The organism is Niveispirillum fermenti, assembly GCF_048066175.1.
In the GTDB taxonomy this organism is placed as follows: domain Bacteria; phylum Pseudomonadota; class Alphaproteobacteria; order Azospirillales; family Azospirillaceae; genus Niveispirillum; species Niveispirillum fermenti.
The window spans coordinates 1-56,649 of sequence record NZ_JBLTXA010000016.1 but is presented as its reverse complement, the minus strand read 5'-3'; the positions used below and the strand labels follow the sequence as shown (position 1 = coordinate 56,649).

50 protein-coding genes and 1 tRNA gene (1 of these 51 only partly in view) are annotated in these 56,649 nt (G+C 66.6%); 20 read left to right on the top strand and 31 right to left on the bottom strand.

Translation table 11 applies throughout. From position 1 onward, the window contains the following. A protein-coding gene (locus ACM9LZ_RS16125; protein ID WP_416620520.1) for an acyl-CoA dehydrogenase family protein crosses the window boundary here: on the top strand, positions 1-711 show its 3' portion. It extends 417 nt beyond the left edge of the window; the window shows 711 of its 1,128 coding nt (coding positions 418-1,128); its start codon lies off the left edge, out of view; the stop codon is at positions 709-711. Between the two features lie 89 nt (positions 712-800). Here ACM9LZ_RS16125 and ACM9LZ_RS16120 read toward each other — a convergent pair whose 3' ends face one another. From ACM9LZ_RS16120 to ACM9LZ_RS16105, 4 genes are all read right to left on the bottom strand, one after another. Beyond that, on the bottom strand, positions 801-1,709 hold the full coding sequence (locus ACM9LZ_RS16120; protein WP_416620519.1) for a universal stress protein: 909 nt from the start codon (positions 1,707-1,709) through the stop codon (positions 801-803). Positions 1,710-1,747: 38 nt separating this feature from the next. Beyond that, the gene (locus ACM9LZ_RS16115; RefSeq protein ID WP_416620518.1) at positions 1,748-4,477 is read right to left on the bottom strand and encodes a cation-transporting P-type ATPase; all 2,730 of its coding nucleotides are present in this window, start codon (positions 4,475-4,477) and stop codon (positions 1,748-1,750) included. Positions 4,478-5,200: 723 nt separating this feature from the next. After that, positions 5,201-5,470, bottom strand: a complete 270-nt coding sequence (locus tag ACM9LZ_RS16110; RefSeq protein ID WP_416620517.1) for a hypothetical protein — start codon at positions 5,468-5,470, stop codon at positions 5,201-5,203. A gap of 206 nt (positions 5,471-5,676) precedes the next feature. Then, positions 5,677-5,753: transfer RNA gene (locus ACM9LZ_RS16105), tRNA-Pro, on the bottom strand. 221 nt (positions 5,754-5,974) lie between these two features. Here ACM9LZ_RS16105 and cutA point away from each other — a divergent pair. Together cutA and ACM9LZ_RS16095 are read left to right on the top strand one after the other, a co-directional pair. Next, positions 5,975-6,328, top strand: coding sequence for a divalent-cation tolerance protein CutA (gene cutA / locus ACM9LZ_RS16100; protein WP_416620516.1), 354 nt, complete (start codon positions 5,975-5,977; stop codon positions 6,326-6,328). Beyond that, positions 6,325-7,572 (top strand): MFS transporter, encoded by a 1,248-nt coding sequence (locus ACM9LZ_RS16095; protein WP_416620515.1) that lies wholly within the window; start codon positions 6,325-6,327, stop codon positions 7,570-7,572. The genes cutA and ACM9LZ_RS16095 overlap by 4 nt, the downstream gene beginning before the upstream one ends. Positions 7,573-7,622: 50 nt before the next feature. Here the strand turns inward: ACM9LZ_RS16095 and ACM9LZ_RS16090 are convergent, their stop codons facing one another. Further along, positions 7,623-8,927 (bottom strand): O-acetylhomoserine aminocarboxypropyltransferase, encoded by a 1,305-nt coding sequence (locus ACM9LZ_RS16090; RefSeq protein ID WP_416620514.1) that lies wholly within the window; start codon positions 8,925-8,927, stop codon positions 7,623-7,625. 19 nt (positions 8,928-8,946) lie between these two features. Then, the gene (locus ACM9LZ_RS16085) at positions 8,947-9,447 is read right to left on the bottom strand and encodes a CoA-binding protein (RefSeq protein ID WP_416620513.1); all 501 of its coding nucleotides are present in this window, start codon (positions 9,445-9,447) and stop codon (positions 8,947-8,949) included. Between the two features lie 204 nt (positions 9,448-9,651). Between ACM9LZ_RS16085 and ACM9LZ_RS16080 the strand changes: the two genes are divergently transcribed. Further along, positions 9,652-10,107 (top strand): PaaI family thioesterase, encoded by a 456-nt coding sequence (locus ACM9LZ_RS16080; protein WP_416620512.1) that lies wholly within the window; start codon positions 9,652-9,654, stop codon positions 10,105-10,107. A gap of 60 nt (positions 10,108-10,167) precedes the next feature. Here the strand turns inward: ACM9LZ_RS16080 and ACM9LZ_RS16075 are convergent, their stop codons facing one another. Continuing rightward, complete coding sequence (locus ACM9LZ_RS16075; protein ID WP_416620511.1) at positions 10,168-10,404, bottom strand: hypothetical protein; 237 nt, start codon at positions 10,402-10,404, stop codon at positions 10,168-10,170. 304 nt (positions 10,405-10,708) lie between these two features. Here ACM9LZ_RS16075 and rplM point away from each other — a divergent pair, with 304 nt between their 5' ends. After that, positions 10,709-11,173: a 50S ribosomal protein L13 gene (rplM, locus tag ACM9LZ_RS16070; RefSeq protein WP_416620510.1), complete on the top strand. Its 465-nt coding sequence runs from the start codon at positions 10,709-10,711 to the stop codon at positions 11,171-11,173. Positions 11,174-11,177: 4 nt separating this feature from the next. Beyond that, the gene (gene rpsI, locus ACM9LZ_RS16065; protein ID WP_416620509.1) at positions 11,178-11,660 is read left to right on the top strand and encodes a 30S ribosomal protein S9; all 483 of its coding nucleotides are present in this window, start codon (positions 11,178-11,180) and stop codon (positions 11,658-11,660) included. 95 nt (positions 11,661-11,755) lie between these two features. On the opposite strand, the gene ACM9LZ_RS16060 is transcribed toward rpsI, so the two are convergent. Beyond that, positions 11,756-12,424, bottom strand: a complete 669-nt coding sequence (locus ACM9LZ_RS16060; RefSeq protein WP_416620508.1) for a glutathione S-transferase family protein — start codon at positions 12,422-12,424, stop codon at positions 11,756-11,758. Positions 12,425-12,560: 136 nt separating this feature from the next. On the opposite strand from ACM9LZ_RS16060, the gene ACM9LZ_RS16055 reads away from it, so the two are divergent. The 3 genes from ACM9LZ_RS16055 to ACM9LZ_RS16045 all read left to right on the top strand — a co-directional run bounded on the left by ACM9LZ_RS16055 (position 12,561) and on the right by ACM9LZ_RS16045 (position 16,668). Then, positions 12,561-13,943: a leucyl aminopeptidase family protein gene (locus tag ACM9LZ_RS16055; protein WP_416620507.1), complete on the top strand. Its 1,383-nt coding sequence runs from the start codon at positions 12,561-12,563 to the stop codon at positions 13,941-13,943. Between the two features lie 146 nt (positions 13,944-14,089). Beyond that, positions 14,090-16,009, top strand: coding sequence for a flagellin N-terminal helical domain-containing protein (locus tag ACM9LZ_RS16050; RefSeq protein WP_416620506.1), 1,920 nt, complete (start codon positions 14,090-14,092; stop codon positions 16,007-16,009). Between the two features lie 209 nt (positions 16,010-16,218). Continuing rightward, a complete protein-coding gene (locus tag ACM9LZ_RS16045) occupies positions 16,219-16,668 on the top strand; it encodes a flagellar biosynthesis repressor FlbT (protein ID WP_416620505.1) in 450 nt (149 codons plus the stop codon). Between the two features lie 51 nt (positions 16,669-16,719). Here ACM9LZ_RS16045 and ACM9LZ_RS16040 read toward each other — a convergent pair whose 3' ends face one another. The 12 genes from ACM9LZ_RS16040 to pseG form a co-directional block, all read right to left on the bottom strand. After that, the gene (locus tag ACM9LZ_RS16040) at positions 16,720-17,751 is read right to left on the bottom strand and encodes a 3-oxoacyl-ACP synthase III family protein (protein ID WP_416620504.1); all 1,032 of its coding nucleotides are present in this window, start codon (positions 17,749-17,751) and stop codon (positions 16,720-16,722) included. Between the two features lie 9 nt (positions 17,752-17,760). Continuing rightward, on the bottom strand, positions 17,761-18,489 hold the full coding sequence (locus ACM9LZ_RS16035; protein ID WP_416620503.1) for an SDR family NAD(P)-dependent oxidoreductase: 729 nt from the start codon (positions 18,487-18,489) through the stop codon (positions 17,761-17,763). Next, on the bottom strand, positions 18,486-19,637 hold the full coding sequence (locus ACM9LZ_RS16030) for an AMP-binding protein (RefSeq protein WP_416620502.1): 1,152 nt from the start codon (positions 19,635-19,637) through the stop codon (positions 18,486-18,488). Before ACM9LZ_RS16030 ends, ACM9LZ_RS16035 begins: the two co-directional genes overlap by 4 nt. A gap of 42 nt (positions 19,638-19,679) precedes the next feature. Then, positions 19,680-19,859, bottom strand: coding sequence for a hypothetical protein (locus tag ACM9LZ_RS16025; protein ID WP_416620501.1), 180 nt, complete (start codon positions 19,857-19,859; stop codon positions 19,680-19,682). A gap of 3 nt (positions 19,860-19,862) precedes the next feature. Beyond that, positions 19,863-20,114, bottom strand: a complete 252-nt coding sequence (locus ACM9LZ_RS16020; protein ID WP_416620500.1) for an acyl carrier protein — start codon at positions 20,112-20,114, stop codon at positions 19,863-19,865. Beyond that, a complete protein-coding gene (locus ACM9LZ_RS16015; RefSeq protein ID WP_416620499.1) occupies positions 20,111-20,941 on the bottom strand; it encodes an alpha/beta fold hydrolase in 831 nt (276 codons plus the stop codon). The genes ACM9LZ_RS16020 and ACM9LZ_RS16015 overlap by 4 nt, the downstream gene beginning before the upstream one ends. Further along, entirely contained in the window at positions 20,941-21,177 is a 237-nt protein-coding gene (locus ACM9LZ_RS16010) for an acyl carrier protein (RefSeq protein WP_416620498.1), read from the bottom strand. Before ACM9LZ_RS16010 ends, ACM9LZ_RS16015 begins: the two co-directional genes overlap by 1 nt. Beyond that, positions 21,174-21,941: a cytidylyltransferase domain-containing protein gene (locus ACM9LZ_RS16005; protein WP_416620497.1), complete on the bottom strand. Its 768-nt coding sequence runs from the start codon at positions 21,939-21,941 to the stop codon at positions 21,174-21,176. Before ACM9LZ_RS16005 ends, ACM9LZ_RS16010 begins: the two co-directional genes overlap by 4 nt. Continuing rightward, positions 21,938-22,984 carry a pseudaminic acid synthase gene (gene pseI / locus ACM9LZ_RS16000; RefSeq protein WP_416620496.1) on the bottom strand — a complete coding sequence of 349 codons (1,047 nt, stop codon included), beginning with the start codon at positions 22,982-22,984 and terminating at the stop codon, positions 21,938-21,940. The genes ACM9LZ_RS16005 and pseI overlap by 4 nt, the downstream gene beginning before the upstream one ends. A gap of 77 nt (positions 22,985-23,061) precedes the next feature. Next, the gene (locus ACM9LZ_RS15995) at positions 23,062-23,424 is read right to left on the bottom strand and encodes a hypothetical protein (RefSeq protein WP_416620495.1); all 363 of its coding nucleotides are present in this window, start codon (positions 23,422-23,424) and stop codon (positions 23,062-23,064) included. A 92-nt stretch (positions 23,425-23,516) separates the two neighbouring features. Continuing rightward, positions 23,517-24,626, bottom strand: a complete 1,110-nt coding sequence (locus ACM9LZ_RS15990) for an aromatic ring-hydroxylating oxygenase subunit alpha (protein ID WP_416620494.1) — start codon at positions 24,624-24,626, stop codon at positions 23,517-23,519. Between the two features lie 110 nt (positions 24,627-24,736). Further along, positions 24,737-25,840, bottom strand: a complete 1,104-nt coding sequence (gene pseG, locus ACM9LZ_RS15985) for a UDP-2,4-diacetamido-2,4,6-trideoxy-beta-L-altropyranose hydrolase (protein WP_416620493.1) — start codon at positions 25,838-25,840, stop codon at positions 24,737-24,739. Between pseG and ACM9LZ_RS15980 the strand changes: the two genes are divergently transcribed. Together ACM9LZ_RS15980 and ACM9LZ_RS15975 are read left to right on the top strand one after the other, a co-directional pair. Next, on the top strand, positions 25,841-26,830 hold the full coding sequence (locus tag ACM9LZ_RS15980; protein ID WP_416620492.1) for a phytanoyl-CoA dioxygenase family protein: 990 nt from the start codon (positions 25,841-25,843) through the stop codon (positions 26,828-26,830). A 71-nt stretch (positions 26,831-26,901) separates the two neighbouring features. Further along, positions 26,902-27,984 carry a 3-oxoacyl-ACP synthase III family protein gene (locus ACM9LZ_RS15975; protein WP_416620491.1) on the top strand — a complete coding sequence of 361 codons (1,083 nt, stop codon included), beginning with the start codon at positions 26,902-26,904 and terminating at the stop codon, positions 27,982-27,984. Between the two features lie 12 nt (positions 27,985-27,996). Here the strand turns inward: ACM9LZ_RS15975 and ACM9LZ_RS15970 are convergent, their stop codons facing one another. The 7 genes from ACM9LZ_RS15970 to pseB form a co-directional block, all read right to left on the bottom strand. After that, a complete protein-coding gene (locus ACM9LZ_RS15970; protein ID WP_416620490.1) occupies positions 27,997-29,397 on the bottom strand; it encodes a hypothetical protein in 1,401 nt (466 codons plus the stop codon). A 463-nt stretch (positions 29,398-29,860) separates the two neighbouring features. Beyond that, positions 29,861-30,421 (bottom strand): GNAT family N-acetyltransferase, encoded by a 561-nt coding sequence (locus ACM9LZ_RS15965; protein WP_416620489.1) that lies wholly within the window; start codon positions 30,419-30,421, stop codon positions 29,861-29,863. Further along, a complete protein-coding gene (locus ACM9LZ_RS15960; RefSeq protein WP_416620488.1) occupies positions 30,418-31,314 on the bottom strand; it encodes an RHO alpha subunit C-terminal catalytic domain-containing protein in 897 nt (298 codons plus the stop codon). The genes ACM9LZ_RS15965 and ACM9LZ_RS15960 overlap by 4 nt, the downstream gene beginning before the upstream one ends. Continuing rightward, positions 31,308-31,787 (bottom strand): Rieske 2Fe-2S domain-containing protein, encoded by a 480-nt coding sequence (locus tag ACM9LZ_RS15955; protein ID WP_416620487.1) that lies wholly within the window; start codon positions 31,785-31,787, stop codon positions 31,308-31,310. Before ACM9LZ_RS15955 ends, ACM9LZ_RS15960 begins: the two co-directional genes overlap by 7 nt. Beyond that, positions 31,784-32,548: an SDR family NAD(P)-dependent oxidoreductase gene (locus ACM9LZ_RS15950; RefSeq protein ID WP_416620486.1), complete on the bottom strand. Its 765-nt coding sequence runs from the start codon at positions 32,546-32,548 to the stop codon at positions 31,784-31,786. Before ACM9LZ_RS15950 ends, ACM9LZ_RS15955 begins: the two co-directional genes overlap by 4 nt. A 4-nt stretch (positions 32,549-32,552) precedes the next feature. Next, positions 32,553-33,770, bottom strand: coding sequence for a UDP-4-amino-4,6-dideoxy-N-acetyl-beta-L-altrosamine transaminase (pseC, locus tag ACM9LZ_RS15945; RefSeq protein ID WP_416620555.1), 1,218 nt, complete (start codon positions 33,768-33,770; stop codon positions 32,553-32,555). 2 nt (positions 33,771-33,772) lie between these two features. Continuing rightward, positions 33,773-34,798 carry a UDP-N-acetylglucosamine 4,6-dehydratase (inverting) gene (gene pseB / locus ACM9LZ_RS15940; RefSeq protein ID WP_416620485.1) on the bottom strand — a complete coding sequence of 342 codons (1,026 nt, stop codon included), beginning with the start codon at positions 34,796-34,798 and terminating at the stop codon, positions 33,773-33,775. A 166-nt stretch (positions 34,799-34,964) separates the two neighbouring features. On the opposite strand from pseB, the gene ACM9LZ_RS15935 reads away from it, so the two are divergent. After that, on the top strand, positions 34,965-41,708 hold the full coding sequence (locus ACM9LZ_RS15935) for a tetratricopeptide repeat protein (protein WP_416620484.1): 6,744 nt from the start codon (positions 34,965-34,967) through the stop codon (positions 41,706-41,708). Here the strand turns inward: ACM9LZ_RS15935 and ACM9LZ_RS15930 are convergent. After that, positions 41,689-42,318, bottom strand: coding sequence for a TIGR02466 family protein (locus ACM9LZ_RS15930; RefSeq protein ID WP_416620483.1), 630 nt, complete (start codon positions 42,316-42,318; stop codon positions 41,689-41,691). The genes ACM9LZ_RS15935 and ACM9LZ_RS15930 overlap by 20 nt on opposite strands. Before the next feature lie 193 nt (positions 42,319-42,511). Here ACM9LZ_RS15930 and purT point away from each other — a divergent pair, with 193 nt between their 5' ends. The 8 genes from purT to ACM9LZ_RS15890 all read left to right on the top strand — a co-directional run bounded on the left by purT (position 42,512) and on the right by ACM9LZ_RS15890 (position 53,327). Further along, the gene (purT, locus tag ACM9LZ_RS15925; RefSeq protein ID WP_416620482.1) at positions 42,512-43,687 is read left to right on the top strand and encodes a formate-dependent phosphoribosylglycinamide formyltransferase; all 1,176 of its coding nucleotides are present in this window, start codon (positions 42,512-42,514) and stop codon (positions 43,685-43,687) included. A 5-nt stretch (positions 43,688-43,692) separates the two neighbouring features. Next, on the top strand, positions 43,693-44,895 hold the full coding sequence (locus ACM9LZ_RS15920; protein ID WP_416620481.1) for an MFS transporter: 1,203 nt from the start codon (positions 43,693-43,695) through the stop codon (positions 44,893-44,895). An 8-nt stretch (positions 44,896-44,903) separates the two neighbouring features. Beyond that, a complete protein-coding gene (locus ACM9LZ_RS15915; protein WP_416620480.1) occupies positions 44,904-45,872 on the top strand; it encodes an AEC family transporter in 969 nt (322 codons plus the stop codon). Positions 45,873-46,003: 131 nt separating this feature from the next. Then, positions 46,004-47,323: an efflux RND transporter periplasmic adaptor subunit gene (locus ACM9LZ_RS15910; protein ID WP_416620479.1), complete on the top strand. Its 1,320-nt coding sequence runs from the start codon at positions 46,004-46,006 to the stop codon at positions 47,321-47,323. Between the two features lie 29 nt (positions 47,324-47,352). Further along, complete coding sequence (locus tag ACM9LZ_RS15905) at positions 47,353-50,439, top strand: efflux RND transporter permease subunit (protein ID WP_416620478.1); 3,087 nt, start codon at positions 47,353-47,355, stop codon at positions 50,437-50,439. A gap of 229 nt (positions 50,440-50,668) precedes the next feature. Then, positions 50,669-51,016 (top strand): RidA family protein, encoded by a 348-nt coding sequence (locus ACM9LZ_RS15900; protein ID WP_416620477.1) that lies wholly within the window; start codon positions 50,669-50,671, stop codon positions 51,014-51,016. A 111-nt stretch (positions 51,017-51,127) separates the two neighbouring features. Continuing rightward, positions 51,128-52,750 (top strand): fumarate hydratase, encoded by a 1,623-nt coding sequence (locus ACM9LZ_RS15895; protein ID WP_416620476.1) that lies wholly within the window; start codon positions 51,128-51,130, stop codon positions 52,748-52,750. A 109-nt stretch (positions 52,751-52,859) separates the two neighbouring features. Continuing rightward, positions 52,860-53,327 (top strand): hypothetical protein, encoded by a 468-nt coding sequence (locus tag ACM9LZ_RS15890; protein WP_416620475.1) that lies wholly within the window; start codon positions 52,860-52,862, stop codon positions 53,325-53,327. Positions 53,328-53,461: 134 nt separating this feature from the next. Here ACM9LZ_RS15890 and ACM9LZ_RS15885 read toward each other — a convergent pair whose 3' ends face one another. From ACM9LZ_RS15885 to ACM9LZ_RS15875, 3 genes are all read right to left on the bottom strand, one after another. After that, on the bottom strand, positions 53,462-53,986 hold the full coding sequence (locus tag ACM9LZ_RS15885; RefSeq protein WP_416620474.1) for a PadR family transcriptional regulator: 525 nt from the start codon (positions 53,984-53,986) through the stop codon (positions 53,462-53,464). A 65-nt stretch (positions 53,987-54,051) separates the two neighbouring features. Next, positions 54,052-54,489 carry a nuclear transport factor 2 family protein gene (locus ACM9LZ_RS15880; RefSeq protein ID WP_416620473.1) on the bottom strand — a complete coding sequence of 146 codons (438 nt, stop codon included), beginning with the start codon at positions 54,487-54,489 and terminating at the stop codon, positions 54,052-54,054. Between the two features lie 25 nt (positions 54,490-54,514). Continuing rightward, positions 54,515-56,530, bottom strand: coding sequence for an oxidoreductase (locus ACM9LZ_RS15875; protein WP_416620472.1), 2,016 nt, complete (start codon positions 56,528-56,530; stop codon positions 54,515-54,517). Between the last annotated feature and the right edge of the window lie 119 nt (positions 56,531-56,649).

The following is a 56,649-nucleotide window of genomic DNA, read 5'->3' as shown; positions in this document are numbered from 1 at the left end:
GTGGCCGATGGCGACCATTACGTGCTGAACGGTGCCAAGCAGTTCATCACGAACGGCCGGCATGCCGGCGTCGCGCTGGTCTTCGCCGTCACCGACCCGGCGGCGGGCAAGAAGGGCATCTCCGCCTTTCTGGTGCCCACCGACAATCCCGGCTACAAGGTCGCGCGGCTGGAGCACAAGCTGGGTCAGCGCAGTTCCGACACGGCCCAGATCCTGCTGGAGGATGTGCGCGTTCCGGCATCGGCCATGCTGGGACATCCGGGTGACGGCTATCGTATCGCGCTGGCCAACCTGGAGGGCGGTCGCATCGGCATCGCGGCGCAATCCGTCGGCATGGCCCAGGCCGCTTTCGAGGCGGCCCGCGATTATGCCCGCGACCGCACCTCCATGGGCGTGCCCATCATCGAACATCAGGCCGTATCCTTCCGCCTGGCCGATATGGCGACCCGGATCGAGGCGGCCCGGCAACTGGTCCTGCATGCCGCGTCGCTGCGCGGGGCCGGCCAGCCCTGTCTGAAGGAAGCGTCGATGGCCAAGCTGTTCGCGTCGGAGATGGCGGAGCGTGTCTGCTCCGATGCGATCCAGACGTTTGGCGGTTACGGTTATGTGGATGATTTTCCGGTGGAACGCATCTATCGCGATGTCCGGGTCTGCCAGATCTATGAAGGCACCAGCGACATCCAGCGCCTGGTCATCGCCCGCAACCTGTGATGGGCCGGCCGGTTCCGGCACCGCAGGCCTGTTCTGTCGGCTCGTGATGCCGTCGCCCGGTCGGGCAAACGGCATCACGGCAACGGAGCCTATGGTGCGGCGTCCGTCACGGCGCAGCCCACGATCAGGGCATCGCAGCGCAGCACTTCCAGGATCGTGTCGGTCGTGCTGCCCATCAGGAAATCCAGCACGCTGCCGCGATCGTCGGTGCCCAGCACGACGAGGTCGGTGTCGTTGGCGGCCACATAATCGCGCACCAGATCAGCCGGTGCGCCCTCTTCCGCCAGGACGCGCAGCTTTCGCGCGGCATCCGGTGCAAGTTCGGCCGATGCCACGAAGGCCGCCGCCTCTTCCTGTACCGATGTGCGATACTGGTCGCGCATCTGGTCCTGATCACGCACGATACCGACGAACGGCGTCTGGAAGGCGTGCAGCAGGGCCGTGGATTGCTGCGGGAACAGATGTGCCGCCATTTGCAGGGCGCGACGCGACGGGGCGGCAAAATCCGTGGTGACCAGCACGTTCTGATAGGTCTCCCGCGCCCGGTTGCGCACGACCAGCACGGGCGCCGGCGCCCGGCGGGCCAGCTTTTCCACACTGGTGCCCAGGCTGAAGCGGCCCAGCACCTCGCTGCGGGCCAGGCCCGTGATGATCAGGTCGCAGGCCCGCTCGCTGGCGACGCGCTGCACCGTTTCCGACACGTCGCCCTTTTCCACCATGATGGCAACGGGACCGGGTGCGCGGCGCAACTCGGTCTCGATCTCCCGCGTGGCGACCTGTACCGGGTCGTCGGGGCGGCGCCAGGGAAGGACCGTGTCGCGCTCGTCCTGCATGTCCTGCCGGTCGGGCTCGACCACATGCAACAGGATCAGTTCGGCCTGCCATTCATTGGCCAGCAGCAATGCGCGGTCCAGGGCGCGGTCGCACCGGGCGGACAGGTCCGTGGCCAGAAGCAGGCGACGCGGGCGGGCGGCCATGGGCGGGGTTTCATTCGTCATGGGGTCTCCTCCTGTCGTTCATAAGTAATGTCTTTTGCTCAGATTTCATCCCCGAACAGACGCCACCGGCGCAGCAACGCCTTTTCCCCTTCCAGCACGGCCATCAGCAGCACGCCCGTCAGGATGATGACGATGCCATCGGCCAGCGGAACGGGCCGCGTCGCGAACCACGCCTGCATGACGGGGGTGTAGGTGAAGGCGAGCTGTGCGGCCACCACGATGGCGATCACCAGCAGCACGGCCGGCGTGCCCAGCACGCCGCGCCAGGTGACCGACCCGACATGCAGATAGCGGACATTGAACAGGTAGAAGATTTCCAGCACGACGATGGTGTTCACCACCATGGTCCGCGCTGTTTCCACATCATGTCCGCGGTTCAGGGCATAGAAGAAGATGGCCAGTGCCCCGCCCAGGAACAGGAAGGAAACCAGGATCACCCGCCAGACCAGGAAACGGGACAGCAATGGTGCATTGGCCGGCCGTGGCGGCCGTTGCATCACGCCGGGTTCGGACGGTTCGAATGCCAGGACAAGGCCCAGCGTCACCGTCAGGATCAGGTTGATCCACAGGATCTGCACGGGCGACATGGGCATGGTGAAGCCCAGCAGGATGGCGGCGATGACGGTCAGGGCCTCGCCGCCATTGGTGGGCAGGGTCCAGGCGATCACCTTGCGGATATTGTCATAGACGGTGCGGCCCTCATGCACGGCGGCGACGATGGAGGCGAAATTATCGTCCAGCAGCACGATTTCCGCCGCCTCCTTGGCGGCTTCGGTCCCCTTGCCGCCCATGGCGATGCCGACATTGGCCTGTTTCAGCGACGGGGCATCGTTCACCCCGTCGCCCGTCATGGCGACGATGGCCCGATCGGCCTGAAGCGCCTGCACGATACGTAGCTTATGCTCCGGGCTGGTGCGGGCGAAGACATGGGCGCGCTCGGCCACCTGCTTCAGCGCCGCATCGTCCATCCGGTCGATATCGGCGCCCGTCACCACCTCCGGCCGGTCCGCCAGGCCCAGTTGCCCCGCGATGGCGGCGGCCGTGGCGCCATGGTCACCCGTGATCATCTTCACCTGGATGCCGGCCGACCGGCATTCGGCGATGGCGTCGACCGCCTCGTCGCGCGGCGGATCGATGAAGCCGATGATGCCGATGAAGATCAGGTCCGTGTCCAGATCGGCGAAGGACAGCCGGTCCAGCCCGGCCGGAACCGGCTTCATCGCGAAACCCAGCACACGTTCCCCCTGTGCCGCGGCGGCTTCGATCCTTTCCTGCCAACAGGGAGCGTCCAGCGGTTCCGTCCCGTGGGCACCGGCCTGACCGGCGGCCTTGGCCAGCAACTGTTCGGGCGCGCCCTTCACGAAGATCACCCGTTCACCGGGGCCCTGGTGCAGGCTGGCCATGAATCTGTGCTTGGCGTCGAAGGGGATCTCGTCCACGCGCGGCCATTCCCCGCGGACATGGCCGGGATCGAACCCGGCCTTCATGACCAGGCAGACCAGCGCGCCTTCCATCGGGTCGCCATCGACATGCCAGGCGTCGGGACCCGTCTGGCGCAATTGGGCATCGTTGCACAGCAGGGCCGTGCGCAGGAGCGGTGCCGCCAGGGCCAGCGACTCCATGTCCTCGTCCCGGCCGCTGACACGGAAGCTGCCCTCCGGCCGATAGCCGGAGCCGCCGACCATGATCTCATGCCCGGCCGTGACCAGCCGGCGGGCCGTCATCTCGTTGCGGGTCAGCGTGCCCGTCTTGTCGGAGCAGATGACGGAGGTGGCGCCCAGTGTCTCCACCGCGGGCAGGCGACGGACGACGGCATTCCGTGCGGCCATGCGCTGCACGCCGATGGCCAGCGTGATGGTGATGACGGCCGGCAGTCCTTCGGGCACGACGCCCACGGCCAGCGCCACCACGGCGATCAGTGCCTCTTCCCAATGGAACTGCCGCACCAGCACGGCGAAGATGAACAAGGCCACGGCGGCGCTGACGGCCGTCCAGGTGAAACGGCGGCCGAACTCGTTGATCTGACGCAGCAGCGGGGTCGTGATCTCCTGCACCTGGCTGATCATCCGGCTGATATGGCCGATCTCCGTATGGGCGCCCGTCGCCACCACGATGCCCATGCCCTGGCCGGCGGCGACCATGGTGCCGGAAAAGGCCATGCAGAACCGCTCCGCCAGCGGGCTTCGGGCATCCACCAGAGCTTCCCGTTTCTCTGACGGCACGGATTCGCCTGTCAGGGCGGCTTCCTCTATCAGCAGTGCGCGGGCCCGGGTCAGGCGCAGGTCGGCCGGAATGCGGTCACCCGCTTCCAGCAGCACAATGTCGCCGGGGACCAGGTCGGTGGCCGGAATGGATTGCCGCCTTGCATCGCGGATCACCTGGGCGTGGGGGGAAATCATCGACCGGATGGCGTTCAACGCCTTCTCGGCACGCCCCTCCTGCACGAAGCCGACGATGGCGTTCACCGTGACCACGGCCAGGATGACGACAGCATCGATATGATGGCCCAGCGTGGCGGCGGCCACGGCGGCGGCCAGCAGGAAATAGATCAGCGCGTTGTTGAACTGTGCCAGCAGCCGCATGATCGGATGCTTTCCGGGGGCTGCCGGCAGCTGGTTGGGCCCGTTGACCCGCAGCCGGCGCTGCACCTCCGCCGCGTCCAGGCCGCTGACGCTGGTAGCCAGTGCTGCGAACACGTCCGCTTCCGGCAGGGCATGCCAGGCGATCGGGTACTCTTCGGGCGTCGGTGCCGCCGGCTTCTCATTCATCGCAAGGGGTCCGTTCTCTGCCGTGGTTTCCGGGGCCGGTCATCAAGGACTGGCATTATTCATCCGGGAAACTTACCAGGGCAGGGCGGAACCCCATTGATCCTGATCAAAAGCCGGGGGGATTTGGTGGCGGCCGTATCGGCGTTCGGCTGCGGCCGTCCGTCGCCGGTGATGGACAGCGCGGGTCAGCGGCTAACGGCTGTGAAGGCACGAAAGAAATTTGATATGAACAGAATACAACATTTAAATGTAAAGCAATTGGGAAAGGGTGCGTGAGGTCCCTCTCCCAAGCTGCGATCATGACGTAGGGCCCCCGCGGCATTTCCTTGCACTTTGGGTTCTGTCCCTTTGGTTTCGGGGGCGTTGGATTCTGTTGCGAGCGACGATTGCCGGGAAGCTTGGCAATACTCGCGTGCTGATCGGTTCCCGATGAGAATATGGCCCCGCCCCCGTATCGTCTGAGTGGAGCCTGTTCAGTTGGACTAAGTGGCGCGTGCGTCGTTCAGCCGGTGCTGATGGCAGCCGTACGGCGGCGCGGCGCGGGGGGCGGGTCGCGGCGGATGGTATCGGCCATCCGACGCAGCCAGCCGGCAATGTCCGAAGGCATGGCGGCTTGCCCGGACGCCCAACGGCGCACCTGACGTTCATCCATGTCTAGCATGGAGGCTAAGCCCCGCTGGGACCAACCCAGCAGGGCCAAGCATTCCCGGATTTCGTCGGGGGTCACAGGACCCCCATGGATTTCAACATGGCGACGATGGCGACGATACCGGTGACGACCGACGTGACCATGGCGACGGAAGCGGTGAAGGGGGCGAAGCCGTGATCGCGGCGCAGTTTGTCAGCCTCCGCCAGCAGCTTGCGTTCTTCCGCCATCAGCTTTTGCTGTTCGGCCATCAGTTTGTGCTGTTCGGCGACAAACTTGCGGGTTTCCTCCAGCGAGCGGTCAGTGCGCGCCAGTTGTTCCGTCAGGTCTGCGGACATATCGGTCATCGGGGCTTTCCCTCAATCTGGCTGGGGCCATTCCCTTGCCATGTCCGCATAATGCGGACAATTATGGGCAGGGTCAAGTAGAAAAGCGACTGGCTGCGCTCCCGATCCGCACCCAAAATCCGCACCCAGCCCCAAAAAGCACGAAAGCCGCCGTCGTTTCCGACGGCGGCTTTCCGTGTAACCCATTGGTAGGGTTAGCGAGAGAATGGTCGGAGCGACAGGATTCGAACCTGCGACCCCTAGACCCCCAGTCTAGTGCGCTACCAGGCTGCGCCACGCTCCGACCTCTCGTGCGAACCACGCCGGGGAACCCCGCCGTCGTTCGGGCGCGGACTATAGCCACCGACTTCCAGGGATGCAACGCCTCTATCAACAAAAAATCGCATGATTGTCGTTTTCCGGTCTGCCCTGTCCGGTACGCGGGGCTGCGGCCCGCCGCCCGCGCGGGACAGCGAGGGGGCGGGGGGCTACCATCGGCGGCCCAGCAGCGAAGGAAATCCAGGGATGGAAGCGCCTGTCCTGACCTATGTCACCGCACCCGATATCGAAACGGCCCGTCGCATCGGCGCCGCCCTGGTGGAGGAGCGGCTGGCCGCCTGCGTCAACATCCTGCCGGGAATGGAAAGCCTTTACCGCTGGCAGGGGCGGGTGGAGCAGGCGTCGGAGGTGGTGTTGATCGCCAAATGCCGGGCCGGCGGGGCCGGGGCGCTGACGGCGCGCGTGCGCGCCCTGCACCCTTATGAACTGCCTTGCATCGTCACCCTGCCCATCACGGGCGGGCTGCCGGCCTATCTGGCCTGGCTGGTGGCGGGCAGCACGGCGCCGGCCCAGGCCACCCCGGAAGGGGAGGGGGCATGATGCCGGCGGAGCAGCGTTCGGCCAGACTGTCGCTGGCCTATTCGAATATCGGTCACACCACCATGCATGTGATGACGGGTCTTTACCTGACCATCGTGCTGGAACTGGTCCGTGAATGGCAGATGGGGTACGAGGATCTGATCCGGCTGTGGACCTTCGGGGCGCTGCTGATCGGCCTGGGGGCGCCGCTGGCCGGGTGGCTGGGCGACCGCTGGTCGGACAGCCGCATGATCGTCGTCATGTTCGTGCTGTCGGGCCTGGGGGCGATCGGTGCCGCCCTGGCCGACACGCCCGACCAGATGATGTGGGCCCTGGCCGTCATCGGGCTGGGCGGCGCCATCTATCATCCCGTCGGCATCTCCTGGACCATGAAGAATGCCGCCAACCGTGGCCGTGCCATGGGTGTGCTGGGCATTTTCGGCAGTATGGGCGTGGCCGGCGGCAGTATCGTGGCCGGCGGGCTGGCGGCATTGTGGGGCTGGCACAGTGCCTTCCTGGTGCCGGGCCTGATCTGTCTGGTCTTTGCGCTGGCGCTGGGCTGGCACATCGCCCGCGGCGCCATCATGGATCGGCGGGCCGACATGGTGGAAAGCACGGTTCCCGGCCGCCGCGAGCTGGTGCGCGCCTTCATCATCCTGTCGGTGACCATGATGTGCGGCGGCGTCATCTTCCAGTCGCTGCTGACCATGTCGCCGAAATGGTTTGAACAGGCGGTGGGCACCGATCTGGCGGGCAGTACGCTTGGTGTGGGCGGCCTGGTCACGGCCGTCTTCCTGGCCGGTGCCCTGCCGCAGTTCCTGGGCGGGCTTCTGGCCGACCGCCTGCCCGTCAAATGGATCTATATGGGCTGCGCGCTGTTCCAGATTCCGCTTTATTTCCTGGCCATGCAGGTGCTGGGCTGGTCCTCGATCGTGCTGGCGGCGGGAATGGTCGCGCTGATGAACATGCAGATCCCGGCGGAAAACCTGTTGCTGGCCCACTATACGCCGGCCCGTTACCGCGGCATCGCCTATGGGTCTAAATTCGTGCTCAGCTTCGGTATGGCGCCGCTGGGCGTGCAACTTGTCGCGTGGGCCTATGGGCGCACGGCGGGTCCGGAACTGGTGTTCGCGGTGCTGGCCGTGCTCTCCTCCATGGTGTTGCTGTCCGCCTTCCTGCTGCCGCGGGAAGGAAAGGGGCCGGATGGCGCGGTCCAGGGCAAGGAGGGGCTGTCCCCGGTACCGGTGGCCGGCGCCGGGGACTGATCATCCCCGCACCCCGGCCATATGGACAGCCGGGGGCGGGCTGATGCGGATCATCCCTCCTGCGAGGCCGTCAGGGCACGGTCCAGGTCGGCGATGATATCCTCCACCGATTCCAGGCCGATGGACAGGCGTACCACATCCGGCCCGGCCCCGGCGGCGGCTTGGCCTTCTTCCGTCAACTGCCGGTGCGTCGTGCTGGCAGGGTGGATGATCAGGGACCGGGTGTCGCCGATATTGGCCAGATGGCTGAACAGTTCCACCGATTCCACGACGCGCACGCCCGCATCGTAGCCGCCCTTGACGCCGAAGGTGAAGACGGCGCCCGCCCCCTTGGGCAGGTAACGCCGGGCCAGTGCGTTGTAGGGGCTGTCTTCCAGCCCGGCATAGTTCACCCAGGCCACGGCCGGGTGGGTAGACAGGAATTCCGCCACCTTCTGCGCGTTGGTGCAGTGGCGCTCCATCCGCAGGGCCAGCGTCTCCGTCCCCAGAATGCCCAGGAAGGCGTTCATGGGGGCCATGGCGGGGCCAAGGTCGCGCAGCCCGATGGCGTGGCCATAGATCGTGAAGGCCAGATGCCCGAACGTATCGGCGAAGCGCAGCCCGTGGTAACCGGGCTCCGGCTCAGACAGGGCGGGGAACCGGCCGTCCCGGCGCCAGTCGAATTTGCCGCTATCCACCACGACGCCGCCCACCGACGTGCCATGGCCCGTCAGGAATTTCGTCGTCGAATGCACGACCAGCGTGGCCCCATGCTCGATGGGGCGGCACAGATACGGCGTCGCCATCGTATTGTCGACGATCAGCGGCACACCGGCTTCGTCCGCGACCTTGGCGATCGCGGCGATGTCGCTGACCACGCCGCCGGGATTGGCCAGGCTTTCGATGAAGATGGCGCGTGTCTTGGGCGTGACGGCCCGGCGGAAATTCTCCGGATCGTCCCCATCGACAAAGACGCAGTTCCAGCCGAAGGCGCGCGGGAAGCTGTTGGCGAACTGGTTCAGCGAGCCGCCATAGAGCTTCCTGGCGGCGATGAATTCGTCACCGGGGCGCATCAGGGGGAACAGGGCCAGGATCTGGGCGGAATGGCCTGACGCCGTGCAGGTGGCGCCCGCCCCGCCTTCCAGATTGGCGATCCGTTCTTCCAGCACCGACACGGTGGGGTTTGTCAGGCGCGAATAGATGAAGCCGACCTTCTGCAGGTTGAACAGGGCCGCAGCCTCGTCCACATCCTCGAAGACATAGCTGCTGGTCTGATAGATCGGCGTGGCGCGCGCGCCGGTTGCCGGGTCGGGGGCCGCGCCGGCATGGATGGCGCGGGTTTCAAATCCGAAGCTGCGGGGTGTTTCGTCGCTCATCTGGCGTTCCTCTGCGATGTCACATCAGTTTCTTGGCCGGTTTCACGGGCCGGCGCTTGGCGGTGATGATGTTGGAATTGACCCCCTGGCGCCCGATCTCGCCGTAAAGCCTGGCATATTCGATCTTGGGGCAGCGGTTCATGATGACGGTGGCCCCTGCCGTCTCTGCCCTGGCCGCCGCCTCGTCGTTGCGGATGCCAAGCTGCATCCAGATATAGGGGATGCCCATGGCGGCGGCTTCTTCCGCCACCCGGCCGGCCTCGGCGGTGTTGCGGAAGATATCCACCATGTCCGGCTTTTCCGGCAGGTCGGTCAGGCTGGCATAGGCCGGCTGTCCCAGCACGCTCTTGCCGGCCAGCGCCGGGTTGACGGGGATCATGCGATAGCCTTTGTCGGCCATGTATTTCATGACGTAGAAGCTGGCGCGCACCGGATTATCGGTGGCGCCGACGACGGCGATGGTTTTCACCGCGTTCAAGACGCCGCGGATGAACTCGTCAGGGTAGAAATCGTGCTGCATGCATCCTGGTCCCGGCCATGGGGAGGACAGGGAACGACAAATCGCCCGTCTTTTCAACAGGCTCGATTGGCACAATGTGCTGTTTCACTGTATTTTTATGTTAAAAACGCACGCCGAAAGTCCTGGCTGCTCCCTATGGGCGGGGCAGGCTACACTGGTTGGTCTGTCCGTGAACAACGGGAATAAGTGAGAGGAGACCGGCCCATGGCGCGACACCTGTCTGGCAATCTCCGGCTGCCGTCCCTGGATGTTGCGGCGTTCACCGCCCTGCTGGATGAATATATGCCGCAGGTCCGGGACGATGGTTTCGCCGTGCGGGAAATGGGGTGGGGCCGGTGTGTGATGGATGTGGGGGCCTCGCCGCGCACCATCCGGGCGGGGGGCACCATTTCCGGCCCCACCATGTTCGCGCTGGCCGATGTGGCATTGTATGGTGCCGTGCTCAGCCAGATCGGCCATGTGCCGCTGGCGGTCACCAGCAACATGACCATCCATTTCCTGAAGAAGCCGCCGCCGCGCGCCCTTGTGGGCGAGGCCCGGATATTGAAACCGGGCAAGCGGCTTGCCTACGGCGAGGTGCTGATCCATTCCGATGGCGACCCCGATCCGGTCGCGCATGCGACAGGCACCTACGCCATTCCGGCCGCGACGCCGGCCTGAACCGGATTTCCCTTGCCGGGAAAGCCGGTTCGCGGGCGGCGGGCCTTCAGGCCGGGATGATCAAGGTTTGCGCTTCTGCTTGTCCTTCTGCATCTCGTGCGTGACGACACCGGCGCCCGCACCGGCCAAGCCGCCCAGGGCAGCACTGCCGACATTGCCGCCCAGCACGGCACCGCCCGTGGCGCCGATCAGGGCCCCGCTGGCCGCGCGCTGTTCCATGCTGTTGCCACAGGCGGCCAGCAGGCCCGCCAGGGCCACGGCGGCGGCGCCCGCGCGGATCGTCGCGATGGTGGACATTCGAACCTCCTCTTAACGGTTGCACCGGACAAGCAACACCCGTGCAGGTTCCAGGTTCCCTCGCATGGGGCCGATGCCACAACCGCATGCCAGGGAAAGGTCGGGGCATGCGCAGGAGATTTGAGGTAAAAAAGTCCAATAATATCAAGGTGTTTCGGATTGAGGTACTATAATACCGTTCCCCAGCCCATTGTTCATGCTGCATTTTTTGCTTGCCGCGATGCGGGTTTGGCCGTAAACCACCCACCGCTTCGGTGCCAGCCCGGTGGTTGGCGCCTTCATCCGTTCAAGCCCGAGTGCTCCGATGAAGACCTTTAACCTGAAGCCGTCCGAGATCGAGAAGAAGTGGATTCTGATCGATGCGGAGGGCGTTGTGCTGGGTCGTCTCGCCAGCCAGATCGCCATGATCCTGCGCGGCAAGACCAAGCCCACCTATACCCCGTTCCTGGATTGCGGTGACAATGTCATCGTCATCAATGCCGAGAAGGTCGTCCTGACCGGCAACAAGCGCCAGGATGCCATGTTCTACTGGCACACTGGCTATCCGGGCGGCATCAAGGGCCGTTCCGCCGGCCAGATCCTGGACGGCCGCTTCCCCGAGCGCGTCATCCTGAAGGCCGTCGAGCGCATGATCCCGCGCGGCCCGCTGGGTCGTCGCCAGATGTCCAACCTGCGCGTCTATGCCGGTGCCGAGCACCCGCACGCCGCCCAGGAGCCGGCGGTGCTGGACATTGCCGGCCTGAACGCCAAGAACAAGCGGAGCGCCTGATATCATGGCCACCATCAACAGCCTCGCTGACCTGAAGGCCGGCGCCGCCGCCGCTGTCACTGCCGCCCCGGATGCCCCGGTGGAGCCCAAGCTGGACGCTTTCGGCCGCGCCTATGCGACCGGCAAGCGCAAGGACGCCGTCGCCCGCGTGTGGCTGAAGCCCGGCACCGGCAAGATCACCGTGAATGGTCGCGAACTGGCGGTTTACTTCGCCCGTCCCGTGCTGCGCATGATGATCAACCAGCCGTTCCAGATCACCAGCCGGATCGAGCAGTTCGACGTTATCGCCACGGTTTCCGGTGGCGGTCTGTCGGGTCAGGCAGGCGCCCTGCGCCATGGTCTGTCCAAGGCCCTGACCTTCTTCGAGCCGGGCCTGCGTCCCTCGCTGAAGGCCGCCGGCCTGCTGACCCGCGATCCGCGCGTTGTCGAGCGTAAGAAGTACGGCAAGGCCAAGGCCCGCCGCAGCTTCCAGTTCTCCAAGCGCTGATGCGCCTGGATCCTGGCAAGCCTGGGTCCAAGGAATGGAGAAAGGGCGTTCCCGTGTGGGAACGCCCTTTTTCTTTTGGCCGGCCGGTGCCGGCCTCACATGCCTTCATAGTCGATGGTCCAGGGCTCCTTCTCCGCGTCGGCCAGCCATTCCCGCATGGCGGGCAGGTCGTGGATGGCCTCGACATAGGCGCCGGATACGGGGTCCAGTGCCACGCCCCAGGTGCGCAGGCGGGAACAGACGGGCGCAAACATGGCATCCGCGATGCCAAAGCCCCCGAACAGGAAGGGGCCACCCTGACCGAATCGTGCCCGGCAATCGGTGAAGATGGCCAGCACCCTGTCGATATCGGCCTGGGCCGCCGCGACCCGGGCCGGCCGGTCGTAGCGGCTGCGCATGTCCATGAACAGGTTGCGCCGCAGGTCGGGGAAGCCGGAATGCATTTCCGCCGCGACCGACCGCGCCACGCCACGGGCGACGGGGTCCGTGGGCCATAGCTCGGCCTGGGGGCACAATTCGTTGACATACTCACAGATGGCCAGGCTGTCCCATACCGTCACTGTGCCATGGTGAAGCACAGGTGCCTTGCCACTGGGGGCATGGGACAGCAGCCTGGCCTTCGTGTCGGTCTGGCGCAGCGGCACCACCTGTTCGTCAAAGGCCAGCCCGGCCTGCCGCATGGCCAGCCAGGGGCGCAACGACCACGAGGAATAGTTCTTGTTGCCCAGGACCAGGGTGAATGCGGGGGAGGGGGCGGCCGTCATGGGAGGTCCTGCTTCACCGTTGCTAAGAAAGGGCTGGAAGAGTAGGGCTGAAGGCCTGTGGCCACCAAGCCCGATTTGAGCGGGCTGCCCGATGGCCGAACCTGACAGCGCCTGATCCCTGAAGGAAGCCGCGACCGTGACTGCCCATTTGCTGACAGAGACCCCCGCCGACGCCGTGCCCGTGACCCTGCTGCGCAAGGAGGGGCTGGAGGAATGGCTGGCCTCGGTTCCCCAGGCGCAGGCGACCTGGGTCAAGCGCGTGGGCTTCACGGGGGCCGCCGGCTCCACGGCGTTGGTGCCGGGAAGCGACGGGGGCCTGGCTCGCGTGCTGGTGGGCATTGGCGAGCGGGTGGACATCTGGTCTCTGGCCGGGCTGCCTGCGACCCTGCCGGCCGGCAGCTATCTGCTGGAAACCGCCTTGGAAGCGGCGGCGGCCACGGCCGTGGCGACGGGCTGGGTGCTGGGCACCTATCAGTTCACCCGCTACAAGAAGGCGGGCCGGGGCTTTGCGGGACTGGTGCTGCCCGCCAATGCGGACGGGGCGGCGATAGCGCGGTTCACCAGAGCGGCCTTCATGGTGCGCGACCTGGTCAATACCCCGTGTGAAGATATGGGCCCCCCGCAACTGGCCGCAGTCGCCGCCGGTCTGGCGGCGGAATTCGGGGCCAGTTGCAGTGTCACCGTCGGTGACGACCTGCTGACGGCGAACTATCCCATGATCCATGCCGTTGGCCGGGCTGCGGTACGGCCCCCCTGCCTGATCGATCTTGTCTGGGGTGATGCCACGCACCCGCGCGTGACGCTGGTGGGAAAGGGTGTGTGCTTTGACACCGGCGGCCTGGACCTGAAGCCCGCATCCGGCATGCTGATCATGAAGAAGGACATGGGGGGCGGTGCGCATGCACTGGGTCTGGCCCGCATGATCATGGAAGCGGGGTTGCCCGTGCGCTTGCGTGTTCTGGTGCCGGCCGTGGAAAATGCCGTGGCGGGCAACGCCTTCCGTCCCATGGATATCCTGCCCACGCGCAAGGGCCTGTCGGTGGAGATCGGCAATACCGACGCGGAGGGCCGGCTGATCCTGTGCGATGCGCTGGCGGAAGCCGATTCGGAGAAACCCGCCCTGCTGCTGGATTTCGCCACCCTGACCGGTGCCGCGCGGGTGGCTCTGGGCCCCGACCTGCCGGCCCTGTTCAGCAATGACGATGCCTTGGCGGCCGACATCCTGACCGCGGGCATGGAGGTCGGCGACCCCATATGGCGGCTGCCGCTCTGGCAGGGATACCGGCCGCAACTGGACAGCAAGATTGCCGACCTGAACAACGCGCCTGCCGGCGGCATGGCGGGCGCCATCACGGCGGCCCTTTTTCTGGAACAATTCGTATCCAGGGAGACGCCATGGGCACATCTGGACCTGTTCGCCTGGAACAATTCCAGCCGCCCCGGCCGCCCAGAGGGCGGGGAGGCCATGACGCTGCGCGCTGTCTTCGCCGCTATCGCTGCCCGTTTCGGGAAGCTCTGAGGCAATCCCGCGGCCGGCCAGCCGCAGTCCAAACGGATAGCCTCTGTTCCGCTGCGGCTAATCCGCTTGACTCTGTGCGGGGATCGGTGTTTTCTCGATCCTGACCCGAAAAATTCGGGGTTCCATACCTCCAAAGGAGAGACACAATGTCTTCGAGCGATGTCAGCCTGACTTCCAGTATGCGCAGCAACCTGCTGCTGCTGCAAAAGACCAACCGCCAGGTCGAGTCCATCCAGACCAAGCTGGCGACGGGCAACAAGGTCAATTCGGCCCTGGACGGCCCCAATTCCTTCTTCGCGGCCAAGTCCCTGTCGACGCGGTCCAGCGACCTGTCGAGCCTCAAGGAATCGATGGGGCAGGCGATCAGCACGATCCAGGCCGGCGACAAGGGTATCACCGCGATCGAAAGCCTGGTCGAGCAGGCCCGCGGTCTGACCACCACCGCCTATTCCAATCTGGGTACCGACGCTGCGTCGGTCGCCACGCGCAAGTCGCTGGCCGACCAGTTCAACCGCATCAAGGAGCAGATCGACAAGATCGCCCAGGACAGCGGTTACGCCGGCAAGAACCTGCTGACCGGTTCCGGTCTCAGCCTGGACAGCACCTCGGAAAGCCGCACTGCCGTCAACTCGGTGACGGGTCTGTCGAACAGCCGGGTCACCAACGTGGTCCGCGCCGACACCTATTCCGTGAATGTCAGCGGCACCGGCGCCATCACCGCCAATCTGGGCGACATCGCCAAGGCCGAGGATGCGCGCGGCATCACCTCGCTGAAGGTGTCGGGCACGATCTCCTCCACGGCCGGCAACTTCGCCGATATCAGCATCGAGATGCGCGGCAACACGGGCCGTGAGCGCACCGTCGTTGTGACGGAGAACGGCGAATCGCGCACCATCAAGTTCTTCGACAATACGCAGAACGCGGTGGCCAGCACGACCACGGCTGGTGTGAGCGGGACCAGCCAGCAGTCGAAGGTGACGATCAGCGGCGCGGTCGAGGTGGGTGACACCTTCACGGCCACGGTCAACGGCACGGCCTACACCTACACCGTGACGCAGGATGATCTGGACGCTTTCAACAGCGGTGCGGGCACGGGCGACAACCCGGCCGATCGTCGCAAGGTCGTGGCCGAGGGCCTCTACAACGCGATGGTTGCCGATACCACGAACTTCAACGACTCCGGCACCGCCCTGGCCAATGGTGACGATACCGGCGCCCGCTTCAACGTCGCCTATAATGATGGCGAGGAACTGTTCATCGGGTCCGACTCGACGGCGGGCACGGGTGTGTCCTTCACGGTGGGTGCGTCGGCCAGCAACGCGGCTGAGAAGGCCGTGTCGATCACCTTCTCCTCTGGCACCACTGTCAGCTTCACGATCGACCGTACTTCGCTGGAAGCGTTGAACACCTCCGCCAATGGTACGTCGACGATCGAAAAGAATGTCGACATCACCCTGTCGGCCACCAACCTGAACGGTGTCACGGTCGAGCGGTCGGGTACCAACGCCCGCGGTAACGCCAAGCTGTCGGACGGTGAGAACTCCCTGAACTTCGACAGTGGCACGGTCCGCGTGACGGTGGATGCCAAGACCATCAAGGGTGCGGCTTCGGCCCAGAGCTCGGCAAACCTGACGACCGTGCAGCGCACGGACGCCAATACCGAGAACGACCTGTCGGTGCAGTTCAATTCCGACAACACCAGCAACATCCAGGTCGTCAGCCGGAATGTCCAGACGGATGGTCAGGGTCTGCGCGTCGACTATGCCCAGAACGGTTTCCTGGACCGGTCGGACATCGACAACGCCGTTGCCAGCCTGGATTACGCGAAGGCCACCTTGCGCAGCGCCTCCCAGTCGCTGTCCACGAACCTGAACGTCATCCAGACCCGTGAGAACTTCACCAGCGAGTTCTCCAACGTCCTGACGGAAGGCGCGAACAAGCTGACCCAGGCTGACCAGAACGAGGAAGGTGCGAACCTGCTGCTGTTGCAGACCCGCCAGCAGCTCGGCACGATCTCCCTGTCGCTGGCCAACCAGGCGCAGCAGTCGATCCTGCGGCTGTTCTAATAAGCCCAGGAGCCTGATGGCTAAGGGAACGGCGGGCTTCAAAAGCCCGCCGTTCTTGATTCCGGGATTGTCACCGCCGATATCCTGTCCATGGCGAATATGCCAGGGCTGGTGCCCCGCCTTTTTTCGTGACCTGGCGGTGACGGTGGCTTACTTCCTAGTCATTGCCGGGGTGGTCCGTCCCCTGCTGCCATACAGGGAATATTGCTGTGCCTTTGAAACTCGTTCTGCGACCTGGTGAAAAGCTCATCGTGAACGGTGCCGTCATTGGTGTCGGCGACCATCCGGTGTCGCTTTTCTTCTATAATAAGGTGAATTTCCTGCGCGGCAGGGAGATTTTGAAAGAAGAGAACTGCGATACGATTGAAAAGAAGCTCTATTTCATCATTCAGTTGATTTACATCTTTCCCGAGGATGCAGAACTTAACCTCATGAAGTTCGGCATCATCCTGGATGAGGTCCGGTCAGCGCGGCCCGATGATGCCGAACTGTTTGATGAGGTACAGCAGCTTGTCCAAGGCGGGAATTATTATCGCGCGTTGAAGATATGCCGGAAGCTGTTTCCGGCCGAAGGGGGGGAGACGGCCAAGGGTGAGAAGCCGGGCAAGGCGCCCGTCGTCGTCACCAAGGTTCGCCGCCGGTCACCCCCCACCACCTGACGCCGGCTCCCTCGCCGGCGGTGCGTGCGCTGCCCGTTTGTGTGCGGCCGCTCAGCCGGTGACAAGCCCGTCCCGGTCGACAAGGATGGTCCGGCAGGTATCCACAGGTCCCACCTGCCAGACAGCGGTTGCCCAGGACCAGCCGACCCCGAATCCCGACAGCAGCAGGTGACGCCGGTCGGACCGTAGCGACGGGCCCAGCGTGTCGCAGATGGCAAGCGGTATGGAAGCCGAACTGGTATTGCCGCGATCGGCCAGGGCCATGACCATCTGGCCTGTATCGGCACCGATCTTTTGCCCCAGCCGGCGTACCATCATCTCGTTGGCCTGATGCAGCACGACATGGTCCATCATCCTGATATCGCAGTCGGCGGCGGCCAACGTGGCAGCGATGGCCTTGGGCACTTCCCGCAGGGTGAAGGCGAAGACCTGTGTGCCATCCATGAACAGCTTTCCCCCATCGGGCCGCCGTGCCCCGCCACCCGGCTGGATGAGATAGGGCGCGCCGGTGCCATCGGTGCCGGCATCGATGGTCAGCATGCCGGCGCCGGGATCGAATTCCAGCGCGGTCACGCTGGCGGCATCCCCGAACAGGGGGGCCACGGAGCGGTCGTCACGGTCCAGGGTGCGGCTGGTCGTGTCACCGGCCACCAACAGGCAGCGCCCCCGGCCCATGCCGGACAGTAGCGAGGCGGCAAGCCAAAGGCCGTAGACATAGCCCGAGCATCCCAGCCCCACATCGAAGGCCGCACAATGCCGGCCCAACCCCAGGCGCTGCTGCAACAGGCAGGCCGTGGCGGGCAGGGGGTGGTCAGGCGTCTGCGTGACCGTGATCAGCAGGTCGATCGTCCCGGCCAGCCACCCGAGATCCGCCAGCAGGGCATGGGCCGCGGGCACGGCCAGGTCGGACATGCATTGGTCTGGACCGATGATATGACGCTGCCGGATACCGGTGGCGGCCGCGATCCGGCGGGCCTGATCGGCCCCGAACCGGGCGGCCATCTCCGCCTCGCCTTCGACCGTGGTGGGCAGGGCAGAGACGATGCCGCGCAAGGCGATGGCGTGGATACGGGCCTGAGCCATGTCGATCCCTCAGCAGGTGATGCCGCCATCGATGGTGATGGTCTGGCCCGTGATGAAGCGCGCGCCGTCACCCAGCAGGAACAGCACGGCGGGCACGATATCCCCGGCCGTGCCCAGGCGTGCCATCGGCGTGCGCCGGACGATCTGTTCGCGTTGCCCGGCAGAAAGGGTGTCGGACATTTCGGTATCGAGATAACCGGGCGCCACGCTGTTGACCGTGATTTGCCGCCGCCCGACCTCCCGTGCCAGGGCGCGCGTCAGCCCATCCAGCCCGGCCTTTGTTGCGGCATAGGCGGCCAGACCGGTATAGCCGCGCTGCCCGATGATGGAAGAAATGTTGATGATCCGCCCGCCGCCGGGCCGTGACAACATATGCCGCAACACCCCGCGCGCCATTTGTATGGCGCCCGTCAGGTTGGTCTGGATCAGGCTGTCCACCTCCACCAGCGGCAAGGTGGCCAGGATGCCCTCCCGCGCGATACCGGCATTGTTGACCAGGCCCCAGGGGGGGCCAAAGCGCTGCACGGCGGCCTTGACGAATGCCTGCGTGGATGTCGCGTCCCCGATATCCGCCACCTGCCAGAACAGACTGTCCGGATGGGCAGCCATCAGGCCGGGCAGGGCATCGCCCAGGGTGCGGCTGCAAGTCGCCACGGCATACCCCTCCTCCAGCAGGGCACGGGTTATGGACAGGCCCAGGCCACGGCTTCCGCCGGTGACGATGACGGGGCTTTTCATGCATCCTCCGCAAGGCGTCGTTTCTTGCCGGCTGCCGACAAGGGGAGCTGGTTCAGCAGCCGCAACCGCCGGGGCCGGGATGGCGGGGGCAGGTCAGACAGGGCGGCCTGAACCCGCGTTCTCCAGCCATCATCACCTTCCCAGGTGGGGGCAACAATGTCGGCGGCCACCAAGTATCCGGTGATGGGGCTGGGAATGCCATAGGCCACGGCGTCACTCACGCCGGTCAGCGACAGCAACCGCGCCTCGACCAGCGCAGGGTTCACCTTTGCCCCGCCAACATTGATCACAAGATCGTTCCGGCCCCGGAACAAAACCCTGTCGCCAACGATCTCCACAAGATCGCCGGTCTCCTGCCATGCCTCGCCCACCCGCACCTGCAAAATATCATTCCGGATACGGAATGAATAGGGACCAGGAGGGTCAGTCAGCCATCGGGCCGGAAAGCCGGCCTGTCCGTCGGCCACGGTGAACAGCCGTCCCCATTCCGTGCCTGCATAGATGCAGCGTAGCGGAACATCGGGAAACCGGGCGCGCAGGGCATCCAGCAGGGGCTGGTCCGCCGCCTCCCCGCCCAGCGTGATGCGCTTCAGGGGCGGTGTGGCGCCGGACAGCAGCAGCAGGCGCCAGAAGCTGGGCGTGGCGCTGATATGGCTGGCACCGCCTTCCAGAGCCAGTCGCACCAGCGTGGCGACATCGGCGGCGGGATCGGCCAGCAGGGTGCCGCCGCCGCGCATCGCGGTCAACAGCACCTGAAGGCCAGCGAAGCCGCAGGGGTCATATGTCAGCAGCCAGCGCCCGCCGGCCCCCCGCGTCGCTTCGATACCGGCCAGCACGGCATCGAACGGGCGGGTCACTCGCCTTGGCGTGCCTGTGGTGCCCGAGGTTTCCAGCAGCAGCAGGCGCTCCCGCCCCGTCATGGCCGTGGGCGGGGGCAAGCCGCCGCGCAGCAGGGCGACGGGCTGTTCGCGCTGCCAGCCCGCAACCAGGGTGGCCACCAGTCGCGGCAGATCGCCGCCGCCGGCCACAAGCGGACCGGATGACAGGCTGGCCGCCAGGTCTGACAGATCCGGCCAAGCCCATTCCCGGCCGCCGCAGACAAGGCGGAAACCGGGGTGGGTCCAGGGCGGGGTCAGGGCAGGTCGCATGGTGCCATCATGCGGCAGGGCAGGGGGGCAATCCAAGCCCTCTCACGGTCCACGCGCGGCATCCCAGGCCCAGATGATGCCGCCGATCAGCGTGAGCAGGCCGATCACGGTCACCAGGCCCCACAGAAACTGCTTGAACTCCCCTTGCTTCCAGGCACTGCGGGCCAGAAGCAGCAGGTAGAGGGCGACGCCGCCGGCGATCCATTGCCACACCGTCGGCATTGGCTACGCTGCCGTATAAAGGGCGGCCAGTTCGCCGGCGGTCGTGAACTGGCGGAAGCCCTGGCGGAACGGGTCCTTGCCCGTCTCCCCCTCCAGCGCCACGATCAGGGTGGCGAGGTCCAGGGAGTCGAAGGGCAGCGGGCCTTCCAGGAAAAGCGTATCGGCCGTGATGATCGCCGGCGCTTCGCCCTTGTCGGCCAGGATGCGGCCGACCTCGCGCCCGATCAGGGCCAGCATCGCGTTCTTGTCGGTCAATGGAAACTCCGGATCAGGGCGTTGACGCGGCTGGCCGCCTCCACATGCGGCATGTGGCCGGCACCATCCAGCAGGTGATAAGGGATGCCGGCGGGGATCAGGCCGGCCGCCGGGGGCGGCACGATAGTGTCCCGCCGCCCCCAGATGAGCTGAACGGGCGCGGCCGGTACCCAGTCCCGCTGAACCAGCCGTTCCGACAGGTCGGCGCGATTGGCATCCAGCAGGGATTTGATGGCTGCGCGGTTGGCCGGCTGCGACAGGCGCAGGGCCAGCGCGCGGGCCATCGGCTCCACCAGGGCACCGGGTTCGGCGAACAGCGCGCCGGCGGCCAGGCGTGCCTGTTCGATCGATCCCGCCTCGGCCAGCCTGTCCAGGAACAGGTGGTCCAGGTCACTGCCCAGGCCGGCACAGGCGATCAGGGTGGCCCGGCCCACCAGGGATGGCCGCTGATGGGCCAGGGACAATGCCACGCGGGCGCCCAGCGAATGGCCGACAATGTCCACACGCCCCACCCCCCAGGCATCGATCAGTCCGCCCACCCAGCGCGCCAGATCATCCACATGGCCATGACCGACATCCAGCGTGCTGGACCCGTGCCCCGGCAGATCCGGCGCCAGCACGGCACGGTCGGCGGCCAGGGCCGTCAGGTTGAACTGCCATGTCAGCGCGTCGCCGGCCAGCCCGTGCAGCAAGACCAGCGGCGGGGCATCCCCGTCGCCGGGTCCCAGGCGGCCGCCCATCAGCCAGGCCGCCGGGCCACCGGCCAGGTCGACCACCTGCCGCCGCGTGCGGCCGGCGGGGATGGCGGGGCGGGGCAGGCCGGACATCAGGCCAGATCGGCGCCCGTGAGGGCCAGAAGATCGGAAACCGTCCGGGCCTTCGCCAGGTCCTCGCCTGCGACGACATGGTCGAAATGCTCATCGACCAGGGCGATGAAGCTGATCACGGCTAGGCTGTCCCAGGCCTCCAGGCTGTCCAGCGGCGCATCGGGCGCCAGGGTGCCGGCATCCAGTTCCAGCATCTCCTCCAGGGCGGCCAGGAATTCGGCGCGGGTCATCATCATGCTCCTTCACTATTGCAGGGGGGCAGGGTCTTCTGCACCACCTCCCGATTGATCGCTGCCCATTCGGGATGCGCGCGCATGGCACCATCGGCATCCCGCCAGCCAAAGGCTGGATTAACGGGCAAAAGCCATTCCAGCAAGTGCCGTACCAGCAGGAGATCCTGTTCCGTATCGACGCACCAGCGCCACGGGGCGTCAAGGTCCGGATCGGTCAGCCAGGACAGGCGGAACCGCTCTGGCCGGCGCCAGATGAAGGGCAGGACATGCTCACGCTCGAAATCCTCCTGCGCGTCGGTCCAGGCAGCCTGCAACGCGCCCATGGACACCAGTTCCGCGTCCAGCCCGCGCGGATAGCGCGACACGTCGATGGCGGCATAATCCGGCGGGGGGGTGGTGCCATCATGCAGCGCCACGAGCGTATCGACCAGGGCGGGGTCGATCAGCGGGCAATCGCCTGTGAAGCGCACGGCGATGTCGGCCCCCTGGCCATAGGCGGCGCGGTAGAATCGGTCCAGCACGTCCGTTTCGCTGCCGCGGAATACGGGAACGTCCAGGGCCGCGGCGTGATCGGCCAGTGCATCGTCGCCGGGCCGGTCGCTGGTGGCGAGGCACAGTCCATCCAGCCGGCGGCAGCGACGCAGCCGTTCCACCTGATGGGCGATCAGGCTTTTGCCCGCGACCTGCATCATGACCTTGCCCGGCAGCCGGGTGGAACCCATCCGGGCCTGGATGACGCCGATCACGCGCGGGGCGGCCTGTATCATGGGGCCCGGCCCAGCATGGTCCAGTCCACCGGTTCGCCACGCTTCAGATCGCGGGCGGCCGTGCGGCCCAGTATGTCGGGCAGGTGCTTGGGGGCGAGACCCAGGCCCGGCCGGATGGACCTTACATCCCCCTCGCCCAGCACGGTGCCCGCTGGCACGTCGCGGTTGACGTAAAGGGAACGGCGAAAGGTCCTGCCGCCCGCCTCCGACGGTTTCAGGGCATAGGAGATGCTGCCAAGGGCGGCGTGTGCCATGTGGCAGGCATCGGCCATGGCCCGGAATTCGGCGGGCTCCAGCGAAAAGGCCGCATCCGGCCCCCCATCGGCGCGGGCCAGCGTGAAATGCTTCTCCACGATGACGGCCCCCAGCGCCACGGCTGCCACGGGCACGGCCACCCCCATCGTATGGTCCGACAGGCCTACCGGCAGGCCGAAGGCCGCCGCCATGTGCGGGATCGTGCGCAGGTCGCAATCCTCCACCGGCGTCGGATATCCCGATACGCAATGCAGCAGCGCGATGCTGCCGGCCCCGGCCGCCTGTGCCGTGGCCACTGCTTCCGCGATCTCTCCCAGGGATGCCATGCCCGTGGACATGATCAGCGGCTTGCCCGTGGCCGCGGCCCTGCTGATCAGGGGCAGGTCGATCAGTTCGAAACTGGCGATCTTGTAGGCGGGCGCCCCCAGCCCTTCCAGCAGGTCAATGGCCGTGGGGTCGAAGGGGCTGCTGAAAATAGCGATGCCGGCCTCACGGGCATGGGCGAACAGCGCCTCGTGCCAGTCCCAGGGAGTATGTGCCTCCCGGTAGAGCTCATGCAGCGACCGGCCGGCCCAAAGCCCGCCCTCCAGCCGGAATTCCGGCCGGTCGACATCCATGGTGATGGTGTCGGCCGTGTAGGTCTGGAGCTTCACCGCATCGGCCCCGGCATCCCGGGCGGCATCGATCAGGCGTCGGGCGCGGTCGATATCGCCATTATGGTTGCCGGACATTTCCGCGATGAGAAAGGGCGGCTGGCCGGGCTGGAAACGGTTGGGAAAGCGGGTCATGCGGGATGGCCGGATGGGGAAGGGCATCCGATGCTAGCACCGACAGGGGGGCGGGCGGAAGCGGTCAGCCCAAAAGGTCAGCCGCCGGCAGGCTTGCGCCGTTTCTTCGGTGCCGCCGCCTCCACATCGTCCAGATAGACGATGAGGTTCAGCGCGCCGCCGATCACCTCCACGAACTTGTTGGACATGGCAGGCAGGCGGATCTTGCGCTCGATGCAGTAATTGACCAGCGATGCCGCCAGTTCGGCGGCGTTGCGCTTCACCTGGTGATGCTCGCCGTCATTGTCCTCGATCGTCAGCGTGGCGGACACGGGCTCTTCCGTCAGGGCCAGGCCGACGACCTGTCCGACGGGAATCTTCACCCGCTGCTTGCGCAACAGGTCGATGATGGCCTGGATCGATTCGCGTTCGGTGAAGCCGAGCGTGCGCATCTCTTTCACGCGCGTGCCCTCCGTTTCCACAATAAAACCGTGCGTACCGTAGAGCCCGGGTCGCACGCATCCTAGGGTTTTTTCGTCTTATAGCCTTGAGGTCAGGTTTGCCGGAGCAGGCCGGCAGTGAGTGCATCGTGGAAATGACGGATACGATCCTCGTTGCGGCCCAGAAGTGCGGCCCCCTCGGCATGGTGCAGGCCGGCCCCCACGGCGGCACAGACCGCCCTGTCTTCGGACAGAAGTTCTTCGTTCAGGGCCGCCAGATGGGTGGTGACGGCCGCCAGCGCCGCCCGGCTGGCCCCCTCACGGGCGGGGGCCAGGCACAGGCGATAGCGCAGGGTGAAGCTTTCGGGCCCGGTGGGTTCCAGCGTCTGGACGCTCATCATCCGGCCGGCGGTGATGCCGATGGCCAGATTGGGGAACAGGAGCAGATGGACATAGCCTTCCATGCCCGCAACCGCCTGCACCGGGGCCAGGCCCAGCCGCTTGCCCGCCCCCTCCCACCAGCGTTGCGCCTCCGCCCGGATGCCGGCATAGCCCGTGGAATGCGGGCCCGTGCCTTCCACGCGCCAGGACCCATCCACCACGGTGCGGAAGCTGTCGGGATGCACGGCATCGACGTGATAGACCTCCAGCACATTCTCCACCCCCACCTTCCAGTTGGCGGCCCAGGTTTGTGCCGCCTGGGCGAAGGGGGCGGCCATGCCGTCCGACAGCGCTTGCAGCAGGTCCCGGTAGGGGCCCAGCCAGTCGGCCAGCGATGGCCCGCCGGGCGTGACGCGCACGAACAGGAAACGGCCGGCCCGGTCCAGTTCATAGCGGCGCAGGGCCAGCCCCTGCCGGGCGGCCCGGTCCAGGCCGAAACATTCGGCATTGCCCGGAACGCCCACGGGCACCCCGTCCCGGTCATAGGTCCAGCCATGATAGGGGCAGCGCAGGGGGCCGCCCGCCACACCCTGTTCCCCCATCCGTAACCGGGCGAACCGGTGGGAACAGACATTGCGCAGGGCACGCACCTCGCCATCGAAATCTTGTACCAGCACCGGTTCCCCCGCGATCTGCCGGGCCAGCCAGGAACCGGGGGCCGCCAGTTCATCGGTGAAGCCCACGAACTGCCAGCTTCGGGCGAACAGGTCGCGCTGTTCGGCGGCGAAGATCGCCGGGTCGCGGTAATCGGCTGCGGAAAGGGCGGCAGGGCGGGCCAGCATGTGGGGAGCGTCCAGGGCAGGGAGCAGACAGAAGGGAAATGGCGGGTGCCATCCGCACCCGCCATCATGTGCCGGGCAAGCGGGACCGGGCAAGCGGGGAACGTCGATATTCAGTTCTGGCCGGTCCGGGCCGGCCCCGCCGCCAGCCGGGCCAGCAGGGCGGCGGCCACCCGATCCGCCCCCAGCCCGTCGATGCCATCCATCGTGATGCGACGGGACAGGTCCAGCCGGCGTGCGGGGTCGGCCCATAGCGACAGGGCCATGGTGGCAATGGCGTCCGCCGCGGCGGCGCGGTCGCCGCGGCCGTCGATGACGGCGGCCCAGCCGCGGGCCCGTGCATCCTCGCCCGCGGGAGCCTGATTGTCGGCCACGATGGCCAGCAGGCAGGGTGTGGCCAGCGCCGCCAGTTCGGCCACCGTGCCGCCACCGGCCGTTATGGCCAGCCCGCACCCGGCCATCAGCGCGCCGATCCGGCGGCTGTCCACATGCAGGGCGATGCGGCCGGCATGACGGGCACAGGCTGCCGTCACGCAATCCAGCGCCGGATTGCTGCCACCGGCTACGACTTCCAGCCGTACACCGGGCGGCAGGGCAGGTGCCAGCCGCTTGACCACCGGCACGGTCAGTCCGGCCGGATCAGACCCGCCGAAGGTCAGCAGGATGGTGTCGCGTTGGTCCGGTGGCGGCCGCGATGCATTGGCCGCGCGACGGATCTCCGCGCGCAGCAGCAGGAAGGCGGGCCCGAACAGGCGCCCCGCCCCCGGTGCCCGGCGATCATAGGGCAGGTCGGCGGCACGCGATGCGGGGTTCCACACCATATCGGCATGCAGATCGGTGTCGGCCAGATCATCCAGCGCCAGCACGGCGCGGAACCCCGGCCGCACGGTCCGGCGCCAGCCGGCATCCAGCCAATAGCTGTCCACCACCAGAGCCGCCGCGTCCAGCCGGTTTCCCAGCGCCAGGGTGGCCGTGGCGTCGTCGCCGTCCAGCAGGTGAAGATCGATCCCTTCATCCCGCAGCCGACCCGCCAGGGCGGGGGTGATTTCCATGCAGGCGAAGGCGGCACGGGCCCCTTGCGCCCGCAAGGCCTCTGCCAGCGCCAGACAGCGCATGACATGCCCAGTACCCTTGGCCGGGCTGGCATCGGCGCGGATCAGGATCAGCGGCATGGGCGCCTGTGCTGGATCGGTACGGGGCAGGAGGAATGCCGACAAATGTCTGAAATCCCTATCATGGCCGGCCGGCGCACGGCAAGGTTCCCCCTTTGCAGCACCTGCCGGACCGGTGTAGCTTCTACGGCCATGCCGACCATCCGCAATCTGACCCTGTCACAGATCATCCGCCGTGCCCGGCAGGATCATCGGAACCTGCCCTATGACCTGCTGCCCCTGTCGGGCGGACCAGGGCGGCGGCGCTGGCTGGCATGGCTTGCCACGCTGGGCCGTCCGCGCATGACGTCGCCGCCGCAGCAGGAAGCGCGGCGCCTGCATGAACAATTGCTGGATCGGGGCTATACCGAGCCGCTGGCCCTTTTGACCGCCGGGCAGGCCATGGCGGCGCGCGACTGGTTCGACGACCAGGACTGCCACGATCCTTATCGCCCGCATCTCGGCCGTTTCCGGCACGGCGCCGTGCCGTCAGAGGAAACGAACATGGGCTATTACAGCCAGGATCAAATCCTGGCGGCACCGGGTCTGTGGGCCCTGTTCAACCATCCGCTGGTGCTGGATGTGGCTGGCCTGTTCCTGGGCTGCAAGCCAACGCTGGACAATATCGGGGCCTGGTGGTCTTTCACGGCGCGCACCCAGGCCAAGGGCACGCAGTGGTTCCATCGCGATTGGGACAATATTCGCGGCTTCAAGCTGTTTGTGTATCTGAGCGATGTGGGGCCGGATGACGGGCCGTTCGAGTATGTTGCGACCTCGCAACGCGATGAACGGCTGGTGGAGATCAACCGTCTGTCGGACGAGAAAGTGGCAACTGTCCTGGGAGACCTGCCGTCCGTTTCCGTCACGGGTGCGGCGGGCACGGTCTTCCTGGCGGATACGTTCGGCGTGCATCGCGGCAGGCTGCCGCTGGCGCGATCCCGATTGCTGGCGACGGCGCAATATGGTGTCTGGCGCACGCCACACAGCGCCCCCCAGCCTTTCATGCCCCGCCGCGACGGCTTCGATCCCTATATCAACCGTGCCCTCATGCGGTAAGCGTCCGGCTTGGAGCCGGGGCGGGGTTTATGTTCTAGTGGGGCCAGAGACAAGGATCGGGACAGCCAAGCATGAAGGCCATCATCGAAGGGGTGCGGATCGCGGGTGTGCGGGCCGTCGTGCCGCGCCAGCGCCATTCCTTTGTCGAAACGCCGGGGATTTTCACGCAGGAGGAGGCGCGCAAGCTGCATGCCGGCATCGGCGTCTATGAACGCCGTGTGCTGCCGCCGCCCTATTGCGCATCCGACATGTGCCGTGCCGCCGCCGAGGGGCTTCTGGAACAACTGGGCTGGGACCCGGCGTCCGTCGATATACTGGTCTTTGTCAGCCAGGATGTCGATTACGTGCTGCCCGTCACCGCCGCTGTGCTGCAGCGCCATCTGGGCTTGCCGACAAGTGCGGCCTGTTTCGACGTGACGCTGGGCTGTTCGGGCTTCGTTTATGGTGTGTGGATGGCGTCGAAGCTGCTGGGCGGTTCCACGGCCAAACGGGCGCTCGTCCTGTGCGGGGACAATTCCACCCGCTGGCTGCATCCGCAGGACAAGGCCACCCTGCCGCTGTTCGGGGATGCCGGGTCGGCCACGGCGCTGGAGATCGACCCCGCGGCGCCGGCCATGCATGTCAGCCTGGGAACCGATGGCGGCGGGGCGAAGCACATCTTCGTGAAGGCGGGTGGCAAGCGCGATTGCCTGATCCCCACCGATCCCCCCCGGTCGGAAGCGGAGATGGAACGGCTCTACCGTGATGCGCGCCTGCATCTGAACGGGGCGGAGGTATTCACCTTCACATTGCGCGCCGTCCCGGGCCTGCTGAAGGAGGCGATGGCGGATGCCGGGGTGACGGTGGACACGCTGGACTTTGTCGTGCCGCACCAGGCCAACAAGATGATGCTGGACCATATCCGCAAGAAGATCGGCTGCGATCCCGGCAAATACATCATCGACATGGAGAAGTACGGCAACACCAGCAGCGCGTCGGTGCCTTTGGCCATCTGCTCGCGGCTGGGCGGGGAACTGACGGCGGGGCCGCGCAAGCTGCTGATGGCCGGGTTCGGTGTCGGCTGGTCCTGGGGAACGATCCTGGCCGATATCGGCCCCATTCCGGCACCGGCCGTGGCCGAACTGCCGGCGGATTACCCGGCAATGGTGGTGTGATCCGGTGCCGGGCTATTCCACATCCTGCGGGTGGCTGCCGCTTTCATAGACGCGCAGGTTCAGCACTTCCTCGCGCGTGCGCCGCATGGCCTGGCGCGGCCGGTCCAGCCAGTTGGAGATCAGCGGACCGCCGATGAAGGAGACGCCGGCCGCCTCGCAGAACTCTCCCATGGCACTGTCCATCACCCCTTCCACCGAGGTACGCAGGCGCAGCTTGGCGGCCGTGGTGGCAAAGCGCAGCATGTCCTGTCGCAACCGGTCGCCGGCCGTTCCCGGCGGCAGGGCGGTGCAGGCCACCTTGGCGCCGGCGGCGGCAACGGCCGGCAGGTCGCCGCTGCCGGCTTCCAGCATCACCATGGTCATGCGGCCGAAGGGGCGGAGCAGGGACACCATCTCCGCCAGCCGGCCAACCGGCACACCCGAGGGGGCTCCCACGATGTGGTAGGTCAGAAAGGGACGCATATGGCCGGGGATTTCCAGCAAGGCCGCCTGGAACTCCCGCCGTCGGCCGATGACGGCCAGACTTTCGAAATGCACCGGCAGCGACAGGAAGAAGCGTACCCGCTGATCGTGCAGTTCCAGCGCCGACACGACGGCGCTGCGCATGACCTGGATATCCATCTCCAGAATCGGCGCCGGGTCTTCCGGATTTTCCAGGCAATCATACCCCCAGACGGGGGAGCGTTCGGGACGGGAACGCATGGGCCGTGCCATGAATACCGAGACCGTTCCCGTGCGTGTATCCCAGAAGGGGGCATACTTGATTTCCAGCGGCCCCCAGTTTTCCTGGGAATTGTAGCGATAGCCGTTCCAGGGCTTGGTGGAGGACTGGTCGGCGGCCACATCCTCCCGCGCCTGCGTGGCGAAATTGTCAAGCATGTCGCACAGGCGGGCCGGTTCGAACATCACATCCGAGTTCATCTCGTAGACGGCGGTATGGACGACGATCGACTGGGCGTCCGCCTCTCCCAACAGCATGCGTTGCAGTTCCTCCAGAATCTTGGCGCAGATCAGCCGAGATTCGGAAGGGCCAAGGCTGGCGAAGACCACGACATAGGATTCATTATTGTACCGGAACCAGGCGTCCGCCGGCTTCAATTGCTGGCGCAGCAGGCGTTCCGTCAGTTGATGGACGCGATCGGCGACGGCCCCCCAGCGGTTTCCCAGTTTCTCCCGGAGGCTTTCCAGCCCCACCAGATGGATGCTGCCCGCCTGTGTGGGGTCATTATTCTTGAAGATGCGACGCAGGGTTGGGCCCAGTTCGGAGCTGGAGCCCGTCGTCTTGCCGACCTTGCCGGAGTGGGGGGGAGAAAATCTGCCCATAGTGTGCCGCCGGCCGCGCTCGTCGGGGCCGTCCACTCCCTTCTTCAGGCTCACTGACAGCAATGCTCTCAGTATCTTCCCGATGCTCATCGGCGTTTTCTTTCTCCGCGCTTCTTAAGCATATTATGGTCTTCTAAGTGTTAAGTAAACGTAAAATGCTTAAAATTCTATCGATCTGCATAATACACTACACACACAATCACTTTGTGTCATGTGATTCATTCAGGAGGGTGCTTAATATTGTCTTGATTTATGGAAATTCTATACTTTTATACATAGTCATTTCGGCGTTAATTAGTTAATATTGGCTGTCTTATATTTAAAGTTATCGGACATTCGACCGGAGGAAACATTCAGGCTATAGCTTTCGCATAGCCGATCGAACGTTCGGAAATTGATTGGCATTTCCGGACTGCTGCGCGACATTCCGACGCGCAACCATTCGCATCCCGACAGGGCATGTTAGTGGTGGATCATCATAAATCGAATAGCAGATATGCGTTAATATGAGATTTTCTACAACTTTACCCTGTCTGGGATGCGGCCAACATCATCAACCGGTCACGTTTGCGTCCATGTCGCGGAACAATCCGAAACGGTGACGCACGGCGGCCCAATCGGCTGCCCGCATTTCAAACAGATGCACGTCGCGCGGGGTGCCGTCCTTCAGGGCATGGTCCTTCAGCACGCCGACATGGCGATAGCCCAGCAGTGCCTGTCCCTTCAGCACCCGCGGGTTGCTGTCGAAAATCTGGTTGACCAGCTTGCGCAGGCCCAGCGTGTGGAAGCAGTGATTGAGCATCGGGGCGAAGTTCAGGGCGCCGATGCCCGTCCGCCCCCGCCTGTCGCCCATATAGACGCCGATGGTGCCGATCCGCCATTCGGCATGGGTGACCGTGATGCTGCCATACCCGACATCCACACCATCCACCTGGATGATGCGGTGGACATAATCCGCGCGCGCGTTGGATCGTTCGATCCAGGCGCGCTGCCGGTCGATGTCATCCGGCACATCGCTGAAGGATTGCGCGGCGATTTCGGGCAGCCGGCGCCAGGCCAGCAGCAGGGCGGCGTCATCGGTCGTCGGGGGCCTGAATGTCAGCGACGGGCTCATGCGGGGACGCACTCCGGGTCCAGGATGGCGGCCAGGGCGGCATGAAAATCGCCGATGCGCTGTTCGCGCCAGCCCAGCATGCCGGGACCGGTGGCAGCGCCCCTTGCCTGCTGCACCTGCTCGCACAGCGGCCTGTCCTCTTCGATCACCTGGCGGGCAGAGCTGGACAGCATGCTGGCCAGCCCCCGGCGGAAACTGCCGGCCCGCCGGTCATCCGGCTGGTCGGTAGCCAGATATATCCGCCATTCCAGCCGGCTGCACCCCACGGACAGGGGCACGATGCGATGGACGATGACCATGGCTCCGTGAAAGCTGGAAACATAAAGATCGGGGAAGATGAAGGTATGGTCGTACCGGTTCTGGTCGCTGAACCGGCGCAGCCTTCCCCGTGCGACCAGCTTGTCCCACCATCCGGCTGTGCTGTCCGACAGTTTCCAGCTTGACCGGCTGTGCGGGCCGGCGCGCCACGTTTCCAGGTGCCGGCGCCAGTCGGCATCGACGGCCGGGTGGATGGTCTGCGGATGCACCGTCGATCCGTGGAAGTCATCCAGCGTGTTTTCGGCCAGAATCTTCCAGTTCGCGGCGAATTCCAGGCTGTCCGAGGCAACCGGGCTGTCGTCCATCACCAGGGACAGCCGTTCCAGTTGCGCGGCGAAGGGCAGCAGCCAGTCGGACAGGGGCGGCGCGTCGGGCGTCTGCCGGCAGAAAACAAAACGACCGCAGGCCGTGACGGCGGCGTCCCCGGCAATGTCGGGATCACCTGCCAGCCCGGCGAAGCGCCAGGGCAGGCATGTGGACAACGCCGCATCCTCGGCCCGATGGGCCGCCGGATCATGGAACCAGCCGGGGGGCAGCAGGGTGCGCCGGGGCGGGGCCAGATCATAGCTCAGCATGCGCCCTCCCGCCCGGCGGAGGGACGGTGCAGGATCACCCCGTTGGTCCCGATCACGGCGCCGTCGGGCAGATGCGTGCGCCCGGCTGCCATCCAGCCAAGCGGAATGCCCGCATCGGCCGACGGATCGGCATGGACGAAGACCAGGCCATGGGTTGCGGTCACGGCGATGGGGGGAAGGGCAAGGGCACGGCGTCCGGCCTCGTCCAGATGGAAGTCGGTATCGTTGAAGGGAATGGCACGCGGCACACCGTCGGCATCATAGACCCAGGCGTGGTAGGGGCAGCGCAGGGGACCCTTGCCGGCCGGTTCCGTCAGCATCCGGGCGAAGCGGTGCGAACAGACATTGCGGAACCCGCGCAGGTCGCCCTGGAAATTCCGGACCAGCACAGGGATCGCGCCGGCCCAGCCCGCGATCCACCGGCCGTTGCCGTCTACATCCGCCATCCTGCCCAGCAGTACCCAGCCGGTCATGCCGTGCGGCCCCCGTCCACCACCATGGCCGTGCCCGTGATCCAGCGCGCAGCGTCGGACAACAGGAAGCAGATGGCGTTGGCCACATCGTCTGGATGGCCGAAGCCCAGGGGCTGCAGCTTTTCCAGATTCGCAATCTGATCAGTATTGAGCTTCTCGAAACCGCGTTCGATCAGTTCGGTCATGACGATGGACGGCACGACGCAATTGACGCGGACGGCATCGGGCAGCATCTCTGCCGACAGGCCCTTGGTGGCGGCGATGATGCCGCCCTTGGCCGCGGCATAGACGACATTGGCCGGCGAGGCTGCCGTGGCCGCCGTGGAGGAGATATAGACCAGGCTGGCCTTCTCCGCCTTCACGCCCTTCTGCCGCAATCCCTTCGCCAGGGCCAGGGAGGCGCCGAGGTTGGTCCGCATCACCTCGTCGAAGAAATCGGCCTGGAAGATACGGATGGGGCGCAGGGTCTGGATGCCTGCGCAATGGGCCAGCCCGTCGATGGGGCCGCTGGCGGCGGCCAACGTCTTCATCCAGCCCGGAATGGCATCGACGGCTGACAGGTCGAAGGCCGAAGCGTGATGATCATGGCCGGCCAGTGCGTCCAGCGTCGCGGCCAGGCGTCCGGCGTCGCGACCCGTCACGGTCACACGCGCGCCCAGGCGGGATGCCAGCACGGCCGTGGCCCGGCCGATGCCGGCCGACGCGCCCGTGACCAGGATGTGGCGGCCCGACAGATCCATGGGGTTGGTGATGGCAGGCATGGGACTATCCCCTGACGATGCGGAACAGGGCCGTGACGACCCTTTCATGGTCCGCCATGGACATGGCGGGATAAAGCGGCAGAGACAGGCAGCGCGCATACCACGCCGCGGCGCCGGGCAGGTCCAGGTCGCCATAGAGCTTGCGGTAATAGGGCTGCGTATGCACGGGGATGTAATGGACCTGGCTGCCGATGCCATCCCGGCGCAGGGCCCCCATGAAGCCGGCCCGGTCCAGGCCCAGGGCCGCGAAATCAACCAGCACCGCATAAAGATGCCAGGCGGCCTGCACCCCCGCCACGCGACCGGCCGGACGCAGCACCGGGGCCAGCGGCGTCAGGGCCGCGTCGTAGGCATCGACCAGCGTCTGTCGCGCCCGCATGAAGGCATCCAGCTTGCCGAGCTGCGACAGGCCCAGGGCCGCCTGGATGTCGGTCATCCGGTAATTGAGGCCCAGGTCAGGCATTTCGTAATACCAGGGATTGGGCGTGCCGTCGGCAGCCAGGGCGGCGGCCGGATTGGCGAAGGCCGAGGGTTCGCGCACCATGCCGTGGCAGATCGCGGCGCGTACCCGCCGGGCCAGCGTGTCGTCGGCGGTGGTGACCATGCCGCCTTCCCCCGTGGCCATGGTCTTGACCGGGTGAAAGGAGAAGCAGGCCAGATCGGACCGGTCGCAGGCACCCACGGCCACCGGTCGCCCGTCATGTCCCGTCAGGCGGGTACCGACGGCATGGGCCGCATCCTCCACGATGGCCAGCCCCTCCCCGGTGGCCAGGGCGGAGAGCCCGGCCATGTCCGCCGTCTGGCCGGCAAGATGCACCGGGGCCAGGGCCCGGACCCGCCAGCCGCGCGCCCTGGCCCGGTCCAGGGCGCCTGCCGCGTCCTGCGGGCGCATCAGGCCCGTGTCGGGATCGACATCGGCGAAGGCCACCTGCGCCCCGGCAAGGCGCACGGCGTTGGCCGTGGCCAGGAAGGTGATGCTGGGCACGACCACGGCATCCCCCGGACCCAGGTCCAGCGCCAGCATCGACACATGCAGGGCGGCCGTGGCGCTGGTGCAGGCCACGGCATGGCGCGCACCGACCTTTTCCGCGAACGCGCGCTCGAACCAGCCCACATTGGGGCCCTGTGTCAGCCAGTCCCCCCGCAGCACCTGCTTCACGGCGGCGATGTCGGCCTCGTCGATCCATTGCCGCCCATAGGGCAGGAAGGGCCCCCTGCTCATGGTCACGGGTTGCGTTCCAGCAGGACGCGCATGGCGGCGGCGGTCAGCCATTCGGGGTTCGTGTCGCTGCGGTAATTGAACCCGTCGGGCACCGCCCCCGCCCCCTGCTTGGCATAGGGGCCGCGGTCCCACCATTTGAAGGCCGGCTCGATGATGAAACGGTCGGGCAGCTCGACCGTCTGGCGGGCATCATCCTCGGTGATCATGATCTCGTGCAGCTTCTCGCCGGGACGGATGCCGACGATGCGATGCGGCAGATCCGGCGCCATGGTGCGGGCCAGATCCACGATGCGCATGGACGGGATCTTGGGCACGAAGATTTCCCCGCCCTGCATCATCGCGAAACACGAGGCAACGAAATCCACCCCTTTGTCCAGTGTGATCCAGAAGCGGGTCATGCGGGTGTCGGTGATGGGCAGTTCCTTCGCCCCTTGTGCAATCAGCCCGCGGAAGAACGGCACCACCGACCCGCGCGAGCCGACGACATTGCCATAGCGCACCGCCGCGAACCGCGTGCCCACGGACCCCGACAGATTGTTGGCCGCCACGAAGATCTTGTCCGACGCCAGCTTGGAGGCGCCATAGAGGTTCACGGGGCTGGCGGCCTTGTCGGTCGACAGGGCGACGACCTTCTTCACCTTGTTGGCAAGGGCGGCCTGCACCACGTTCTCCGCGCCGTTCACATTGGTGCGGATGCATTCGATCGGGTTATATTCCGCCGTGGGCACATGCTTGAGCGCCGCGGCATGGATACAGTAATCCACCTCCCGCATCGCCATGGAAAGCCGCTGCTGGTCGCGCACGTCGCCGATGAAGAAACGCAGCACGTCGCGGTTGTCCATGTCGGCGAACTGCTGCTGCATCTCGTACTGCTTGAACTCGTCGCGGGAAAAGATGACAAGCCGGCGCGGCTTGGCATGTTTCAACAGAAAACGGGTGAATTGCCGGCCGAACGAGCCGGTGCCGCCAGTGATCAGGATGGACGCCCCCTTGAACAGGACGGGGGCGCGGGGGGAAGGCGTGGTCATCGTCGTGGCGGGTCCGCTGGCGGCCAATTGATGGGGCCATGCTAGCCAGTTTGGCCCACCGGGTTAAGCAATTCCGTCGAAAGGACGTTTCGGGCTGCGCATCCGGGTTGGAGCGGCTGGCGCCGATGAGTTAAGCTGCGGCCCGCCCGCCTCCGACGGACCGCCGATGGACCGCAAGAAGAACAAGAATGCCGACTCGCCCGCCCGGTTGCTGGACGGGGCGGTTGCCTGCCATCAGCGGGGCGACCTGACCGGTGCCGTGGCCGGCTATCGCGCGGTGCTGGCGCAGGTTCCCGGCAATGTCGATGCCGGTCACCTTCTGGGTCTGGCCCTGTGGCAGTCCGGCCAGCAGGAGGAGGGACTGCGCCGTGTCATGGCGGCAGCAGCAGCAGCACCCGGCGCTGCTGCGATCCAGAACAATCTGGGGGGCATGCTGATGGCCCTGCGGGAGTTCCGGCCGGCCGAGCGCGCCTTTCGCGCCGCCCTGGCCGCCCGGCCGGAACTGGTGGATGCGCAATCCAACCTGGCGGCCGTGCTGCTGGAACTGAACCGCCCGGCTGAGGCGGAGGAGGCGGCGCGAAAGGCGCTGGCCGCCGCCCCCGGTCGTGCCGATGCCTGGTCCAACCGCGGCGTTGCGCTGCTGGAACTGGGCCGGTTTGCGGAGGCGGAGAAATGCCAGCGCAAGGCGCTGTCGCTGGACCCGAAGCTTGCCGTGGCGCATGCCAACCTGGGCACGCTGCTGCGCCGGGCCGGCAAGGACGGGCAGGCCGTCGACAGTTTCCGCCGGGCCGTCGCGCTGGATGGTGACCAGCCCGTGGCCCGGTTCAACCTGTCGCTGGATCATCTGGCCGTCGGCCGGCTGGCGGAAGGCTGGGCCGATTACGAGCTGCGTTTCCGGGCGCGCCAGCGGCAGGCAAAGCGCAACCTGGACATTCCGTTCTGGCAGGGCGAGATGCTGGCGGGCCGTCACCTGCTGGTCTGGCCCGAGCAGGGGCTGGGGGACGAGATCCTGTTCGCCAGCGTCCTACCCGACCTGGATGGCATCGACGGGCCGGTCAGCGTGGAATGCGATGCGCGGTTGGTGCCCTTGTTCGCCCGCTCGTTCCCGCATCTACGCGTCGCGGCGGCGGGCGGCGTGGCGTCGGCCGACCTGCAGATTGCCGTGGGCAGCCTGCCGGGGCTGGCCCGGCCGGTGCTGTCCCGCTTCACGGGCCGTCCCTGGCTGACGGCCGACCCGGCCAGGGCCGCATCATGGCGTCAGACGCTGGCCGGGGCGGGACCGGCGGCCCTGACGGTGGGGTTCTGCTGGCGAAGCGGTCTGAAAAGTGCCGAACGGCAGGGACTATATCCGTCGCTGGCCGATTTCGCGCCGTTGTTCGCCCTGCCCGGCATCCGCTGGGTGCCGCTGCAATATGATCTGGACGAGCCGGGCACGGCGGCGGAGCTGTCTGCGGGACTGCCCGACGGCATCGACCTGTATCGCCCGCCCCTTGACCTGCGTGACGATCTGGACGGGGTCGCGGCGCTGATGGCGGGGCTCGATCTGGTGGTCAGCGCCGCCACGGCGGTGGCGGAACTGGCGGGTGCCTTGGGTGTGCCGGTCTGGCGCATCGGTGCAGACGACGACTGGACGCGGCTGGGGGCCGCCGTGCGGCCCTGGTATGGCAGCACGCGCTGTTTCACCCTGAGGCAAGGCGGCACCCATGGTGCGTTGCTGGCGGGCATGGCACGGGAACTGCGCGCCTTGTTGCCGGATGCCGTGCCGGGGCCTGACCCCGCCACCTTGCCGCCACTGCCGCCCGATGCCCTTGAACGGGCCACGGTCCTGGTCAAGGACGGGCAGCCGGCCGCGGCGGTGGCCCTTTGCCGCGACATCCTGGCCCGCCGCCCCGATGATGCGGCGGCCTTGCACCTGCTGGGTCATGCCCTGATGCGGGATGGACGGCCGGCCGATGCGCTGGCTCCGCTGGAACGGGCCGTGGCGCTGCGGCCCGGCGATGCGCTGGCGCTGACCCGGCTGGGGGCGGCGCTGCGAGGGCTGGGACGCACGGAAGCGGCCCTTCAAACCTATCGGCAGGCTGCCCGCCTGTGGCCCGACAATGCGCTGATCGCCGTGAATATCGGCCTTTGCCAGTTGGAAGGCGGCGAACCGGAAGCCGCAGCCGCCACCTTGCGCGCCGCCATCGCCGCCGCACCGCAGACGGCTACCGCCCATGACGCACTGGGGCTGGCGCTGCTGGCGCTGGGGGACGCGGCGGGCGCCGCGGCCGCCCACCGGGCCGCCCTGGCCATCGATCCCCGTCTGCTGGCCGGGTGGGTCAATCTGGCCGCCGCCGCCAAGGAGGCGCAGCGGTACGCCGAGGCCGTGGACGCGCTGGAACAGGCGCGGCACCTGGACCCGGACCGGGTGGAGGTCTGGACCAGCCTGGGTTATGCCCTGTTCCGCACGGGGCGCGCCGCGGCGGCGGAGGCGGCCCTGGACAGGGCGCTGTCGCTGGTGCCCGACCATGTCCCCGCCCTGATCGACCTGTCCCGCATCCGGGAGGCGCAGCAGCGGCCGGCGGAGGCGCGGGCCCTGCTGGACCGTGCCCTGTCGCGGGAGCCTGGCGACAGGCTGGCCCGCTGGAACCGGGCGCTGCTGGCGCTGGCACAGGGCGACCTTGCAACGGGCTGGTCCGATTATGCCATCCGGTTCGCGGCCGGTGAGGTGGTGCCCGACCGCCATTTCGCCATCCCGGCCTGGCATGGCCAGCCGTTGGCCGGCCGGCGCCTCCTGGTCTGGCGTGAGCAGGGTCTGGGGGATGAGATCCTGTTCATGGGGCAGGTCGCCGACCTGCTTGGCCGTGGAGCGGAGGTGGTTGTCGAATGCGATCGCCGGCTGACCGGGCTGCTGGCCCGGTCCTTCCCCGCGGCACAGGTGCGGGCGGAGACCGCCGATCCGCGTGATGCCGATTTCCAATGCCCAGTGGGTGGCCTGCCGGCCCTGCTGCGGCCGGCGCTGGCGGATTTCCCGGGTGGCGCCCCCGCCTGGATGCGGCCAGACCCGGCACTGGCGGCCGCAATGGCGACGCGGCTGGGCGGCCTGCCGCCCGGACTGCGGGTCGGCTTCTGCTGGCGGTCACAGTTGCAGGCGGGGGACCGGGCGCTGTCCTATCTGCGGCCGCGCGACCTGCTGCCGGTCCTGACCCTGCCGGGCCTTGTTCCCGTCAGCCTGCAATATGACGGTGGCGCGGCGGAGATCGCGGAACTGGCCGATCAGACGGGTGTTACGCTGCACCGGTTCCCCGACATCGATCTGAGAGATGATCTGGAGGCGGCGGCGGCGCTGATCGCGGGGCTGGACCTGGTGATCACGGCAGGCACAGCCGTGGGGGAAATGGCCGGCGCAGTGGGTGTGCCCGTCTGGCGTTTCCAGGCCACGCCGGACTGGAGCGGCCTGGGTACGGCCGTGCGGCCCTGGTTTTCCTGCATGCGGCTGTTCACGGCGGCCCGCGTCACCGACACGGTGCCGCTGATGCGGCGGGAACTGCTGCACCTGCTGCGGGTGCCGTCACCGGGCGCACCGGAGCAGGTCCCGGCCCCCGCCGCGACCACGACCGCTCCGCCACTGCCGCTTGAAACGGTGATGGATTTCCACCGGGCCGGCGATCTTCCGGCGGCGGAGGATGGGTATCGTGCTATCCTGGCCGCGCAGCCGGATGATCCCGATGCCCTGCACCTTCTGTCGCAGGTGCTGTTCCAGACGCGACGGGCGGTTGATGCGCTGCCGCTGGTCGATCGTGCGCTGGCACTCGACCCGGATTTCGCTGCCGCTCACAATACGCGCGGCAGCCTGCTGAAGGCGATGGGCCGCTATGCGGAGGCGGAGAAAGCCTTCCGCCAGGCGCTGGCGCATCGCGTCGACTTCGCGGAGGCCTGGACCAACCTGGGCGCCACGCTGCTGGAACTGCGCCGCCCGCAGGATGCGGAAAAGGCCCATCGCCGCGCCCTGACCCAACGTCCCGTCTATCCCCGCGCCCAGGCCAATCTGGGCATCGCCCTGCGTCACATGGGCCGCTACGGCGAAGCGGTGGAATGGCATGAGAAGGCGCTGGCCACGGCGCCCGATCTGGCCGATGCCTGGAGCGATCTGGGCCTGTGCCGGGCGGCGCTGGGCGATGTGGATGAGGGGCTGCGTTGCCAGGATCGCGCCCTGGCCGCCGCCCCCGATTATGCGGAGGCGGAGGTCAACCGGTCCATGCTGCTGGCCGGGCAGGGCCTGGTGGAAGCGGCGCGGGCCGCGCTGTCCGATGCGTTGGCCATCCGACCCGATTTCCCGCGCGCGCTCTACAATGACGGGCTTTTGGCCCTGGGGCAGGGGGACATCGACACCGGCTGGCAGGAGATGGAGGCCCGGTTCGACAGCGGGGAGGTGGCGTGGAGCGGCCCGCTGGACAAGGCCCGCTGGGAAGGACTTGCCCTGGCCGGTCGTCGCCTGCTGGTCTGGCGCGAGCAGGGGCTGGGGGACGAGATCATGTTCGCCCGGCATTATCGCGGCCTGGAGGGTTTGGGGGGAAAGGTCAAGGTCTGGGCCGATCCGCGCCTGGTCGGCATCCTGGCCCGCAGTTTTCCGTTCCTGACCGTGCTGCCCGACGGCACGCCGGTTGAGATCGAATGCCATACGCCGGCCGGCAGCCTGCCGCTGCTGCTGGAGCAGGAGCCCGCCCAATGGGACCCCGCGCCCTATCTGGTGCCGCGTGAGGACCTTGCCGAATTGTGGCGGCAACGGCTGGCGGAACTGCCGCCGGGCCTGCGCGTCGGCCTGTGCTGGCGCAGCCAGTTGCAGACGGCCGACCGGGTGGCCGGTTACACCGCCCTGGCGGACTGGCTGCCCCTGCTGTCGGCCCCGGACATCCAGGTTGTTTCCCTGCAATATGATGGTGCGCTGGCGGAAATCGCTGCGGTGGAGGCGGACCACGGTGTCCGCCTGCATCGTTGGGAAGGGGTGGACCTGCGCGACGACCTGGAAACGGCGCTGGCCCTGACGGCCGGGCTTGATCTGGTGGTGACGGTGGCCACCGCGGTGGGAGAGATGGCGGGCGCGCTGGGCGTGCCTGTCTGGCGCCTTTCGGGTCCTGTGGACTGGACGCGGCTGGGCACGGATGTCCGGCCGGGCTTCGGGTCCATGATCGTCCTGAACGTGCCCGTGCATCTGCCCGCCGCCTCGCAGGTGCAGGCTGTCATGCGGCGGTTGCAGGACCTGAAACCCAGCCACCCGGCCCTTCCCGATGGTGACCCGGCCGGGTGGCTGGAACGGGGCATCGCGTTGCAAAAATCGGGTGATCCCGCCGGTGCCATGCCCTTCTACCAGGCCGTGATCGGACGGGAGGGGGAGCAGCCTGTCGCGCTGCACCTTCTGGGGCTGGCCCTTCAGCAGATCGGTCGCGGGGCGGAGGGGCTGGACCCGATGCGCCGTGCCCTGGCCGCGGCCCCGGATTATGTGGCGGCCTGGGTCAATCTGGGTAACCTGTGGCAGGAACTGGACCAGCCGCGGGAGGCGGAGGCCGCCTATCGTCAGGCACTGGCCCTGCAGCCCCGCGATGCCGGTACCTGGACCAACCTGGGCAATGCCCTGCGCGCCCAGCGACGCTATGCCGATGCGGTGAAGGCCCACCAGCGCGCCATCGCGTTCGATCCCGCCGGCCCCGCCGCCCATGGCAATCTGGCCGTGGTCTGGAAGGAGATGGATGCCGCCGGCAAGGCCGTCGCGGCCTATCATCAGGCACTCGACCTGGGGGGCGACGAGGGGATGCTGCGCGCGGGCCTGGGGGATGCCCTGCGCCTGCTGGGCGATCTGCCGGCGGCGCGGCGGCAGTTGGCGCGGGTGCTGGACCGTGATCCCGGCAATGCGGAGGCCTGGAACAATCTGGGGCGGGTGCATGAGGCGGCAGCGGACAAGGCGGCGGCGCGTGGCGCCTATGATCAGGCACTGGTCCTGGCCCCGGACCTGCCCTCGGCCCTCTATAATCGCGGCTTGATGGATCTGGCAGCGGGGCGCCTGGCCGCCGGTTGGGCAGGCTATGCTGCCCGGTTCCGGGGGACGGAGACGATCCGCGGCCGGTCGCTGCCGCTGCCCGTCTGGGATGGGGGCGACCTTGCCGGCCGGCGCCTGCTGGTCTGGGGGGAGCAGGGGCTGGGGGACCAGTTGATGTTCGCGTCCCTTTACCCCGCCCTGCTGGCGCGTTGTGCCCATCTGGTGATCGAAGCCGATGCCCGGCTGGTCTCTCTTTTCACCCGCGCCTTTCCCACGGCCACGGTGCGTGCGCCGACGCCGTGCCCGGCCGATGCCGACCTGGCCGTGGCGGCGGGGGACGTGGCCCGGCATCTCTGGCCGCACCTGTCCGCCCAGTCCCCCACCCCCTATCTTCAGGCCCGGACGGACCGGGTGGCCATCTGGCGGGACCGGCTGGCGGCCACGGGGCCCGGGCTGAAGATCGGCGTCTGCTGGCGCTCAGCCCTGCTGACGGCGGAACGGAAGGGTGATTATGCCCGCCTGTCCGATCTGGCGCCCCTGGCCGCTGTGCCGGGTGTGACGCTGGTCAGCCTGCAGCGGGGGGAAGGGGTTGCCGGCTGGGATGACGGTGACGTGCCATTGTTGCGCCTGCCCGACCTGGATATGGATGATGATCTGGAAGGACAGGCGGCGCTGATCACGGCCCTGGACCTGGTCATCACGGCCCCGACGGCGGTCGGCGAACTGGCGGGCGCGCTGGGTGTGCCCGTCTGGCGCCTGTCCCCGCCCGACTGGACCAGTCTGGGCACGGGCGTGCGGCCCTGGTTTCCCGGCATGCGCCTGCTGGGCCGGGGGTGCGGGATGGGGGGCGCCGTGGCTGACGCCGTGCGCCTGCTGCTTAGCGCCAGGCGTAGTTGAAACTGACGGAGATTCGCTCCGCATCGGCCTGGTTAAGCGTCACCTCGTGCCGCAGCCAGCTTTCCCACATCAGCAGCGTGCCGGTGCGGGGGGCGACGGGAACGGATGGCTGCATTTCCCGCGCTGCCTTGGGCTTGCGCGGCGGGGCGGCCATCATCAGCGCCAGGCGCGGATCCTCGAACCGGATCGCGGAGGCGCCATCCGGGATGTCCACGTAATAGGTGCCGCTGATCACGCTGTTGGGATGGATGTGGGACCCGTGGAAACCGCCGGGGTCCAGCACGTTGATCCAAAGATTGTCCAGTTCCAGCTTCTTCGATCCCAGGTTCCATTCCTGAAGCTTCGCGAACGCCTTGGCATGGCGGTCCAGGTGCGCCTTCAATTGCTTGAAGGCCGGGAACCGCCAGGGCAGATCGTCCAGCGAGGAATAGGATGTGTAGCCCGTATAACCGTTCTTGGCCGACCATTTGCGGCCCGCCGCGTCATCTTCCGCCGCGGACCGGCAGCAGGCGGCCAACTCATCGTTCAGCCCCTCCATCCCGTCCAGGTCGGCACGGTAAAGGCGGGTCGCGAACAGGGTTTCGATCTGGGGGGCGCCGGGCTCTGTCATGATGGCACAAGGCTTACGGTGCGGCGGCGGGGTCGTCAATGCCCGCCTGGCCGGGTGGCATGGCGAACCCGCCGCCGGGCATGACACCCGCGCGCGGGGCGCCGTTGTGCTGGCCGGCATCTGCCCCTAGGGTCTGGTCCAAAGAGGGGGCCTCGGGGACGGAGGCCGCCCGGCAAGACCAGAAGGTGGGCCCATGCCATTCACCGCGAAAATCCTGCTTCTCGGCTCCGGCGAGCTGGGTCGCGAATTCGTCATTTCCGCCAAGCGCCTGGGCGCGCAGGTCATTGCCTGCGACGCCTATGACAATGCCCCGGCCATGCAGGTGGCAGACGGGCGCGAGGTGTTCCCCATGCTGGACGGGGACAGGCTGCGCGCCACGGTGGAGAAGCACCGGCCCGACTTCATCGTGCCGGAGGTGGAGGCCATCCGCACGGAGATGCTGGCCGAGCTGGAGGCCGACGGCTTTACCGTTGTGCCCTCCGCCCGTGCCACGCAGATGACCATGAACCGCGATCGTATCCGCGAACTGGCGGCCGTGGATCTGGGCCTGCGCACCAGCAAGTACCGCTATGCCGAAAGCCTGGAGGAGGTGACGGCCGCCATCGCCCACACGGGCCTGCCCTGCGTGATCAAGCCCGTCATGTCGTCATCGGGCAAGGGACAGAGCACGGTCCGGGAGGAAGCGGGGCTGGAAGAGGCCTGGAACTATGCCGTGGCCAACATGCGCGGCGACCGGGCCAAGGTGATCGTGGAGGAGTTCATCCCCTTCGAGTATGAGATCACGTTGCTGACCGTGCGCACGCGCGATGGGGTGATCTATTGCCCGCCCATCGGTCACCGTCAGGAACGGGGTGATTACCAGGAAAGCTGGCAGCCCATGGCCATGCGCCCGGAACTGCTGGCCGAGGCGCAGCAGATGGCGCGCAAGGTCGTGGACGACCTGGGCGGCTATGGCATTTTCGGCGTGGAGTTTTTCGTCACGGCGACGGAGGTGATCTTCTCCGAACTGTCGCCGCGCCCGCACGATACGGGGATGGTGACGCTGGTCTCCCAGAACCTGTCGGAATTCGACCTGCATGCCCGCGCGATTCTGGGTCTGCCCATCCCGGCGGTGGAACTTTACGGCCCCTCGGCCAGCGCTGTGATCCTGGCCGATCGCCTGTCGCAGGAATTTTCCTTCACGGGTCTGGCCAATGCCCTGTTCACGGGGCGGCCGGACCAGGCGGTGGATGTGCGCCTGTTCTGCAAGCCGACGACGCGGCCCTATCGCCGCATGGGTGTGGCACTGGCCCGCGGCGCGGATACCGATGAGGCCCGTGCCACGGCTTTCGAGGCCGCGTCGCGCATCCGCATCGACTATCGCGGATGACCCGCATGCCCCCGCTGGATGGCGCCATCACCGGCATCCGGGCCGGCAGCCCGGCCTTTCGTCGGGTCAGTCTGGCGCTGTTCGCGGCGGGCTTTGCCACCTTCTCCCTGCTCTACCATGTTCAGCCGCTGTTGCCGCTGCTGGCCGATACGTTTCGCGTCGCCCCGGCGGAGGCGGCGCTGGCGCTGTCGCTGGCCACGGGCTTCCTTTCCGTGGCCATGCTGCTGGCCGGTGCGCTGGCCGATGTGTATGGGCGGCGTCCCGTCATGGTGGCGTCGCTGACCCTGTCGGCCCTGTTGACGCTGGCCACGGCCATCGTGCCATCCTGGCATGGATTGCTGGCGGCGCGGGCTCTGCTGGGCATCACCCTGGCCGGGCTGCCGGCCGTGGCCATGGCCTATCTGGGGGAGGAGATGGACCCCGGCGCCCTGGACCCCGCCATGGGGCTCTATATCGCGGGGTCGGCGCTGGGGGGCATGGCCGGGCGGCTGGTGATGGGTGTCGTTGTCGATTTCCTGCCCTGGCAGGTGGCGACGGCCGGCATCGGTGCCGCGGGGTTGCTGGCGGCCCTGGCCGTCTGGCGCTATCTGCCGCCATCCGCCGGTTTCACGCGGCGCCCGGCGCGGCCCCGCGCCATGTTGTCCGCCCTGCTGGTGCCGCTGGGGCAGGGGCGGTTGCGGCTGCTGTTCCTGCAGGGTTTCCTGCTGATGGGCGCCTTCGTCACCATCTACAATTATATCGGATTCCGCCTGCTGGCGCCGCCCTTCGACCTGCCGCAATCGCTGATCGGGCTGATCTTCGCGGCCTATCTGCTGGGCATGGGGTCATCGGCCTGGGTCGGCCGGCTGGTTGCCCGCCATGGGCGTGGTCCTGTCATGGCGGCCGGCGTGCTGATCATGGCGGCCGGCGTGGCGCTGACGGCGACCAGTCTGCTGCCGCTGGTGGTGGCCGGCATCGGGCTGTTGACCTTCGGTTTCTTCGGTGCCCATTCCATCGCCAGCGGCTGGGTCGGGGCGCTGGCGCCGGTCACGGGCAAGGCGCAGGCATCCTCGCTCTATCTCTTCTCCTATTATATGGGGTCCAGCCTGGTGGGGGCGGGCGGGGGTGTCATCTGGGCGGCCATGGGCTGGACGGGTCTGGCGCTGGTGGTGGGCGGCCTGCTGTGCCTGTCGCTGCTGCTGATCCGTATCCTCTCACGGGCCGGATAGGAGACGGCATGGAAACCATCGTCAACGTCATCCTGCCCGTCTTCGGCCTGGTGGCGATCGGTTTCATCACGGGGCGCCCCCCGCTGTTTCAGGCCGATTTTGCGCGGTCGCTGTCGAATTTCATCTTCTATCTGGCGCTGCCCTGCCTGCTGTTCCGGTCGATGGCCGCCCGCGGGTTGCCGCACGGGGATGAGTTGAACCTGATGGCGGCCTATTATCTGGCGCTGACGGTCCTGATGCTGGGCAGTTTCCTTTATGCCCGGCAGGTCCATCGCGAAAGCCTGGCCGGGGCTGCCACACTGATGCTGGGGGCCAGCTTCTCCAACACGGTGCTGGTCGGGGTGCCGCTAATCCTGGCCGCCTATGGCCAGGCCGGCCTGCAGCAGATGCTGCTGCTGGTGACCTGTCACTCGGCCTATCTGCTGGGGGGCGCCACCGTGCTGGCCGAGGCGTCGCGCGCGGCCCAGGGCGGGGCCGGCTTCCTGCGCATCACGATGCAGACGGCGGGTGCGCTGGCGAGGAACCCGGTCATCGTCTCCATCCTGGCCGGGCTGGCCTTCGGGTCGGTCGGGGGCACTATTCCGGTTCCGTTGGACAATATCATCCGCATGCTGGGGGACGCGGCGGTGCCCTGTTCCCTCTTCGCGCTGGGCGCCAGCCTGGTGGGGCTGGAAGCCCGGGGCCTGCTGGGCCGGACGAGCATGATGGTGGTGGCCAAGCTTCTGGTGCTGCCGGCCCTGGTCTTTGTTTCGGGCCGTTACATTTTCGATCTGCCGCCGCTGACCCTGGCTGTGGCCGTCACCACCGCGTCCCTGCCCAGCGGCATGAACGTGTTCCTGTTCGCCCAGCGCTATCAAACCCTTGTGTCACCTGTGGCCAGCGCCACGCTGCTGACCACCTTGCTATCGGCGCTGGTGACGGGTCTGATCATCGAATATTTCCGCGCAGCCACAGTGGTTCCGTTGTTACACGGGTAACCGGCCCTTTCCCGTAATATTTCGTTACATCTGAGAAACCATGTGTGACTTCCCGCCATAAGCCGACGCATGTAATGTCCGGCTCAGGAGGACGGGGGAAACATGGCCATGCCGCTTGCGGGCGGGCGGCCATGAGCGGTTGCCCTCGCCCGGAAGCCACGCCCGACGCCGTGGCCCCGATGATGGTGATCAAGATGACGGTTCAGCGCCTGCACACCCCGATTGGCAATGACAGCGCCCCCCCGATGCCGGGACCCCGGCATATGTCGCGGACGGCTGGACGTCCGCCGTCGCGCCTGAAATGGATCATCCTGGGCACCATCGTCCTGGTGGCGGCCGGCATCGGCACCTACCTGATGCTGAAGCCGGATGGCAAGCCCGTGGCCGGGGACAGCCCCGTCGATACCTCCAGCATCCTCACCGTGACGACGGTGACGGCCCAGCCCGGCGACATCCCCCGGCAATTGCTGGTCACGGGATCGCTGGCGGCGTGGGACGAACTGCCTATCGGGACCCAGACCTCGGGTCTGGCCATCACCCAGGTGCTGGTGGAGGAAGGGGACCAGGTCAAGGCCGGTCAGTTGCTGGCCCGTTTCGATGACGCCGTGCTGCGCGCCGACCTGATGTCGCGCGAGGCATCGCTGCGCGAGGCGCAGGCCCTGGCGACCGAGGCCGATGCCAATATCCGCCGGGCGGAGGAACTGGCGCGCACGGGCGCCATTTCCACCCGCGACCTGGATGCCCGGCGCTCCACGGCGCTGACGACCAAGGCCCGCGTTGGCGTGGCAGAGGCCGCCCGCGCCCAGGCCGCAGCCCGGCTGGCCCAGACGGAAGTGCGCAGCCCCGCCGACGGTACCGTGTCCCGCCGCAATGCCCGCCTTGGTGCCGTCATGTCGGCCGGCGGGACCGAGCTTTTCCGCATCATCCGCGATGACCGGGTCGAACTGCTGGCCGAGGTGCCGGAGATCGACCTGCGCCAGTTGGCCGTGGGGCAGACGGCCGAACTGTCGGCCGTGGATGGCAACGGCAAGCCCTTCACGGGTGCGGTGCGCATCATCTCCCCCATTGTGGAGACCAAGACCCGGATCGGCACGGTCAAGATCGAGGTGCCGCACGATCCGGGTCTGCGCCCCGGCATGTTCCTGACGGCGCGCGTGCGTACCGGCACGCAGAACGCGCCCTTGGTGCCGGAGGAAGCCATCGTCTATCGCGACGCCAAAAGCTGGGCGATCGTCATGGACCCGGCCGTCGATGACAAGGGCCACCATCTGGTGACCGCGCGGGAAGTGCAGACCGGCCCGCGTGCCGATGGCCGGGTGTCCATCCTGTCCGGCGTACAGGGCGGGGAACAGGTCGTGCTGACGGGTGCCGGCTATCTGAAGACGGGTGACAAGGTCATCGTCACCGACAAGCCGGCCGACGCCGTCAACCCGCTGCCGCAGACGAAGTAACCGCCGCTCCAGAGAAAGGCACCGGACCCATGCGCCGTGGCAATATATCGGCGGTCGCCATCCGCCATCCCGTTCCACCGATCGTCCTGTTCATCATCCTGACGCTGGCCGGTCTGGTGTCGTTCATGACGCTGGACATCACCAACAATCCCGACATCGACTTCCCCATCGTCAATGTCGGGGTCAGCCGGCCGGGCGCCGCCCCGTCGGAACTGGAACAGGAGGTGACGAAGAAGGTCGAGGATGCGGTATCGAACATCACCGGCATCGACCATGTGACCTCCACCGTCACCGACGGCTATTCCAATACGACCATCGAATTCAAGATCGGCTACAACACCGACCGCGCCGTGTCCGATGTGCGCGACGCGATCAGCCGCATCCGGTCGGACTTGCCGCAGGATATCTACGAACCGCAGGTGCAGCGCCTGGAAGCCACGGGCGACGCCATCCTTTATTATATGGTCACGTCCAAGCACCGCACGGTCGAACAGCTTTCCTGGCTGATCGACAGTGACATCGCCCGCAGCCTGAAGCGCGTCAGCGGCGTGGGCGAGGTGGAGCGGATGGGCGGTCTCAGCCGTGAGATCCGCGTCAACCTGGACCCCGTGCGCATGATGGCGCTGGGTGTCACGGCCGGCGAGGTGAACCAGCAGCTCCAGGCGCTGAATGTCGACATGCCGGGCGGCCGGGGCGAACTGGGTGCTGCCGAACAATCCATCCGCACCCTGGGCCGGGCCCAGAGCGTGGAGGAACTGCGCAATATCGAAATCGCCATTCCGGGCGGCCGCAAGGTACGCCTGTCCGATATCGCCGATGTCGTGGATGGCACGTCGGAGCTGCGCAATGTCTCGCGCCTGGACGGTGTGCCGGCGGTCGGCTTCGCTATCAGCCGCGCCCCCAATTCCAGCGAGGTCACCGTCTATAACGGCGTGAAGGAGGCGATTGCCCAGCTTGAGAAGGACTATCCCGACCTTACCGTCAAGCTGATCATCTCCAACGTCAAATTCACGATCGACAGTTATCTGGCCTCCATCGAGGCGCTGGTCATCGGCGCCATGCTGGCGGTGGGTGTCGTCTGGTGGTTCCTGCGCGACATGCGTGCCACGCTGATCTCTGCGCTGGCCATGCCGCTGTCCACGATCCCGACCTTTCTGGTCATGGATTTCCTGGGCTTCACGCTGAACGGCATCACCATGCTGGGCCTGGCCCTGGTCGTCGGCATCCTGGTCGATGACGCGATCGTGGAAATCGAGAATATCGTCCGCCATATCCGGCAGGGTAAGCGGCCCTATGCGGCCGCGCTGGAGGCGGCGGACGAGATCGGCCTGGCCGTGGTGGCCACCACCATGACCATCGTCGTCGTGTTCCTGCCCGTGTCGTTCATGCCGGGCATTGCGGGGCAGTTCTTCAAGTCCTTCGGCATCACCGTGGCCGTCGCCGTGCTGTTCTCCCTGCTGGTGGCCCGCCTGCTAACCCCGCTGATGGCTGCCTATCTGCTGACCCCGTCGCAGAAGGAGGAACATGAGGGCGGGCGCTGGGTGCAGCGGTACCTGGGTGTCCTGCATTGGTGCCTGGGCCATCGCAAGACGACGCTGTTCGCCGGCATCGCCTTCTTCCTGATGTCGCTGGGTCTGACGGCCATGCTGCCGTCCGGCTTCATCCCGGCCCAGGATATCGGGTTTTCCAACCTTCAGATCGAGATGGCGCCGGGCGTCAACCTGGAACAGATGGACGCCACATCACAGCGGGCCGCCGCCATCCTGGCCGCCCAGCCCGAGGTGGAGACGACCTGGGCCCGCAACGGACGTGGCGGCCAGGTGCGCAAGGCCTCCATCATCGTCCTGCTGAAGCCGCGGTCGGACCGTGTCCACCAGAAGGAGTTCGAGAACAGGGTCCTGGCCGAGTTGCAGAAGCTGCCGGGCGCGCGTTTCAGCTTCAACTCCACGGGCGGCTTCTCCAACCGCGATGTTTCCATCATGCTGACCAGTGAGAATGGTCCGCTGCTGGATGCCCACGCCAATCAGGTTCTGGCGGAGATGCGCTCGCTCCCCATCCTGAAGAACGTCACGTCCACGGCGCCGATGCAGCGTCCGGAAATCCAGATCAAGCCGATGTTCGACCGGGCGGCCGAGCAGGGCGTGTCGGTCTTCTCCATCGGTCAGGTGGCCAAGGTGGCCACGCTGGGTGAAATCGACACCAACTCCGCCAAGTTCAATCTGGGCGACCGGCTGGTGCCGATCCGCGTCCAGCTCGACCAGGCGGCCCGCGGTGACCTGGATACCATTGCCAACCTGCGGGTGCGGACGAACACGGGTGAAACCGTCCCCCTGTCGGCCGTGGCCCAGCTTGAGATGGGCGCCGGTGCCGTCCAGATCGACCGTTTCGACCGCGCCCGCCGCATCTCGGTGCAGGCCGACCTGAACGGGGTGGAACTGGGCGATGCCATGAAGGCCATCAACGCCCTCCCATCCATGAGCCACCTGCCGTCCGGTGTCACCAAGCCGGCCTATGGCGGTTCGGAACAGATGGCCATCCTGTTCATGGGTTTCGCCGTGGCGCTGGGCACCGCCTTCCTGCTGATCATCGCGGTGCTGGTGCTGCTGTTCCACAATTTCTTCCAGCCGATCACCATCATGACGGCGTTGCCCCTGTCGCTGGGCGGGGCAGTGGCCGGGTTGCTGATGTGCGACATGGCGCTGTCCCTGCCGGCGCTGATCGGCATCCTGATGCTGATGGGTATCGTGACCAAGAACTCCATCCTGCTGGTGGATTATGCCATGGCCGCGATGCAGGACCACGGGATGAACCGGCACGACGCGCTGATGGATGCCGGTGCCAAGCGCGCCCGCCCCATCATCATGACCACCATCGCGATGGCGGCCGGCATGGTGCCCATCGCCCTGGGCTGGGGCGCGGATACGGAATTCCGCCAGCCGATGGCGGTGGCGGTGATCGGCGGTCTCTTGACCTCCACGCTGCTGTCGCTGGTCTTTGTGCCGATCATGTTCACCCTGATGGATGATTTCCAGCACTGGCTGAGCCCCAAGCTGGGCCGGTTCCTGACACCGAAGGAGGAGGTGCCCCTGCGCCCCCACCCGGTGGACGGCGAATAACCGGGTCATTCCTGTGTACCCATGATCGACGACGCCCGGATGGCCCCGCCATCCGGGCGTAATCTTGTTACGTGGATTCGCCGTATTCTTGTAATAACCGGCCGGCAATGCATGTCTGGCATTTGCCATTCGGCTTCTGCCGGGGCTTGCGGGCGGGGGGATGGCATCCTATTCCGGCAGCCGACAGGCCGCCATCCGGTGCGGCCCCAGCCTGTGAAAGGACCATCCGGTGAGCATCACCCGCCTGCAGCCCGGCCGCCGTATGAGCGAAGCTGCCATCCATGCCGGCACTGTCTATCTGGCTGGCCAGGTGGCCACCGATGTGACGGCCGACATCAAGGGCCAGACGGCCCAGGTCCTGGCGCAGATCGACGCCCTGCTGGCCGAAGCCGGCTCGGCCAAGTCCAAGATTCTGTCCACGACCATCTATCTCTCTGCCATTGGCAATTTCGCCGCCATGAACGAGGTCTGGGACGCCTGGGTGGACCAAGCAAACCCGCCGGCCCGCGCTACGGTGGAAGCCCGTCTGGCCGCCCCCGGCTATCTGGTGGAAATCGTCTGCATCGCGGCGGTCTGATTTCGAGACGCGACGAACGGCGCTCTGGCGGTGGGCCGTTCGTCGCGCTATCTGAACCGCTTGAACGGCGGCCCCCGGCCCGCCGCCCCCGAAAGACCCGGAGCCAGACCAATGCCCGACGATAACGCGCGCCAATCCTTCAGCCTGTTCCCGCTGGGTCCTGACACGACCCCTTATCGCAAGCTGACCAGCGACCATGTCTCCACCGTCGACTTCGATGGCGAGACGATGCTGAAGGTGGAGCCCGAGGGCCTGCGCCTCCTGGCCGAAACGGCCTTCTCCGACATCAACCATTTCCTGCGCCCCGGCCATCTGGGTCAGCTCCGCGCCATCCTGGAGGACCCGGAGGCATCGCCCAACGACCGGTTCGTGGCGCTGGACCTGCTGAAGAATGCCTCCATCGCGTCCGGTGGCGTGCTGCCCATGTGCCAGGATACGGGCACGGCCATCATTATGGGCAAGAAGGGCCGCCGGGTCTGGACCAAGGGCGCCGACGAGGCGGCCCTGTCCGAAGGGGTGGCCGATGCCTACGCCAGGCGCAACCTGCGCTACAGCCAGGTCGCACCCCTGTCGATGTATGAAGAGAAGAACACCCGTACCAACCTGCCGGGCCAGGTCGAGATCTTTGCGGAGGGCGAGGATGCATACAAGTTCCTGTTCATGGCCAAGGGCGGCGGGTCGGCCAACAAGACCTTCCTGTTCCAGGCCACGCCGTCCGTGCTGGCGCCTGACCGTCTGATCCCCTTCATTGAGGAGAAGATGGCCTCGCTGGGGACGTCCGCCTGCCCGCCCTATCATCTGGCCGTGGTGATCGGCGGCCTGTCGGCCGAACAGAACCTGAAGACGGTGAAGCTCGCCTCGGCGCGCTATTATGACAGCCTGCCGACGGAAGGGTCGGAAAGCGGTCATGCCTACCGTGACCTGGATATGGAAAAGGCGCTGTTCAAGGCCGCGCAGGGATTGGGCATCGGGGCGCAGTTTGGTGGGAAGTATTTCTGCCATGATGTCCGCGTCATCCGCCTGCCGCGCCATGGCGCCTCCTTGCCCATTGGCATCGGCGTTTCCTGCTCGGCCGACCGCCAGGCGCTGGCCAAGATCACGAAAGACGGCATCTATCTGGAACAGTTGGAGACCGATCCCGCCCGCTTCCTGCCGGAAGTGGACGACGCGGCGCTGTCGGGTGAGGTGGTCAAGATCGACCTGACCCAGCCCATGGACCAGATCCGCAAGGTGCTGAGCCAGTATCCGATCCGAACCCGCGTGTCCCTGACCGGTCCGCTGATCGTGGCGCGCGATAGCGCGCATGCCAAGCTGCGGGCCCTGCTGGATGACGGGCAGCCGCTGCCGGATTATTTCAAGAACCATCCGATCTATTATGCCGGCCCCGCCAAGACGCCGGAAGGATACGCTTCGGGCTCCTTCGGCCCGACAACGGCGGGCCGCATGGACAGCTTTGTGGATCAGTTCCAGGCGGCGGGCGGCTCCTTCGTCATGCTGGCCAAGGGCAACCGCTCGCCGGCGGTCAAGAATGCCTGCCAGAAGCATGGCGGCTTCTATCTGGGCTCCATCGGCGGTGCCGCCGCCCGTCTGGCCCAGGACTGCATCAAAAAGGTGGAATGCATCGCCTATCCCGAATTGGGCATGGAAGCCATCTGGCGCATCGAGGTGGAGGATTTCCCCGCCTTCATCATCACCGATGACAAGGGCAACGATTTCTTCGAGGCGACGAAGTGACGATATCCGCCGCCGGGCCATTCCCGGCGGGGGGATGATGGCGATGAAAAGGGCGCTCGGCATCCACCGGGCGCCCTTTCTTTGGCCGATTTGCGCTACTATGGCGGGCATGACACGCCTGTTTCTCTGCCTGCTGGCACTCCTGTCCCTGTCTTTCGATGTCCAGGCTGCCGGGCGCTTTCAGGCGGACTGTTTCGATGTGGCGGCCGTGGGCCGGTTGACCGAACAGGTGGCCCTTCCGCAGACACCGGACGCGGAAGAGATCTTGCCGGATGCTGTGTTTCGGATGCGCTTCCAGGTGGAGCAGCATTTCACACCGGACGCTACGGAGCGGTGGCTGCAGGTGCACGCCGTGCAGCATGTCGGCTTCAGTCCGGCCATTCGCCATTTTCTGATTCTGGCGCGCCGGGGGCCGGGGACGGACTATGGCTTGTCCGGACTGGTGGCCAGCGTTGTCCGTGACCGCGATGGCCAGTTCGTCATTCCGCTTTCCCGGCTGACGGCGGACACCCTGCAGGGCCAGGGATCGGCGGCGTTGGCCACCCGCCTGATCCGCTATCGCGCCGGGGAGGCATGATGGCTGGCCACCAATCGGCAATTGCACATAGATCGGGTGATGGAAGAGCCTGGCCTGGCCGTCCCCGACCTAGTCGCCGCCCTGTCGGCCGCGCACTGTCCGCTGCCGGCGATGGGCGGACGATAAGGCAGCCTTCATGACAGCAGCGCCATCGCCTGTTCGCAGAATGCGGCCCGTTGCCGCTCATATTCGATGCCGGCTTTCAGGACCAGATGGCGCAGTTGCTGAGCGCGGTCGGTCGGGGGCGGGGTGAAGTCCCGCTTCTCGATGTCCTCATAGGTTTTCAGCCGCTCGCGGTGATGCCGCGTCAAGGCGGCCAGATTGTCCGGCAGGGCCGTCGGGCCGACCACGGCTTCCGCCCGCAACCGGACCATCATCTCGTCCCGGATGGGCAGGGGTTCCTGGCTTTCAGCCGTCCAGCGGGCCAGTTCCGCGCGGCCCGCCGGCAAGACCCGATAGGTGCGCTTGCGTCCCCGTGCGCCGTCCACGGCCCGGCCCTCAATCCAGCCCGCTGCCTCCAGCCGGGCCAGTTCGCGGTAAATCTGCTGATGCGTGGCCTGCCAGAAATAACCGATGGACCGGTCGAAGCGCCCGGCCAGTTCCGATCCGGCGCCGGGACGTTCAATCAGGGCAGTCAGCAGGGCATGGGGCAGGGACATGCGGAAATTCCGGTGCTTGGGGGCGGGAGGGGCCTTCATAGGAGCCCCCTCCCGGCAATGTCCAATCAGGTCTTGGCCTTGAAGGCCGCGATGTCCTGGCCGACGCGCCGGCCCATCTCCGCCGCCAGGGCCTGCAATCCGCTCAAGGGCCGGATCATCACCTCGAACTCCCGGATCAGTCCCTGCTCGTCGAAGCGGATGAAGTCGATTCCCTTCACTTGGCGGCCCTCCACCGTCGCGCTGAATTCCAGCACGACATTCAGCCCATCCGCCGTCACGGCCGTGCGGTGATAGGTGAAGTCACCGAATACCTGCATGACGTTGCCGATCGCCATCAGCAGGGCATCCGCCCCCTGATAGGGCGTATGGGCCACGGGCGACCGGAACACGGCCTGTTCATGGGTGATGCTACGCAGGGCGTCGATGGACTGTTTGGCGACGATGTCGTGCCAGATGGCCAGGGAGGCGGCGGCGGCCGGATGCAGGCCGGTATGGGTGGTCATGGTCTTGATCCTTCTCATACAGAATTCAGAGGGTGGCCGCCAGGCGCGTGCCCTGGTTGATGGCGCGCTTGGCGTCCAGTTCAGCTGCGACATCGGCCCCGCCGATCAGGTGGACACGGACGCCGCGCGCCTCCAGATCGGCCTGCAGGGCGCGCAGCGGCTCCTGGCCGGCGCAGATGACGACATTGTCCACCTCCAGGACCTTGTCCTGGCCGCCGATGGTGACATGCAGGCCCTCATCGTCGATGCGGCGATAGGTGACGCCGCCGATGGTGGCGACACCATGCATCTTCAACACGGTGCGATGGATCCAGCCGGTCGTCTTACCCAGATTCTCACCCAGCTTGCCTTCCGTGCGCTGCAGCAGGAAGACCTGTCTTCCATTATGCACCACTTCCGGCTTGGCGCAGCCGCCGGCCCGGCGATAATCGGGATCGACGCCCCATTGCTTGAAGAAACGGTCGGTCGACGGCGCCTCGTGCCGTTCCACCAGATAGGTGCTGACATCGAATCCGATGCCGCCGGCACCGATGACAGCCACCTTCCGGCCCACGGGCACCTCGTCGCGCAGAACGTCCAGATAGCCCAGCACCTTGGGGTGGTCGATGCCGTCGATGGCCGGCTTGCGCGGCACGACGCCGGTGGCCAGCACCACCTCATCGAACCCGCCTGCGGCCAGCAGGTCGGCATCGGCCCGCGTGTTCAGGCGGACGGTGACGCCCTTCAGGTCCAGTTGCCGGCGGAAATAGCGCAGGGTTTCGTTGAACTCCTCCTTGCCGGGAATTTTCTTGGCGATGTTGAACTGGCCGCCGATCTGCGCTGATGCTTCAAACAGGGTGACCTTGTGCCCGCGCTCCGCTGCGGTCACGGCAAAGGCCAGACCGGCCGGACCGGCCCCGACAACGGCGATCTTCTTGGGCGTGGGCGTGGGGGCGATGACCAGCTTGGTTTCGTGGCAGGCCCGCGGATTGACCAGGCAGGAGGTGATCTTGCCACTGAACGTGTGGTCCAGGCAGGCCTGGTTGCAGGCGATGCAGGTATTGATCTCATCGGCCCGGTTCTCGCGCGCCTTGATCACGAAATGCGCATCGGCCAGGAAGGGCCGGGCCATCGAGACCATGTCGCAATAACCCTCCGCCAGCAGGCTCTCGGCCACCTCGGGCGTGTTGATCCGGTTGGTGGCGATCAGCGGAATCGACACCTTGCCCTTCAGCTGCTTCGTCACCCAGGCAAAGGCCGCGCGGGGCACAGAGGTGGCAATCGTTGGGATGCGCGCTTCATGCCAGCCGATGCCGGTATTCAGAATGGTGGCGCCGGCTGCCTCAATGGCCTGTCCCAGCCGCACCACCTCTCCCAGCGTCGATCCGCCCTCCACCAGATCCAGCATGGACAGGCGATAGATGATGATGAAGTCAGGGCCGACTTTTTCCCTGATGCGGCGAACGATCTCGACAGGCAGGCGGATGCGGTTCTCATAAGGCCCGCCCCATTCATCGTCGCGATGATTGGTACGGGCTGCGATGAACTCGTTGATCAGATAGCCCTCGGAGCCCATGACCTCCACCCCGTCATAACCGGCCATCTGGGCCAGGGCGGCGCAGCGCACGAAATCGGCGATGGTCTCCTCCACCTCCTCCCCCGTCAGGGCATGGGGGACGAAAGGGTTGATGGGCGCCTTGATTGCTGACGGGGCGACGAGGTCCTGCTGATAGGAATAGCGGCCGAAATGCAGGATCTGCAGGGCGATCTTACCGCCCTCCCTATGGACGGCATCGGTGACGATCCGGTGATGCTCGGCTTCCTCCTCCGTCGCCAGTACCGCGCCAAAGGGGGCAGGGCGCCCGCGTTCACTGGGGGCGATGCCGCCGGTGACAATCAACCCGACCTCGCCGCGTGCCCGCTCGGCATAAAAGGCGGCCATCCGCTCAAAGCCGTTTGGCGCCTCTTCCAACCCCACATGCATCGATCCCATCAGCACGCGGTTGCGCAGGCTGGTGAAGCCAAGGTCAAGCGGCTGAAGCAGGTGGGGGTAGGCCGTCATGTCGTTATCCTTTATGCAACTGGTTGAGTAAACCATGATTGCCTATTGGATCATCCGCAACCTGTTTCAGAACATGGCCGGACGGATACCGCCTGCGTGCCTCTCATGGCCGGCGTTCC

Excerpts from the sequence above, each read along its gene's own strand:
- ACM9LZ_RS15910 (WP_416620479.1), top strand. The coding sequence starts at position 46,004 with ATGAGCGGTTGCCCTCGCCCGGAAGCCACGCCCGACGCCGTGGCCCCG.
- ACM9LZ_RS15955 (WP_416620487.1), bottom strand. The coding sequence starts at position 31,787 with ATGACCGGCTGGGTACTGCTGGGCAGGATGGCGGATGTAGACGGCAAC.
- rpsI (WP_416620509.1), top strand. The coding sequence starts at position 11,178 with ATGGCCACCATCAACAGCCTCGCTGACCTGAAGGCCGGCGCCGCCGCC.
- ACM9LZ_RS16030 (WP_416620502.1), bottom strand. The coding sequence starts at position 19,637 with ATGCGACCTGCCCTGACCCCGCCCTGGACCCACCCCGGTTTCCGCCTT.
- ACM9LZ_RS15980 (WP_416620492.1), top strand. The coding sequence starts at position 25,841 with ATGTCTGAAATCCCTATCATGGCCGGCCGGCGCACGGCAAGGTTCCCC.
- pseB (WP_416620485.1), bottom strand. The coding sequence starts at position 34,798 with ATGACCACGCCTTCCCCCCGCGCCCCCGTCCTGTTCAAGGGGGCGTCC.
- ACM9LZ_RS16095 (WP_416620515.1), top strand. The coding sequence starts at position 6,325 with ATGATGCCGGCGGAGCAGCGTTCGGCCAGACTGTCGCTGGCCTATTCG.
- ACM9LZ_RS16025 (WP_416620501.1), bottom strand. The coding sequence starts at position 19,859 with ATGCCGACGGTGTGGCAATGGATCGCCGGCGGCGTCGCCCTCTACCTG.
- ACM9LZ_RS16075 (WP_416620511.1), bottom strand. The coding sequence starts at position 10,404 with ATGTCCACCATCGCGACGATCCGCGCGGGCGCCGCCGCCGTGGCCCTG.
- ACM9LZ_RS16080 (WP_416620512.1), top strand. The coding sequence starts at position 9,652 with ATGGCGCGACACCTGTCTGGCAATCTCCGGCTGCCGTCCCTGGATGTT.
- ACM9LZ_RS16050 (WP_416620506.1), top strand. The coding sequence starts at position 14,090 with ATGTCTTCGAGCGATGTCAGCCTGACTTCCAGTATGCGCAGCAACCTG.
- ACM9LZ_RS16090 (WP_416620514.1), bottom strand. The coding sequence starts at position 8,927 with ATGAGCGACGAAACACCCCGCAGCTTCGGATTTGAAACCCGCGCCATC.
- ACM9LZ_RS15885 (WP_416620474.1), bottom strand. The coding sequence starts at position 53,986 with ATGTCCCTGCCCCATGCCCTGCTGACTGCCCTGATTGAACGTCCCGGC.
- ACM9LZ_RS15890 (WP_416620475.1), top strand. The coding sequence starts at position 52,860 with ATGACACGCCTGTTTCTCTGCCTGCTGGCACTCCTGTCCCTGTCTTTC.
- ACM9LZ_RS16005 (WP_416620497.1), bottom strand. The coding sequence starts at position 21,941 with ATGATACAGGCCGCCCCGCGCGTGATCGGCGTCATCCAGGCCCGGATG.
- ACM9LZ_RS15950 (WP_416620486.1), bottom strand. The coding sequence starts at position 32,548 with ATGCCTGCCATCACCAACCCCATGGATCTGTCGGGCCGCCACATCCTG.
- ACM9LZ_RS16060 (WP_416620508.1), bottom strand. The coding sequence starts at position 12,424 with ATGACGGCCGCCCCCTCCCCCGCATTCACCCTGGTCCTGGGCAACAAG.
- ACM9LZ_RS16040 (WP_416620504.1), bottom strand. The coding sequence starts at position 17,751 with ATGGCTCAGGCCCGTATCCACGCCATCGCCTTGCGCGGCATCGTCTCT.
- pseC (WP_416620555.1), bottom strand. The coding sequence starts at position 33,770 with ATGAGCAGGGGGCCCTTCCTGCCCTATGGGCGGCAATGGATCGACGAG.
- ACM9LZ_RS15930 (WP_416620483.1), bottom strand. The coding sequence starts at position 42,318 with ATGACAGAGCCCGGCGCCCCCCAGATCGAAACCCTGTTCGCGACCCGC.
- ACM9LZ_RS15875 (WP_416620472.1), bottom strand. The coding sequence starts at position 56,530 with ATGACGGCCTACCCCCACCTGCTTCAGCCGCTTGACCTTGGCTTCACC.
- ACM9LZ_RS15935 (WP_416620484.1), top strand. The coding sequence starts at position 34,965 with ATGGACCGCAAGAAGAACAAGAATGCCGACTCGCCCGCCCGGTTGCTG.
- ACM9LZ_RS16110 (WP_416620517.1), bottom strand. The coding sequence starts at position 5,470 with ATGACCGATATGTCCGCAGACCTGACGGAACAACTGGCGCGCACTGAC.
- ACM9LZ_RS16115 (WP_416620518.1), bottom strand. The coding sequence starts at position 4,477 with ATGAATGAGAAGCCGGCGGCACCGACGCCCGAAGAGTACCCGATCGCC.
- purT (WP_416620482.1), top strand. The coding sequence starts at position 42,512 with ATGCCATTCACCGCGAAAATCCTGCTTCTCGGCTCCGGCGAGCTGGGT.
- ACM9LZ_RS16035 (WP_416620503.1), bottom strand. The coding sequence starts at position 18,489 with ATGAAAAGCCCCGTCATCGTCACCGGCGGAAGCCGTGGCCTGGGCCTG.
- ACM9LZ_RS15975 (WP_416620491.1), top strand. The coding sequence starts at position 26,902 with ATGAAGGCCATCATCGAAGGGGTGCGGATCGCGGGTGTGCGGGCCGTC.
- ACM9LZ_RS15970 (WP_416620490.1), bottom strand. The coding sequence starts at position 29,397 with ATGAGCATCGGGAAGATACTGAGAGCATTGCTGTCAGTGAGCCTGAAG.
- ACM9LZ_RS15920 (WP_416620481.1), top strand. The coding sequence starts at position 43,693 with ATGCCCCCGCTGGATGGCGCCATCACCGGCATCCGGGCCGGCAGCCCG.
- cutA (WP_416620516.1), top strand. The coding sequence starts at position 5,975 with ATGGAAGCGCCTGTCCTGACCTATGTCACCGCACCCGATATCGAAACG.
- ACM9LZ_RS16120 (WP_416620519.1), bottom strand. The coding sequence starts at position 1,709 with ATGACGAATGAAACCCCGCCCATGGCCGCCCGCCCGCGTCGCCTGCTT.
- ACM9LZ_RS15990 (WP_416620494.1), bottom strand. The coding sequence starts at position 24,626 with ATGCTGGCCCGCCCTGCCGCCCTTTCCGCAGCCGATTACCGCGACCCG.
- pseI (WP_416620496.1), bottom strand. The coding sequence starts at position 22,984 with ATGACCCGCTTTCCCAACCGTTTCCAGCCCGGCCAGCCGCCCTTTCTC.
- ACM9LZ_RS16085 (WP_416620513.1), bottom strand. The coding sequence starts at position 9,447 with ATGCAGCACGATTTCTACCCTGACGAGTTCATCCGCGGCGTCTTGAAC.
- ACM9LZ_RS15965 (WP_416620489.1), bottom strand. The coding sequence starts at position 30,421 with ATGAGCCCGTCGCTGACATTCAGGCCCCCGACGACCGATGACGCCGCC.
- ACM9LZ_RS15960 (WP_416620488.1), bottom strand. The coding sequence starts at position 31,314 with ATGCTGAGCTATGATCTGGCCCCGCCCCGGCGCACCCTGCTGCCCCCC.
- rplM (WP_416620510.1), top strand. The coding sequence starts at position 10,709 with ATGAAGACCTTTAACCTGAAGCCGTCCGAGATCGAGAAGAAGTGGATT.
- ACM9LZ_RS16015 (WP_416620499.1), bottom strand. The coding sequence starts at position 20,941 with ATGTCCGGCCTGCCCCGCCCCGCCATCCCCGCCGGCCGCACGCGGCGG.
- ACM9LZ_RS15915 (WP_416620480.1), top strand. The coding sequence starts at position 44,904 with ATGGAAACCATCGTCAACGTCATCCTGCCCGTCTTCGGCCTGGTGGCG.
- ACM9LZ_RS16010 (WP_416620498.1), bottom strand. The coding sequence starts at position 21,177 with ATGATGATGACCCGCGCCGAATTCCTGGCCGCCCTGGAGGAGATGCTG.
- ACM9LZ_RS15905 (WP_416620478.1), top strand. The coding sequence starts at position 47,353 with ATGCGCCGTGGCAATATATCGGCGGTCGCCATCCGCCATCCCGTTCCA.
- ACM9LZ_RS15880 (WP_416620473.1), bottom strand. The coding sequence starts at position 54,489 with ATGACCACCCATACCGGCCTGCATCCGGCCGCCGCCGCCTCCCTGGCC.
- ACM9LZ_RS15895 (WP_416620476.1), top strand. The coding sequence starts at position 51,128 with ATGCCCGACGATAACGCGCGCCAATCCTTCAGCCTGTTCCCGCTGGGT.